The organism is Pseudomonas sp. A39 (assembly GCF_058145955.1).
The window spans coordinates 1-56,589 of sequence record NZ_JBYVMD010000016.1 but is presented as its reverse complement, the minus strand read 5'-3'; the positions used below and the strand labels follow the sequence as shown (position 1 = coordinate 56,589).

The following is a 56,589-nucleotide window of genomic DNA, read 5'->3' as shown; positions in this document are numbered from 1 at the left end:
CGAGCATTACACCAAGGTGCATATCCTGCTTTATACCTTCGCCCTGCTGGCGGTGAGCCTGATGCCCTATGTCATTCATATGAGCGGCCTGCTGTACCTCGCGTGTGCGCTGGTATTGGGCGGGCGCTTTCTGCAATGGGCCTGGGTGCTGTACCGTGGCGCTCAGCCGCACGCGGCGATCAACACCTTCAAGTACTCTATCTGGTACTTGCTGCTGCTGTTCATCGCCCTGCTCGTAGACCACTACCTACTGTTGAACCTATGACTCGAACTCAAAAAACTGTCTTTATCCTGGTGGCCATTGTCGCGTTGATCATGGGCCTGACCGTCAACAAAGTGCTGAGTGGCAAAGGCCAGGGCGATCCCACCGCCTTGATCGACGCCGGCATCATCCTGCTGCCGCAAAGTCGCCAGCTGCCGCCGGTAACCATGACCAATCAGGAAGGGCAGCCGGTGGTGGTCAATGAGTTGAAAGGCAAGTGGAGCTTGTTGTTCTTCGGCTACACCTTCTGCCCGGACATCTGTCCGACCACCCTCGCCCAGCTGCGCCAGATCAAGAGCGAACTGCCCAAGGACGTTGTGGATAAGCTGCAGGTGATCCTGGTCAGCGTCGACCCGAACCGCGATACGCCGACCCAGCTCAAGCAGTACCTGGGCTACTTCGACCCGCAGTTCCAGGGCCTGACCGGCGCGAATGTGGAGGATGTGCAGAAGGTCTCGAATGCCGTGAGCATTCCGTTCATACCTGCCGATACCAGCAAGCCGAACTACACCGTCGACCACAGCGGCAACCTGGCGCTGATCGGGCCGGATGGGACGCAGCGCGGGTTTATTCGTGCGCCGTTGAATAACCAGAAGCTGGTGGCGCAGTTGCCGGGGTTGTTGAAGCGCAACTAACAGGCGACACATAACAAATGTGGGAGGGGGCTTGCCCCCGATTGCTGAGTGTCAGTCATTGCTTTGGTGGCTGACCCACTGCTATCGGGGGCAAGCCCCCTCCCACATTTTTTGATCTCCAGTGCTTGGGAGATCGGGTTACATCAGAACGCCGGCTTGATCGCGCCTTTGTACTTCTCTTCGATGAATTGCTTCACTTCAGGGGTGTGCAGGGCTGCTACCAGCTTCTTCACCGCGTCGGAATCCTTGTTGTCTTCGCGGGTCACCAGAATGTTCACGTAAGGCGAGTCGTTGCCTTCGATCACCAGGGCGTCCTTGGACGGATCCAGCTTGGCTTCCAGCGCGTAGTTGGTGTTGATCAGCGCCAGGTCGACCTGGGTCAGCACGCGCGGCAGGGTGGCGGCTTCCAGTTCGCGGAATTTGAGCTTCTTATCGTTGCCAGTGATGTCCTTGATGGCCGACAGGATATTGGTCGGGTCCTTCAGGGTGATCAGGCCGTTCTTGGCCAGCAGCAGCAGCGCGCGGCCGCCGTTGGTGGCGTCGTTCGGGATCACCACGTTGGCACCGTCAGGCAGGTCGGCCAGCTTCTTGTACTTGCTGGAGTAAGCGCCCAGTGGTTCCAGATGCACGGCGCCGACGCTCACCAGGTGAGTGCCCTTGGCTTTGTTGAACTCATCCAGGTACGGCTGGTGCTGGAAGAAGTTGGCGTCCAGGCGTTTTTCCGCGACTTGTACGTTGGGCTGCACGTAGTCGGTGAAGACTTTGACCTGCAGATCTACGCCTTCTTTGGCGAGGGCAGGTTTCACGAACTCCAGGATTTCCGCGTGAGGAACCGGCGAAGCGGCGACCGTGATGGTCTCGGCGTGGGCGGAAAACGCGGCAACGGCGGCGAAAGCAACCAGTAGTTTTTTCATCCAACAAGCTCCTTGTTCGGGCATGGGCCGGCGGGGGCCGGCCATGGCCGTTATTTTCGAGAAAAGTGCACCACCAGCTTGTCGCCGACGGTTTGCAGAATTTGCACCAGGATCAACAGCATCACCACCGTGACCACCATCACATCGGTCTGGAAGCGCTGGTAACCGAAACGGATTGCCAAGTCGCCCAAGCCACCGGCACCGACCACACCGGCCATGGCCGTGTAGGACACCAGTGTAATCGCCGTCACCGTAATCGCTGCGAAAATGCCCGGACGGGCTTCGGGCAGCAAGGCATTGGTGATGATCTGGCGCGTGCTGGCCCCCATGGATTGGGTGGCTTCGATGATGCCGCGGTCCACTTCACGCAAGGCGGTTTCCACCAACCGCGCAAAGAACGGCGTCGCGCCCACGACCAGCGGCGGAATCGCACCCGCCACACCCAGCGAAGTGCCGGTGAGCAGCACGGTGAACGGGATCATCACGATCAACAGAATGATGAACGGCAGCGAGCGCAGAATGTTCACAATCAGCGACAGCAGCGCGTACAGGCCCTTTTGCTCGAACAGTTGGCGCGGGCTGGTCAGGAACAGCAGCACACCCAGCGGCAGGCCGAGCACCACGGTGAAGAACAGCGAGCCGAACAGCATGGTCATGGTGTCGCCCGTGGCCAGCCAGATTTCAGACCAGTCGATATTGGCGAAGAAACTCATCAGGACTTCCATTAGCGCAGGACCTCCATGTGGACGTCGGCGGCGGTGAAGCGTGCAAACGCGGCTTCCATGTCACCACCGGTGACGGCGAGGGTCAGTTGCCCGTAAGGGATGTCTTTGATGCGGTCGATACGACCGGCCAGGATGCTGTAGTCCACCCCCGTTTCCCGGGCGACGGTACCCAGCAATGGTGCGTAGGTCGCTTCGCCCTGGAATGTCAGGCGCACGATGCGGCCCGGCACGTGGGCGAAGTCATCGTGTTGCTCGCCTTCGTCGACCTGCTCGGCTTCTTGCACGAAGCGTTTAGTGGTCGGGTGCTTGGGGTGCAGGAACACATCGGCCACCGAGCCTTGCTCGACGATCACGCCGGCGTCCATCACGGCTACTTGGTCGCAGACGCGGCGGATCACGTCCATTTCATGGGTGATCAGCACGATGGTCAGCTTCAACTCGCGGTTGATCTCGGCCAGCAGTTGAAGCACCGAAGCGGTGGTTTGCGGGTCAAGGGCACTGGTCGCTTCGTCGCACAGCAAAATCTTTGGCTTGGTCGCCAGGGCGCGGGCGATGCCGACGCGTTGCTTCTGGCCACCGGACAACTGCGCCGGGTATTTCTTGGCGTGGTCGGACAGGCCGACGCGGGCGAGCAATTCGGCCACTCGCAGGTCGATGTCCTTGCGCGACAATTCGCCGGCCAGGGTCAGCGGCAGCGCCACGTTGTCGGCGACGGTCTTGGAGGCCAGCAGGTTGAAGTGCTGGAAGATCATCCCGACCTGCTGGCGGAAACGGCGCAGGCCGTTGGCATCCAGGGCGGTAACTTCTTCGCCATCCACCGTGATCTTGCCGCCGCTCGGTTCTTCGAGGCGGTTGATCAGGCGCAGCAGGGTGCTTTTGCCCGCACCAGAGTGGCCGATCAGGCCGAATACCTGGCCGTTTTCGACACTCAAGCTGGTGGAGTGCAGCGCGGGAATATCCTTACCGGCGACGCGGTAGGTTTTATGGACGTTTTGAAACTCGATCACGTAGCGAACCTTGTGGGGCGCATGGAAAAGGGATCAGCGGTTAGCCGGGCGCGCATTTTAGCCTGTCCGTATAGCGTTTCTTAGCATTTATTTCGCATTCAACCTTTGATTTGGCAATAACGCGATCAAAGGTCATAAAAAAGGAACGGCCCAAAACCCCATCAGTCACTACTTAAGCAACTCGATTTCCCAGGTGCCGTGCCTGGGGTTTTGCTCAAACGAGCCGGGGACCGCTCTGGCCACTTTGAATAAGGAGTTTTGTCTGATGAGTACCAAGAAGCCAGCCACCCCGCCGAAGAGTGAACTCGCGGGCACCGATACCCTCGACCGTGGCAACACCAACGCCAAGCTGCAGGCCCTGGAGGAATTCCGTTCCGATGCGACCGGCCAGGCCCTGCGTACCAACCAAGGCGTCAAGATTTCCGACAACCAGAACACGTTGAAAGTCGGCTCCCGTGGCCCATCGCTGCTGGAAGACTTCATCATGCGTGAAAAAATCACGCACTTTGACCATGAGCGCATCCCGGAGCGCATCGTGCATGCCCGTGGTACGGGTGCCCATGGCTATTTCCAGACGTATGAGAACCATTCGGCGCTGACCAAGGCCGGGTTCCTGCGTGACCCTGGGCATAAAACCCCGGTGTTCACGCGCTTTTCCACCGTGCAGGGCCCGCGTGGCTCGGGTGATACGGTGCGCGACGTACGGGGCTTTGCCGTGAAGTTTTTCACCGAAGAAGGCAACTTCGATCTGGTGGGCAACAACATGCCGGTGTTTTTCATTCAGGACGCGATCAAGTTTCCTGACTTCGTGCACGCCGTTAAGCCTGAACCGCACAACGAAATTCCTACCGGCGGATCGGCACACGATACGTTCTGGGACTTCGTTTCGTTGCAGCCCGAATCTGCCCACATGGTGATCTGGGCAATGTCTGACCGCGCCATTCCAAAAAGCCTGCGCAGCATGCAGGGCTTTGGCGTGCACACCTTCCGCCTGGTGAATGCCGAGGGTCAATCCAACTTCGTCAAATTCCACTGGCGCCCTACGGCGGGTACTTGCTCGCTGGTGTGGGACGAGGCGCAGAAGCTGGCCGGTAAAGACACTGACTACCATCGCCGCGATCTGTGGGAAGCCATTGAGATGGGCGACTACCCTGAGTGGGAATTGGGCGTGCAGGTTATTCCTGAGGACAAGGAGCATGCCTTCGACTTCGACATTCTCGACCCGACCAAACTGATTCCCGAAGAGCTGGTGCCCATCACCCCATTGGGCAAGATGGTGCTCAACCGCAACCCGGATAACTTCTTTGCTGAAGTCGAACAGGTGGCATTCTGCCCAGGGCATATCGTGCCGGGTATCGACTTCTCCAATGACCCACTGCTGCAAGGTCGACTGTTTTCCTACACCGATACGCAGATCAGCCGACTGGGTGGCCCGAACTTTCACCAGCTGCCGATCAACCAGCCTGTGACACCGCTGCATAACAACCAGCGCGACGCCATGCACCGCAGCACCATCGACAAAGGGCGTGCGGCTTACGAGCCAAACTCCATCGATGGTGGCTGGCCGAAAGAAACCCCGCCGGCGGCGCAGGATGGCGGTTTTGAGTCTTACCCTGAGCGTATTGATGCGCACAAGATCCGTGAGCGCAGCGAGTCGTTCGGCGATCACTTCTCCCAGGCGCGCCTGTTCTTCCGCAGCATGAGCAAGCACGAGCAAGAGCACATCATCGCGGCTTATAGCTTTGAGTTGGGCAAGGTGGAGCGTGAGTTTATTCGCGCGCGCCAGGTCAACGAGATCCTGGCCAATATCGACCTCGAACTGGCCAAGCGCGTGGCCCAGAACCTGGGGCTGCCAGCACCGACCAAAGGCACTGTACCGGAGCGCAAAACCCAGCCGGAGCGCTCGCCAGCATTGAGCCAGGCGAACCTGCTGCCGGGCGATATCAAGACGCGAAAAGTGGCGATACTGGCGGCCAATGGTGTGGACGGCGTGGCGATTGCCGCGTTGAAGAAGGCGCTGGAAGCGGAAGGTGCTCACGCCAAACTGCTGGGGCCGACCTCGGCACCGGTGAAGACGGCCGATGGCAAGAGCCTGCCGGTGGATGCGTCGATGGAAGGCATGCCGTCCATTGCGTTTGATGCGGTGTTCGTGCCGGGTGGGAAAGAGTCGATCAAGGCGTTGAGCGGTGACGGTGTGGCGCTGCATTTCGTGCTGGAGGCGTACAAGCACCTGAAGGCGATTACCGTCGCCAGTGATGCGAAGCCATTGCTCGATCTGTTGAAGCTTGAGGCGGATGCAGGGCTGATCGTCGGGTCGGATGCCAAGGCGTTCAAGGCGTTTTTTGCCGCGATCGGCCAGCATCGGGTCTGGGATCGGGAGCCTAAGGCCAAGGCGATTCCGGCTTAAGTCTTTGGTTGTTTGTTAGATCGTCATCGGGGGCAAGTCGAATCGTCGCTCCGCCCCCGATGCTCTTACTCCGCTTTGCGCGGAATCAGCACAACCTGCGCCGGAATATTCTTCAGAATCTGCCGGTGAATCTTCAGGTCATACCCCGAATCGATACGCTTCACCCGTTTGGTCAGCAAGGTGGCCAGCCACGGGTAATCCTCTGTGCGCGGTGCCTGGATGCTCACATCGCACTGGTAATTCACCACATCGGTGGCAATTGCATCCAGCTGGTGGCGCAGTTCTTCGATATGGGTGAGGTTCAGCGCCACGGTCGTGCTCGGTGCCGACGGGTCGATGACCTTGGCGGCGGGCTTGGCTTCGGCGGCTTTCAGGGCGGCCTCGGCTTTGTCCAGCTCGGCTTTGCGGGCGTGGGTGATTGCGCTGTTTACGCCGCCGGTGAGTGCGGGTGCCTTGGGCATCAGGGCGCGGGCACGGCTGAGGGCGGTGGCGGCGGCGTTTACGTCACCTTTTTGCAGCACGATCTGACTGCGCTGCAGATAGGCTTCGGCCAATTGACGCTGGTAGGTTTCCAACGCCGGGTCGTTGGGCGACTGGGCCTGTAGCGCGGCTAACTGGTCTTCGGCGGTGGCCAACTCGCTGCTGGCCAGGTTTTGCTCCAGCTGTGCAATGGCCACAGCGCGTGCGTCCGGGGCCTCGGGGGCAGCGGGCGGTGTGCTTTGACAGGCGCCCAGCAGCAGGGAAAATGCGGCAAGGAGCAGATAACGGGAGGTGAACGGCTTCATTCCTGCGACTCTCTATTTGCGCAAAAAGCGAGCAAGTCTACACCCCTCGACGGGGCAGGACAAAACTCAGCAAAAACAGGGCGGCGGCCGTGACCACAATCGATGGCCCGGCGGGCGTATCCTTGAACCAGGACAGCGCCAAGCCCCCGCACACTGCGAGCATCCCCAACAGGCTGGCGCCGATCGCCATTTGCTCCGGCGAACGGGCATGGCGCTGGGCAGCAGCTGCAGGAATGATCAACAGCGACGTGATCAACAATACGCCCACTATCTTCATCGCGACAGCAATCACCACGGCGATCAGCAACATCAGGGCCATGCGCAGGCTCGGCACCGGCAAGCCCTCGACCGTGGCCAGCTCTTCGTGCACGGTAATCGCCAGCAATGGGCGCCACAGGGCGACCAGCAATACCAGGACGGCCGCGCTGCCGCCGAGGATCCACGCAAGGTCGGTGGGGCTGATCGCCAGCAAATCGCCGAACAGGTAGGCCATCAAGTCGATGCGCACTTCGTGCATGAAGCTCAGCACCACCAGGCCCAACGACAGGGTGCTCGGCGCCAGGATGCCGAGCAAGGTGTCGGAAGCCAGCGGCTGGCGCTGCTGCAGCGTCACCAGCAGCACCGCCAGGAGCAGGCAGCCCACGGTCACGGCGATGGTGGGGCTGACATCCAGCAAGAAGCCCATGGCCACACCCAGCAGCGCAGCGTGGGACAACGTGTCGCCGAAGTAAGCCATGCGCCGCCAGACCACGAACGAGCCCAGTGGGCCCGCCACCAGCGCCAAAGCCAAGCCTGCCAGCAGGGCGTAGAGCAGAAAATCAGCCATGCTTGCAGCTATCTCCATGAACGTGGGTGTGAGGGGCAACGGGATCGTCGACCACGGCGCCATGCAGATCGTGGGCGTGGTCGTGATGGTGGTGGTAGATCGCCAGGCTTTGGGCATTCTTGCCGAACAGCTCGACGAAGGCCGGGTCGCCGCTGACCTGTTCCGGGTGACCGGAGCAGCACACGTGGCGGTTGAGGCACACCACTTGGTCGGTGGTGCTCATCACCAAGTGCAGATCGTGGGACACCATCAGCACGCCGCAGCCATGACGGTCGCGCAGCCGGGTGATCAGGCTGTATAGCTCGGCCTGGCCGGCGACGTCGACGCCTTGCACAGGCTCATCCAGCACCAACAGTTCCGGCTCGCGCAACAGGGCGCGGGCCAGTAGCACGCGCTGCATTTCGCCGCCGGAGATGCTTTGCACCGGGCTGTCGATCACCTGTTCAGCGCCGACTTCCTTGAGCGCAGCCTGGGCACGGGCGCGATCCACGCCTGGCACCAGGCGCAGGAAGCGCAACACGGAGAGTGGCAGTGTGGGGTCGACGTGCAGCTTCTGCGGCATATAACCGACGCGCAGCTTGGGTTTGCGCCACACGCTGCCAGTGTCGGGCTTGAGCAGTCCGAGCACGGCGCGTACCAAGGTGGTCTTGCCGGCGCCGTTGGGGCCGATCAGGGTGACGATCTGCCCAGGCTCAACGCTGAGTGCGATGTTATCCAGCACGGTTTGCCCGGCGAACGTGACCCCGACCTGCTCCAGGCGGATTAACGCGTTGCTCATCAAGCCCCCTGGCAGCCCGAGCACAGGCCGACCACTTCGACCGTTTGCCCTTCGACCCGGAAGCCGACATCGGCGGAGCTTTTGATGATGGCGTCGCTGATGCTTTTTTGTTCAAGCTCGATGGCGGCGTGGCACTCGCGGCAGATCAGGAACTGGCCCTGGTGCGCGTGCTCCGGGTGGCTGCAGCCGACGAAGGCGTTGAGCGAGGCGATGCGGTGTACCAGGCCGTTTTCCAGCAGGAAGTCCAGCGCGCGGTACACGGTCGGCGGTGCGGCGCGGCGGCCATCCTGCTCGCTGAGCACGCCGAGAATGTCGTAGGCGCCCAGCGGCTTGTGGCTCTGCCACACCAGTTCCAGCACGCGGCGCCGCAAGGCGGTCAGGCGCAACCCCTTCTGTGTGCACAGGGTGTCGGCCTCCGACAGCGCGGTATGCACGCAGTGAGAGTGGTCGTGGGGACGGCTGGCAAGCGGTGTTTTAGGCATGAGCGGCGACAGATATTTGATAGAGACGTTATTATGTTACCCGTTCCTACGCCATTGAGTGGTCATCGTGTCCCGACTTTTTCCCGTTTTTGTCGTATTTGTCACCAGTTTGTTCATTACTGGCGCCGCTCAGGCCGAGGTCAAGGTGCTGACCAGCATCAAGCCATTGCAGTTGATTGCCGCTGCTGTGCAGGACGGCGTAGCGGTTCCCGAGGTGTTGTTGCCGCCGGGTGCATCGCCTCATAACTACGCGTTGCGACCATCCGACGTACGGCGCGTGCAGTCGGTGGACCTGTTGTACTGGATCGGTCCGGATATGGAGAGTTTCCTACCACGCGTGCTGAAAGGTCGTACGGCCGCAACGGTGGCGGTGCAGGACCTACCGGGCATGAAACTGCGTCGATTCGCCGAAGATAGCCACTCCCACGCCGACGATGCCGACGAGCACGACCACGATCACCGTCCAGGCAGCCTGGATGCGCACTTGTGGCTATCGACCGTAAACGCTCGGGTGATTGCCGCGCGTATGGCGACTGACCTGGCGACAGCCGACCCGGCCAATGCCACGCGTTACCAGAGCAACGTGAAGGCCTTCGATGAACGCCTGGATGCCCTGGACGCGCGCTTGAAAGCCCGCCTGGCGCCGATTGATGGCAAACCTTACTTCGTGTTCCACGAAGCCTTCGATTACTTCGAAGACGCTTATGGGCTCAAGCATGCCGGTGTGTTCAGCGTTGCCGCAGAGGTACAGCCTGGTGCCCAGCACGTGGCGGCGATGCGTACGCGTTTGCAGGAAGTGGGCAAGACGTGCGTGTTCAGCGAGCCGCCGTTGCGCCCGCGTTTGGCTGAAACGCTGGTGGCCGGGTTGCCGGTGAAGCTGGCGGAGTTGGACGCGCTCGGCGGGTATACCCCGGCGACGGCTCAAGGTTATGAGCAGGTGTTGGAGAAGTTGGGGAATGACTTGGCCGGGTGCCTGGAGTCGTTGTAACAGACGGCGCAGGTCTAATGTGGGAGCTGGCTTGCCTGCGATTGCGGTGGGCCTGCGACGAAATTGCTGGCTGACCTGACGCTATCGCAGGCAAGCCAGCTCCCACATTGACCGAGTTGGGGCTTTAGAGGGCGAACGGTAGTTGGATCGTGACCTGCTGGCGTTGTGCCAAGCGGTGCTCGAACTCTGCCGGGTCATGGATCAACACATCCTGCCCTGCAAACGACTCGGCGGCGATCAGGCGTGACAGCCAGAACCGCACACACGCCACCCGCAACATCGTCGGCCACAGTTCGGCTTCCTTGGCAGTGAACGGTCGCAGGCCGGCATAGGCGCCGAGCAGCGCACGGGCGCGTTGCCCGTCAATCACGCCATCCGCGTCCGAGCACCAGTCATTCAGGGCGATTGCCACGTCGTAGAGCATCGGGCCAGAGCAGGCGTTGTAGAAGTCGATCAGGCCGGTGAGGTGCGTGCCTTCGAACATCGCGTTATCGCGGAACAGGTCGGCGTGCACATTGGCGCGCGGCAGAGCGAGGATCTGGGCCTTGTGCGCTTTGATCTCATTCAGCGCGTCTTGCAGCAGGCGCTGCTGTGCGTCGTTCAAGTGCGAAATCAACTGCGCGCCTTCGTTGAGCATCCAGTCCAGGCCGCGATCGGTCTTACGTTCCAGTACCTTCTCGCCTTGTGTCGCCAAGTGCAGGTGGCCAAGCAGGTCGCCGACCTGGGCGCAGTGCTGGGCGTTGGCGTCCTTGATGTGCTTGCCGGCCAGGCGCGGTTGCAGCAGGGCCGGTTTGCCTTTCAGCTCGCGCAGGGCCACACCGTCGGTGGTGCGCAGGGCGTAGGGCACGGGCAGGTCGGCGTCGTGGAGCACGTCGAGCAGTTCGATGAAGAACGGCATTTCCGCGACCGGGCCGCGTTCAACCAGGGTCAGGACGAATTCACCCTGCTCCAGGCTGATAAAGAAATTGGTGTTTTCGCTACCGGCGGCAATCCCCTGGAAGTCGATCAGGCGGCCGAGCCCGTAAGGGGCGAGAAAGGTTTCCAGCTCGGGCCGAGCCAGGGGGGTGAACACAGACATGGTTAAAACTGCCAGTACGGGCGCCGCGGTGTGCGGCGCCAATTGAAGTTAAGAAATCATTTCCATTCGAAGATCTTCCATGACGGGATCAGCATATCCGGCTGGTCAGAGCGTATGAAGTTCGCGTCGGTTCCGTCCGCGCGTACCAGGAAATACGGAGGTGCACCCTTCGGGGTGACCTTGATTGCGTACAGGAAACCGTTCTGACGGTATTCCTGGATGGTCTTGTCGCCTTCCGTGCGGATCGTAACTTCCGGATCACCCCCAGGGGCATCGTCTGCCGCCATGGCAGCCATCGGAGCGAGTGCAATCAAGCCGGTCAACAGCAGGCGATTGAATGTACGCATGATAACCTTGTCCCTTTGTCGTCATTGGTCCGGCTATTCTAGCGCCTGACCCGCCGAAAAGGTTGATTCTGCTCATGAGCCAAGCACCCCTCGTCCTGGTGGACGGTTCTTCTTATCTGTACCGCGCGTTCCATGCGCTGCCACCGCTGACCACCTCCAAAGGCCTGCCCACCGGCGCGGTCAAGGGGGTGTTGAACATGCTCAAAAGCCTGCGCAAGCAGTACCCGGACAGTCCGTTCGCGGTGGTGTTCGACGCCAAGGGTGGGACCTTTCGCGATGACATGTACGCCGAATACAAGGCCAACCGCCCGAGCATGCCTGATGACATGCGCCTGCAGATCGAGCCGCTGCACCAGAGTGTGATCGCCCTGGGCTTCCCGTTGTTGTGCGTCGAAGGCGTTGAGGCCGATGACGTGATCGGCACCCTGGCCCGCAGCAGTGCGGCCGCTGACCGTCCGGTGGTGATCTCCACCGGGGACAAGGACATGGCACAGCTGGTCGACGGGCACATTACCTTGGTCAATACCATGACCGGTAGCGCGATGGACATCGAGGGCGTGAAGGAGAAATTCGGTGTCGCTCCCGAGCAGATCATCGACTATCTGGCCTTGATGGGCGATTCGTCCGACAACATCCCAGGCGTCCCGGGCATTGGTCCGAAGACGGCTTCCGGCTTGCTGGTCGGTGTGAACGGTGGCCTTAAAGAGCTGTATGAACAGCTGGATATCGTGCCGACCCTGCCTATTCGGGGCGCGAAGACGCTGCCGGCCAAGCTGGAAGAGCATAAGGAGATGGCGTTCCTTTCCTACCAGTTGGCGACGATCAAGATTGATGTGCCGCTGGATGTGGGCCTGGATGACCTGCACCTGATTGAGCCGGACCGTGAAAAACTGCTGGAGCTGTACACGCTGCTGGAGTTCAAGAGCTGGTTTGATGAGATCCAGCGCGACGCCAAGCGGGTGGAGCTCAAGGCTGCGCCGGTTGTTGAGGACGTCGCTGAGGTAGCGGCGCCGGCGGAGGCGACCTACACCACGATCCTTGATCAGGCCACCTTCGACATCTGGTTGAAGAAGCTCAACGACGCGAAGCTGTTCGCCTTCGACACCGAAACGACCGGGATCGATGCCCAGCAGGCGCAGTTGGTGGGTGTTTCCTTCGCGGTGCAGCCCCACGAAGCGGCCTATATCCCGCTGACCCACGCCTACATCGGCGCGCCGGAGCAGCTGGATCGCGATACCGTGCTGCTGGCCCTCAAACCGCTGCTGGAAGACCTGACCAAGCTCAAGGTCGGCCAGCACGCCAAGTTCGACATGAACATCCTGGCCAATTGCGCCATCGGCGGCGACCCGGCGCACGGCATTACCGTGCGGGGTATCGCCTTCGACACCATGCTCGAATCCTATGTGTTGAACGCCACCGCAACGCGGCATGACATGGACAGCCTGGCCAAGAAGTACCTGGACTACGACACCGTCGCCTTCCAGGACATTGCCGGCAAGGGTGCCAAGCAGCTGACTTTCGATCAGATCGCGCTGGAGCAGGCTGGCCCTTATGCGGCGGAAGACGCCGATGTGACCTTGCGTCTGCACCAGGCGCTGTTTGCGCAACTTTCAGCCATTCCGAGCCTGGCGAGTGTGCTCACGGATATCGAGATTCCGTTGGTGCCGGTGTTGGCGCGTATTGAGCGCCAGGGTGCGCTGGTCGACAAGGACCTGCTGGGTATCCAGAGCATCGAACTGGGCAACAAGATGGTCGAGCTGGAGCGCCAGGCGTTCGAGATCGCCGGTGAAGAATTCAACCTGGGTTCGCCCAAGCAACTCGGGGCGATTCTTTACGAAAAACTCGGCCTGCCGGTACTGAAGAAAACCGGCAAAGGCCAGGCTTCAACCGCCGAAGAAGTGCTGGCAAAGCTGGCCGAAGATGACTACCCGCTGCCCAAGGTGCTGATGCAGTACCGCAGCATGAGCAAGCTGAAAAGCACCTACACCGACCGTCTGCCGGAACAGATCAACCCGCGCACCGGGCGTATCCACACGTCTTATCACCAGGCGGTGGCGGCGACCGGGCGTTTATCGTCCAGCGATCCGAACCTGCAGAACATCCCGGTGCGTACCGCTGAAGGGCGGCGGATTCGCCAGGCCTTCATCGCGCCCAAAGGCTACAAAATGCTGGCGGCGGACTATTCGCAAATTGAGCTGCGGATCATGGCTCACCTGTCGAAGGACGAAGGTTTGATGAACGCCTTCCGTCACAACCTCGACGTGCACACGGCCACGGCGGCCGAGGTGTTCAAGGTTGAGCTGGGTGACGTCACGTCTGATCAGCGCCGCAGCGCCAAGGCGATCAACTTTGGTTTGATCTATGGCATGGGCGCACAGAAGCTGGGCAAGGATATTGGCGTCGATACCAAGACGGCCAAGGCGTACATCGATGTGTATTTCGCCCGTTATCCCGGGGTTCGTGAGTACATGGAACGCACCCGCGCCCAGGCGTCCGATCAGGGCTACGTAGAGACCTTCTTCGGTCGCCGCCTCTACTTGCCGGATATCCATTCCAACAAGCCCCAGGAGCGCGCGGCGGCTGAACGCACTGCCATCAACGCGCCCATGCAGGGCACAGCGGCAGACATCATCAAGAAAGCCATGGTGCTGGTGGATAACTGGCTGACGGATTCAGGCCTGGATGCCAAGGTGATCCTGCAGGTGCACGATGAATTGGTGCTGGAAGTGCGTGAGGATCTGGTCGCGGAAGTCAGCGAGAAGATTCGCGAGCACATGAGTGCCGCTGCTCAGCTGGATGTGCCGCTGCTGGTGGAAGTGGGCGTCGGCGATAACTGGGACCAGGCGCACTGATCTCGGGGCTTTGCTGCCACTGTGGGGTGGTGGCAGAGTGCTTTAGTCCGGAAATCGCTGTCAGTTATTTCAAATAGTTTTTCGAACCTGCCGGAACTTAACCCGTGAATTGCCACTCAGAGTTACTGAATGGGTGGTGAAGCCCTTCAATGCTCCTATGTTGTGTTAAGTGTTGGCAGATATCTGGACCCCGCCCTAGCGGTCCGGAACTTGAACCCCGAACTTCCCCTCCCCATACGAAGTCCGGGGTTTTTTTTGCCTGCGCAAAAGTTACTCCGCGATCTCCGCGCCCTTGTCCGCCAATTCCATCCAGCCGGCCAGTACGGTGTAGGCGTCTTCCAGGCCCATGCGCTTGGGCGCCGAGAACAGTTGGATGGTGATCGCATCACCCCAGCCTTTACGGATTTCAGACTGCACTTTAAGCAACGTGTTTTTGGCGGCGCCGTAGGTCAGCTTGTCGGCTTTGGTCAGCAGGATATGCATCGGCATGCCGCTGGCAACTGCCCAGTCGAGCATCAGCAGGTCGAAATCGGTCATCGGATGGCGGATGTCCATCATCAGAATCAAACCCTTCAAACTCTCCCGGCCACCCAGGTAGGCCTCCAGGTGACGCTGCCAGTGCAGCTTCAGCGGGATAGGTACTTTTGCATAACCGTAGCCCGGCAGGTCGACCAGACGCCGATCATCGTCTAGCTTGAAGAAATTGAGAAGTTGCGTACGGCCTGGGGTTTTCGAGGTGCGTGCCAGGCTGGCGTGAGTCAGGGTGTTCAGCGCGCTGGACTTACCGGCGTTGGAGCGCCCGGCAAAGGCGACTTCAAAGCCCTCGTCATCGGGGCATTGGTCAACTTTGGCGGCGCTGAGCATAAACGTGGACTGTTGGCACAGGCCAAGGATGGGATTCTTGAGTTGCATGAGATTTCCGATGTGGGCGATGCCGAGAAAGGGTGCGGCAAGCGGTGTCGTTTCCGTTTCAGTAGCGCCAGTATATAATGCCGCAGATTTTGTGTGTGCTTTGTCCCAGCGAAGGATGAAGTTCACGGGAGCGAAAGACCTTTATTGCGCATTAGAACGCAAAACGCTCTCAAACCCTGAAATGGTCGACGTATGACCAAGTGGTTGCTCGCTATCGGTGTCCTGCTTCCGCTTTATGGCGCTCAGGCTACACAGGATCCGGAAGCGGTGTACAACCGAGTTTGCGTGGCTTGCCATGCCGGCCAGTTGCCGAATGCTCCGAAGCGGGGTGATCAGGCAGCCTGGGCGCCAAGACTGGCGCAGGGCATGGACACGTTGGTGCAACACGTGACCCAGGGTTTCAAGGCAATGCCGCCGCGTGGTTTGTGCATGGACTGCAGTACTGAGGATTACCAGGCCGTCATTGAGTTGATGGTGAGTAAACCCGGTAGATAACTCTTAAACCCCTTAGCCGTAGTTGGATTAGCTGATGAACAAACTGATCGTGAGTCTGCTGTTGACCTTGGGCATCACAGGCGCTGCCGTCGCTGCAGAGGGCCCCCTTAAAGGTGATGCCACTGCCGGTCAAGCGAAGGCCGCTGTATGTGGTGCTTGCCATGGACCGGATGGTAACAGCCCGGCGCCGAACTTCCCCAAACTGGCCGGCCAGGGTGAACGTTACCTGACCAAGCAACTGCACGACATCAAGGACGGCAAGCGAACGGTGTTGGAAATGACCGGCTTGCTGACCAACCTCAGCGATCAGGACCTCGCGGACCTCGCAGCGTATTTTGCCAGCCAGAAAGGCAGTGTGGGAGCTGCTGATCCGAAACTGGTGGCCCGTGGTGAGAAATTGTTCCGCGGCGGCGACCTGGAAAAAGGCCTGCCAGCCTGCACCGGCTGCCATTCGCCCAATGGCGCGGGCATAGCTGCCGCCGGCTTCCCGCACCTGAGTGGCCAGCACGCGACCTACATCGCCAAACAGTTGACCGATTTCCGTAAGGAAGAGGCAGGGCGAGCTAACGACGGCGACGCAGCGATCATGCGTACCATTGCGCGCAAGCTGAGCGATGAAGACATTGCAGCGGTCTCCAGCTATATCCAGGGCCTGCACTAACATGCCTGCAACGTTAACACTCGATTAATCCAGCGATGCAAGCATAAAAAGGGTGGCTTAGGCCGCCCTTTTTTGTGGCCGGTGCCGTTACACTAACGAACTCATGCCCGCGCAGACCTGTCACAACAAAGGTCGCGTGAGGCGACTTTATTTGTCCAGGAGTAAAGCATGCGTAATCTGATCCTCAGCGCCGCTCTCGTCACTGCCAGCCTCTTCGGCATGACCGCACAAGCTGCCGACGTGCCGCTTGAAGCCGGTAAAACCTACGTTGAATTGGCTAACCCGGTTCCGGTCTCGGAGCCAGGCAAGATCGAAGTGGTGGAGCTGTTCTGGTATGGCTGCCCGCATTGCTACGCCTTTGAGCCGACCATCAACCCATGGGTCGAGAAGCTGCCTAAAGACGTGAACTTCAGACGTATCCCTGCCATGTTCGGTGGCCCATGGGATGCCCACGGCCAGCTGTTCCTGACCCTGGAAGCCATGGGCGTGGAGCATAAGGTCCACAACGCGGTATTCGACGCGATCCAGAAACAAGGCAAACGCCTGACCAAACCAGACGAAATGGCTGACTTCGTGGCCACCCAAGGTGTCGACAAGGACAAGTTCCTGGCCACCTTCAACTCCTTCGCGATCCAGGGCCAGATCAAACAGGCCAAGGAGCTGGCGCAGAAGTACGGCGTGCAGGGCGTTCCAACCATGATCGTCAACGGCAAATACCGTTTCGACCTGGGCACCTCCGGTGGTCCTGAGCAAACCCTCAATGTTGCCGACCAGCTGATCGCCAAAGAGCGCGCAGCCAAGTAAGGGGCTCATCATGCGCCGCTGGGGTACCGAACGCGTGGTTGGCCTGCATGATCCGCAGGTCAACGAACATCACCTGGAGTCCACGGGGTTGCCGCCGGACAGCCGCTTGCGGCTGCTCAGCTTCAATATCCAAGTGGGGATCAGTACCGAGAAATACCGTCACTACCTCACCCGTGGCTGGCAGCACCTGCTGCCCCACAACGGGCGGGCCGGCAACCTGCAAAAGATTGGCAACCTATTGAATGACTTCGATCTGGTTGCGCTGCAGGAAGCCGACGGCGGCAGCATGCGTTCCGGTTACATCAATCAGGTGGAGCACCTGGCCCAGCTCGGCGCGTTCCCCTATTGGTACCAGCAACTCAATCGCAACCTCGGGCGCCTGGCGCAGCACAGCAATGGTGTGCTCAGTCGCCTGAAGCCCTCCGCCATTGAAGACCACCCGCTGCCAGGCCCCAAGGGCCGGGGGGCGATCCTTGTGCGTTTTGGCGAAGGCCCAGAGGCGCTGGTGGTGGTGATGATGCACCTGGCGTTGGGTGCGCGCACCCGCACGATGCAACTGGCCTACATCCGCGAGCTGATTGGCGGTTACAAACACCAGGTACTGATGGGTGACATGAACACCCATGCCAATGACCTGTTGTTGAATTCTCCGTTGCGCGACCTCGGGCTACTGGCTCCGCAAGCCGAAGCCACATTCCCCAGCTGGCGCCCGCAACGCTGTCTTGACCATATTCTGCTCAGCCCTACCCTCACACTCGAGAGTGTGCAGGTGCTGGCGCAGCCCATCTCCGATCACCTGCCGGTCGCGGTAGAGATTCGTCTGCCGGGTTCGCTCACGGCTGATGCATTACCCGCGTTGAGCCCCGGCCCTCGCGGACCCCTTGCATGAGCGACGACGCCCAGCGCTGGAAAGAGAAATACCTCAAAAGCATCGAGCAACAAGAAAAGCTCGAACGCCGTTGGGCAGCCCGCCTCGACCTGCTACGCCGTGGGCTGGTGCGCAGCACGCTGGCCGCTGAAGGCACTGACCGCGCCGTCGACCAGTGCATGAAGGAAATGCGTGACGTTGTCCGTACAGATGATATGGACGCCGCCCTCGCCGCCTTGCTGCCGCGCCTGGAAAAAGCCGTGCTGGATTCGGAGCAGCGCCGTGAAACCCGGGTCGACCAGATCAGCACCGCGCTGACGTCCCTGGTTACCCAGCTGCAAAAGTTGCCATTACCGCGTGAGGTTGCCCGGCCGCTTAAGACGTTCGCCAAGCAGTTGGACGGCCGAGTCAGCCAGGCACGTGAGATCCCCTTGCTGCTCAGCGAGTTGAGTGGCCTGCAGGGCCAGGCGCTGAACAACCTGGAGCCGGACGGCGAAACCACACGCCCGGGGCCGGGGCTTTTGCAGCGCCTGTTTGGTTCCAAAGACGTCGCGACCGAGCCGGAGGCCAGCGAATCAACAGCTGGCCCGGCACCGCAACCCGTGGTGGCCAAGCCTGTCGCCGAGCCCCAACCGCCCGAACAGTCCGAGGAACTGACGCAAGCCTTGCGCGCCTTTGCGCCGCCGCCTCAGGAAAAGGCTGCCCCCGCAGTTGAGTCGGCCGCGCCGGCCAAGGTGGCGGACGCTGTCAGTGAAACGTTTGTATACGAGGCACCGCCTCAAGCTGAGCCCGTTGAAGCGTCCGTAGCACCCGTAGCGCATGTCGAGCGGGAGCTTCCGACAGAAGAGCCGGCACCGGAAAGCGCCCTTGCCGCCTTTATCGAAACGCCTGACGTTCAGGTCGAAACGCCGGGTGAGACCACCATCGGCAGCCTGTCGCTCCCTCCTGTGCTGGAGGTCGAGGAGTCCGACCCCGACGAGCTGCAAGCGGACGGCACGTATGCCTTACCTGATTCGCCGGAGCCGTCCTACAGCTCGGTAGCCAAGCATATTGAAGACACTCTGCTCGGGCTGCTGGAGGAGTTGTCGCTACCCGAGCGTCACCGGCCCCAGGCCGAGGCCATGCGTGAGCGTCTGGCGCACGGCCTGAACTGGTACGAACTGCTACCGATCCTCGACGACCTGGCCGTCTTGATGCTGGCAATCACCGACAGCGGCCAGCACGAATTCGAGGCTTACCTCAAGCAGCTCAACGAGCGTCTCGAAGCGTTCCAGGGGCATTTGCAGGTCGCCAGCGACGGCCATGCCGATAGCCGTTCGGCCGCCCGTGAGCTGGACACGCAGATCCGCGAACAGGTCGATGGCCTGCAAAGCAGCGTGCAGGAGGCCGCCGATCTGGAAAGCCTCAAGCACGTATTGGAAAGCCACCTCGAAGGTCTTCTCGGCACCATGGACGAGCACCAGCAGCAGCGTGACCAGCGAGAGCAGGAAACGGCAGCGCGACTGAAAGGCTTGGCCGAGCGGGTTGCCAATATGGAGCAGGAAGCCCAGGGCTATCGCGAGCATTTGGAGGTGCAGCGCCAGAAGGCCTTGATCGATCCGCTCACTGGCCTGCCCAACCGCGCCGCCTGGAGTGAGCGGCTCGATCACGAGGTCAACGCCTGGCATCAACGGGGTAACAGCCTGTCGCTGGCGATGCTGGACTTGGATCACTTCAAGCGCATCAACGACGGCTACGGCCACCTGGCTGGCGACAAGGTGCTGAAGATCATCGCCAACGTATTGCGCAAGCGCCTGCGGCCGACCGACTTTATCGCGCGTTTCGGCGGTGAAGAGTTCGTGTTGCTGATGCCCGACTCATCCCTCGCGGATGCCCTGGCGGCAGTTGAAGTGTTACGCGGCGCGATTGAAGCCTGCCCGTTTCACTTCAAGGGCGAGCCAGTGACAATCACTGTGTCCATGGGGGTGGCGCAGTTCCAGCCGGGAGAGCGCAGTGAACTGGCGCTCAAACGCGCGGATGCGGCCTTGTACCGGGCCAAGGCCGCAGGCCGAAACCAAGTGCAGGCCGCCTAAAAAATGTTCCATTTTGTAATTTGACGGTTAGGTCACAAGCGGTACGTTACACTGTTGCATTATCGTCTTCAGCGTAACGTCTTCCGTCATGAAATTTTTGTACATTGCCTTTGTGTTTCTTTTCCTTGCGGGCTGCGCCAGCGGCCCTCGCCTGGACACCAACCACCCCTCGGTGAACCACGACAACCGCGTGCAGTTCGTGGTGGTGCATTACACCTCCACCAACCTTGAGCGCTCCCTGGCATTGCTCACCCACGGTCAGGTGAGCAGCCATTATCTGATCGGCGACGATGCCTCAGGCACTATCTACAAGCTGGTGGATGAGAGCCAGCGCGCCTGGCATGCCGGGGAAAGCGAATGGATGGGCCGCACCTGGCTCAACTCCAGCTCCATTGGTATTGAGATCGTGAACCCTGGCTACAAGGACACGCCGACAGGCCGCTTGTGGTATCCGTACTCCGAAGCCCAAGTGAAATCGCTGGTGGTGCTGCTCAAGGACATCAGCAAGCGCAATGGCATCGACCCCAAGAACATCATCGGCCACAGCGATATCGCACCGCTGCGCAAGCTGGACCCGGGTCCCTTGTTCCCCTGGAAGCGCCTGGCCGCTGAGGGGCTGGGTGTTTGGCCGGATGCACAGGCCGTCGCGCGGTTCCAGGTGCAGTACGCCACAGAACTGCCGAGCATTACCTGGTTCCAGGAACAATTGGCCCACTTGGGTTACCAGACGCCACAGACTGGAGAGCTGGATGTGGCTACACGTCATGTGATCGCGGCGTTCCAGATGCATTTCCGGCCATCGCTGTTCGACGGCACGCCTGACGCGCAAAGCGCTGCGATCCTGCGAGCGTTGAACTGTGGCGAGCAACCGTGCTTGCGCTCGGGTGCGGAGCGCCCTTAAGAGGCGGGTGGAGCGGTGCGACGCTTCAACAAGCGTCCTTGCTACAACAAGCGGGGTTCCTACAAAGGCAACGCCATATAGAACTGAGTGCCCTGCCCCGGCCGCGAGTACACACCCATGCGGCCGCCGTGCAATTGCACGATCTCTTTGCACAGCGCCAGCCCCAGGCCGGCGCCGCCTTTCTTGCGACCCACCTGCACAAAGGGCTCGAAGATCCGCCCCTGCTGCCCATAGGCGATGCCTTCGCCGTTATCTTCGACGCTGATAATCACGCGCTCGCCGTGGCGGCGTGCCTGCAGACGAATCTGCCCCCCATTAGGCGTGTGGCGTAGGGCATTGCCCAGCAGGTTGTCGAGCACCCGTTCCAACTGTGCTTGGTCCGCATATAACCGGGGCAGGTCGGATTGGGCTTCTACCATCAGCTCGACGTTTTGCACGTTGGCCGGCTCGACGAAGCGTGCTCGTGCGTGTTCAAGCAGATCGGTCACGTCGCACGGGCCTAAGGTGAGCTTCTGCAGGCCGTTCTGGTAGCGCGAGAAGTTGAGCAGGTCGTTGATCAATTGCATCAGCCGCTGCATCTCTTCATTGACTGTATCCAGCAGGTCCGCTTCACGGGAGTCCGGTGGAAATTTCGCCCGCTCGCGGAACAGCCCGAACGCCATGTGCATGCCGGTTACCGGTGTTCGCAGCTCATGGGAGGCGCGCAGTACGAACTCGCTGCGTACCCGCTCGAAGGCGCGTTGTTCGGTGACGTCATGCAGCACCATCACCGCCCCGAGGATATGCCCCTGGGTATGGCTGACGGGGGTCAAGCTGTAGGTCAACAGGCGCAATTCGCCTTCGACTTCCACTTCCAGATCTTCCGGCGCCCGCTCCAGGCTGCCGCCACGCAGTACCAATTGCAGCTGTTCATCCAGTTCCGGTCGCACCAGGGCCTCGCCCAGGCCCTGGCCAAGGCGCTCCTCGTCCCAGCCCAGTTGGCGTTGGGCCACCGGGTTGAGGTGTTCCAGGCGGCCTTGCCGGTCAATCATCAGCAGACCATCGTCTATGCTGTCGAGCACCGCTTGCAGGCGCTGCTGACCAGCCAGGAGTTCATCGACATTGGTCGCCTGATGCTGGCGCAACGCCTCGGCCATGATGCCGAAGCGGCGGGTGAGTTGGTTCATCTCTGCTGCCGACGAGATCGGCAGTGTCACTTCGAAATCGCCCTGCCCTATCTTGTCCGCCGCCTTGGCCAGCGCTTCGATCGGTCCGCCAAAACGCCGGGCGATGCCATGCGCCGTCACAAACCCGATGATCAGCACTGCGAGCCCGACCAGCCCCAGTAGCCCGGCGATCAGCAGGGCACGTTCGCGGGATTTGTGTTCGCTGTTGCTGATGTTCTCCAAGGCCTGCTTGTGCTCGTTGATCAAGCCATTGCGCAGCGCATTGAAGGTGTCGGTGAGTTTTTCCTTGGCCCCAGGTGGAGGGGTCGGTTGCTGGGACTCGTCAAAAGCGTTCAGCAGTTCCTGATACTGGCCCTTGGCCTGGCTGAACCCCGTCCCGCGACCGTCGCGTTGTTCATGGGCGATACCTTGGTCCAGCAGGTCGACGTAGCGCTGCTTGGAGGTTTGCAAGGCCTCGGGGTCGGGGCGCTCCTCCAGCATCATGATCAACTGATCACCCAGGCTCTGACGCAGCTTGAGGCCCAGGTCCAGGGTGATGAAGTTGCTGCGAATCAGGGATTCCTGAGTCTTGGCCATTTGCATGACGCTGACCAGGCCCAGGATCAAACCCAGCAGGGCAACGGTGATCAGCGCTGAGATGCTCAGGAATAGCCGAGTGCGCAGCTTCATCGCTAACTTCATAGGGTACAGCTCACAGGTTGTACTGTTTGCGTTTGCGGTACAGGGTCGACGCGTCGATACCCAGGGTGCGAGCCGCCTGGTCCAGGGTGTCGCTGGTGGCGAGCACGGCGCCGATGTGAGCTTTCTCCAGCTCGTCCAGGCTCAGTGCCGCGCCGATCCTCGGAGCGTTGTTGGTCGGCTGCTCGGCCATCCCCAGGTGGCTGATTTCTACCTTCTCTTGCGGGCAAATGATGCTGGCGCGCTCTACTACGTTGCGCAGCTCGCGGATATTTCCCGGCCAGCGGTAGTTGAGGAGGGCCTCGCGCGCTTCGTCGCTGAAACCGCGCGCCGGTCGGGCGTACTCCTTGACGAAACGTGCCAGGAAGCGGTCGGCCAGGGTCAGGATGTCCTCGCTACGTTCGCGCAGCGGCGGCAAGTGCAGGGTGATCACGTTGAGGCGGTAGAGCAGATCCTCGCGGAAGCGGCCATCACGCACCATGTCTTCCAGGTTCAGGTTGGTGGCGGCGAGGATGCGCACATCCGCACGTCGGGTAACGGGGTCACCGACCCGCTCGTATTCTTTGTCTTGGATAAAGCGCAGTAACTTGGGTTGCAACGTGAGCGGAAAATCGCCGATTTCGTCGAGAAACAGCGTGCCGCCGTCCGCCTGGTTGACACGGCCCAAGGTGCTTTCACTGGCGCCGGTAAAGGCACCACGACTATGGCCGAACAGCTCGCTCTCCATCAGTTCCGCCGTCAGCGACGGGCAGTTGATGGTCACACAGGATTTCTTCGAGCGCTTGCTCCAGCCGTGAATGGCTCGGGCCAGTTCACCTTTACCCGTGCCGGATTCACCCAGGATCAGAATGTTGGCGTCTGTGCCAGCCACCTGGCGTGCGGTTTCCAGTACTACCATCATCGACGGGCTGTGGGAATCAAGGCCGTCTTTCGGTTGGCGCACTGCGCCTTCCAAGGCTTCGAGGCGCGCAGAGAGTTGACGCACTTCCAGCTGCTTGGCAGTGGCAAGGCGCAGTTGGTCTGGGCTGCAAGGCTTTACCAAGTAGTCAGCGGCACCGGCCTGGATCGCATCAACGGCAGTGTCGACCGCCGAATGGGCGGTGACAATGACCACACGCATCCATGGCGCCTGGATGCGCATCTGGGCCAGTACGTCCAAGCCGTTGTCTTCACCCAGGCGCAAGTCCAGGAAGCACAGGTCGAACACTTGGCGCTGCATCAAGGTATCCGCTTGGGCAGCGCTGTTCGCCGTGGCGACGGTGTAGCCCTCATCTTCCAGGCAATAACGGAAGGTGCGGAGGATCGCGGATTCGTCATCCACTAAAAGAATGCGGCCTTGAAGTTCCTTGGCTGATTCCATCTGTCCCGCGCTCCTTAACTCTATGAATGATGGTGTTTAGTCCCGGAATAATCGGGCAAGTTGCATGGTTTATTCTGATCGATAAAAGACAACGTTGTGCAGGTATCTGCATCACTTCCTACAAGGCGCCGATTGCTGGCGTTTTCATGCCGTCTTGCCACTTCGGCAACACACCCTCCGTGTTCTATCCCTTGATCCGACCGCTGGCTATCGTGCATTTCGCACGGCCCTCAAGGGGGCATCGTGCAGGATGCTGGAAGCTTGTTGGTTTATAAATATTTAACTCATTGATTTTATTGGTATTTATTTTGTAAAAAAGCTGGCATGCGCTCTGCAATACCTCTCCTAACGAATAATCAGAATGCGGGAGAACATCAGCATGACTCGCCAAAGCTTCAGCCCACTGCGTGTATCGCCACTGCGCTTGCAGCAAGGTCTGTTTGCCAGCCTGGCCTTGATGGTCACGTTGATTGGCGGCCAGCAGTTGCAGCATTGGCAGCAGAGTCAGCAGCAGATCCCGCAATTTGAACGTCCGAGCATGACCCAGACCCATTTCCGTTCCGTTGGCAGTGTTGCTGCCGATGCAACAGCCCCGCAATTGCAGATGGTTGATCAGGAATCTTCCCTGAGTGAACTGCCGTCGCAAGAGCGTTGGGTGTTCTAGGCACCAAAAGCCGCTCGTGTTGAGTGGCAGTACGGCACTACCGCTGTTACCTCTAAAAGAAGCATAAGGAGAATCACCATGTTGAGTTGGGCAATCACATTTCTGATCATCGCCATTGTGGCTGCAGTCCTGGGCTTCGGTGGTATCGCGGGCACCGCCACGGGTATCGCAAAAATTCTGTTTGTGGTCTTCCTGGTGATGTTCATCGCTTCCTTCTTCTTTGGTCGTCGCGGCCGAGGCTGAAAATGACCACTTTGTCCTTCAAAGCCATTACTGCCGCCCTATTGTTGGGCGGCAGCGGTTTGGTGATGGCCGCCAATGACGGTCAATCCCGGGCCAACGAATTGCTCAGCGCGGACCCGCAATACCGTGAGACCTGGCAAAGCGTGGTGAAGAAAGAAGAGCGCCTCCCGGAATGGGTGATGAACCTGTCGGGCACCGCCGAGCAAATGAATGCCGTGGAAGAAGATGGCGACAAGTACTTGGTCGGGCCGCTCTGCGAAACCGCAGACACCTGCCGGAACAAGCGTCTGATCGTTGCCTTCAGCCTCGACAAGGAAGATGCCTACGCCATGTTGGTGGAAGTCCCGGCCGGCCTGCCGGCGGACAAGTCCCCAACGCGCCACGCCGATTACCGTTTTATCGGTAAACCGGATGAAGGCATGCAGAAGTTGCTGATGGAACAGCTGAAGAAAGATCCGAATTGGTACTAGGTTCCGTCCGGCGCGTCTGTCGTCAGCGGGACCAGCGTCCATAGAAAGAAGCCCCCTCGCTTCTTTCTGTTTGCACTGCTCGCCAAGGGTGGTGCATGACCAGGGGGCCGGGTTGCTCTGATCAAATGGGATCGGCGTGACCTACGGGTACAGGGAGTGCCTGCGCAAGGGCCGGGTCAGGAGAAAAGCTGCGACGCAGGTTCACAAGCCCATCGCTTGCTGAACTTGCGGCGGGCTTGTGACTTTCATTCATTCCCCCGCCTCTCATATCGCTCTGTCATACCTCTCGCTCTGTTATACCTCCCATAGCCGCAAATTTTGTTATCGCTCGCCTTTAACCATTTCTTGGTGTGTCGAGACGACCATCTATCGATAAAATTTTCGTCGCGCTATAGGACATATCTGACGTCAGGTCGCGGATTCCCCAGGCATTTCTGCCAGCACCGCAAAGACGTGCTGCATCTCTAGGCGAGCCGGGTTTGGCAGGTTAACGGCATATTTGCCGGACAATCTGTCGCATTTGAACTGACCGTTCGGACAGTTATTATGAAAAAAGGCCATGCCGATTCGGCATAGGGTAGGCGTTTACGGCATTAGACGTCGCTCCCTTGCATGGGAATAGTTGCGCCTTTTTTCGCCTGCCAGTAAGCCATTTCGGCCACGCTGCGGTGACCTTCCATGGAGGCAGATGCACACACTTTTTCGCTCTCGAGCGTTCCAGCTGGCGCATTTGCCTTAAGTTCACTTGAAGTAAGGGTAATGACATGAAGAAGGCAAAGCTAAGCCTCGCCTGGCAGATCCTCATCGGTTTGGTGCTGGGGATCGCAATCGGTGCAGTGCTCAACCATTTCAGTGCTGAAAAGGCCTGGTGGATCAGCAATGTGTTGCAGCCAGCGGGCGATATCTTTATCCGCCTGATCAAGATGATCGTGATCCCGATCGTGATCTCCTCGCTGATCGTCGGCATTGCCGGTGTCGGTGACGCGAAGAAGCTCGGGCGTATCGGTGTCAAAACCATCCTTTACTTCGAAATCGTCACCACCATTGCCATTGTGGTCGGCCTGCTGCTGGCCAACGTGTTCCACCCAGGCGCTGGCATCGACATGAGTACCCTGGGTACCGTCGACATCTCCAAGTACACCGCCACCGCTGCTGAAGTGCAGCATGAGCATGCGTTTATCCAGACCATCCTCAACCTGATCCCATCGAACATCTTTGCCGCTGTTGCCCGTGGCGAGATGCTGCCGATCATCTTCTTCTCGGTACTGTTCGGCCTCGGCCTGTCGAGCCTCAAGCCTGAGCTGCGCGAGCCGCTGGTGACCATGTTCCAAGGCGTGTCCGAGAGCATGTTCAAAGTCACCCACATGATCATGAAGTACGCCCCGATCGGCGTATTCGCATTGATCGCCGTGACCGTCGCCAACTTCGGCTTCGCCTCGCTGTTGCCGTTGGCCAAGCTGGTGATCCTGGTTTACGTCGCCATCCTGTTCTTCGCTTTCGTGATCCTCGGCCTGATCGCCCGCCTGTTCGGCTTCTCGGTGATCAAGCTGATGCGCATCTTCAAGGATGAGCTGGTACTGGCCTATTCCACCGCAAGCTCCGAAACCGTGCTGCCACGCGTGATCGAGAAGATGGAAGCCTACGGCGCGCCGAAGGCGATCTGCAGCTTCGTGGTGCCGACCGGCTACTCGTTCAACCTCGACGGTTCGACCCTCTACCAGAGCATTGCGGCGATCTTCATCGCCCAGCTGTACGGCATCGACCTGTCGATCGGCCAGCAACTGATGCTGGTGCTGACCCTCATGGTCACCTCCAAAGGCATCGCCGGTGTGCCGGGCGTGTCCTTCGTGGTGTTGCTGGCCACGCTGGGCAGTGTGGGCATTCCGCTGGAAGGCCTGGCGTTTATCGCCGGTGTCGACCGCATCATGGACATGGCACGTACCGCCCTGAACGTAATCGGCAATGCCCTTGCAGTGCTGGTGATCTCCCGTTGGGAAGGCATGTACGACGATGCCAAGGGCGAGCGCTATTGGAATTCGCTGCCGCACTGGCGCAGCAAGGAAGCCTCGCCGCTGGGCCAAGCCACCCGCAGCTGATAATACGACTGCTCTGACACAAACCCCGGAAAATTCCGGGGTTTGTCGTTTCTGCCGGCCCCGCTATCATTCGCTCCATTCTTCGGGGGATTTAACTGATGCTCAATGGCCTGTGGCTTGGCTTCTTTGTCGTGGCAATGGTGTCGGCACTGGCGCAATGGCTGGTCGGCGGTAACGCCGGGATTTTCGCGGCGATGGTCGAAAGCATTTTCGCCATGGCCAAACTGTCGGTGGAAGTGATGGTGCTGCTGTTCGGCACCCTGACGTTATGGCTGGGCTTTTTGCGCATCGCCGAAAAAGCCGGGATCGTCGACTGGCTGGCCAAGGCCCTCGGCCCGCTGTTCCGCCGCCTGATGCCGGAAGTGCCCGCCGGCCATCCGGCCATCGGCTTGATCACCCTCAACTTCGCTGCCAACGGCCTGGGCCTGGATAACGCCGCCACGCCTATCGGTTTGAAAGCGATGAAGGCGCTGCAGGAACTCAACCCAATCCCCAACACGGCGAGTAACGCGCAGATCCTGTTCCTGGTGCTCAACGCCTCATCGCTGACGTTGTTGCCGGTCACCATCTTCATGTACCGCGCCCAGCAAGGCGCTGCGGACCCAACACTGGTGTTCCTGCCAATCCTGCTGGCGACCAGCGCGTCCACCTTGGTGGGTCTGCTGTCGGTGGCGGTGATGCAGCGCCTGCGGCTGTGGGATCCGGTGGTGCTGGCCTATCTGATTCCAGGCGCACTGGTGCTGGGCGGCTTCATGGCGCTGCTGGCGACTCTCTCCGCCACCGCTCTGGCCGGGTTGTCGTCGATCCTGGGCAACCTCACGCTGTTTGGCCTGATCATGTTGTTCCTGGTGATCGGTGCGTTGCGCAAGGTCAAGGTGTATGAGGCGTTTGTCGAAGGGGCCAAAGAAGGCTTCGATGTGGCCAAGAACCTGCTGCCCTACCTGGTGGCGATGCTGTGTGCCGTGGGTGTGTTGCGTGCCTCAGGGGCGCTGGATTTTGGCCTTGAAGGCATTCGCCATGTGGTCGCCTGGACGGGCATGGACACGCGCTTTGTGGATGCCTTGCCGACCGCGATGGTCAAGCCGTTCTCCGGCAGCGCTGCGCGAGCGATGCTGATCGAGACCATGCAGACCCAGGGCGTGGACAGCTTCCCGGCGTTGGTGGCGGCGACGATTCAGGGCAGTACCGAGACCACTTTCTATGTGTTGGCGGTGTACTTTGGTTCGGTGGGGATCCAGCGAGCGCGGCATGCAGTCGGGTGTGCGTTGCTGGCGGAGTTGGCCGGTGTGGTGGCGGCGATTGCGGTGTGCTACTGGTTCTTCGGCTAAGGCATAACCCCTGTGGCGAGGGAGCTTGCTCCCGCTGGGCCGCGAGGCGGCCCCACAAGATTTCACAGGTGTATCCGATAAAACTTATTGGCTGGCATTGGGGCTGCTGCGCAGCCCAGCGGGAGCAAGTGATGTATTGCCCTGACTCACCACCCAATCCACCACCTGCTTATTCAACTGATCCCCCGCCTGTCCAAACCCGGCGACCACCGCCGGCACCTTGGTATCGCTCACCGGTTGCCTCACTTCAAACCGCCGACTGGCAACAATCCGCTGATCACTGCCGCGTACCAGGCGCGCGTCCAGGCGAATCACCACCTCCACCGCACTGCCGCGGTATTCACTCTGGAACGCCTGCAATTGCCCGCCCAGTTCATAGTCGGACTGCAGGTTGGTGTCATCGGTACTCAGCAGCGTCACCCGACCATCGCGTTGAAAGCCATCCATGAAGCGGTTGCGCAACAGTACCGGCGACGGATCGCTCCAGCGCGAGTTGGCATAGCTGCTGATCAGGTCGCCATTGGGCACCACGGCAATACGTGGGCTGTCGAGAAATTCGCTGGTCTGCGGCTTATTCACACGCAGCGACCAGCTGACCGGCGCACCCTGGCTGGTGGTCTGGGCCGAGGCCAGGCGATACACATCAGAAGGGTCGGCCTTGGGCAGGATCGAGCACGCGCTCACGAGTGCCAGCGCCACAGGGGCGATCATTTGGTAAACACGCTTCATGGCGTGAACTCCTTGTTCTTGTCGCTGCCCAGCAGGTAACCGCTGGGGTTGGCTTCCAGGCGGCGGGAGATGGCGCGCAGCGAACCGAGCGTTTCGCGCAGTTCGCGCACGGCCGGCGCCAGTTCGTTGAGGCCTTGCATGCCGCTGTTCACCGAGTCCTTGTTGTTGGTCAGCAAGGTGTTGATGGTCGCGGTGCTGTGTTCCAGGGACTTCATGGCCTGCTCGGCGCTGCCAAAGGCCTGCTTGCCTTGCTCGTTAAGCAAGCCGTTGGCGTTGCGCATCAGCACAGTGGTCTGCTCCAGGGCGGCGCTGGCCTGTTTGCTCACTTGCATCAGTTGCTGCATCACCACCTTGATATCGCCGCGCTGGTCGGCGATGACGCCGGTAGTTTTTTGCAGGTTATCGAGGGTGTTGCTCAGGCGCTCGACGTTCTCGCGGGAAAACAGGTCGTTGGCGTTATGCAACAGCAGGTTGATGCTGGTCATCAGGTCGTTGCTGTTGTTCAGCAGGCGCGCGATAGGTGAGGGTGAGGCGATGATTTCCGGCAAGTTACCGTCTTTGCCCTTGAGTTCGGGGCTTTGCGGCGTACCGCCGCTGAGTTGGATAATCGAGGTGCCGGTGATGCCGGTCAGCGCCAGCTTGGCCTGGGTGTCTTCCTTGATCGGCGTCTCACCGGCCAGGCGGATACGTGCCAGTACGCGACGCGGATCTTTGGGGTCCAGGCGCAGGCTGATCACATCGCCCACTTTAATCCCGCTGTACTGCACCGAACTGCCCTGTGACAGGCCGCTGACCGCCTCGTTGAAAATCACTTCGTAATCCTGGAAGGCGCTGTCGACGCTGGACTTGGCCAGCCACAGGCCGAACAACATCGCGCCGACTACCACGATCACGCTGAACAAACCGATCATCACATGATGGGCTCGGGTTTCCATGTCATACCTCGTTGAGCGATTGAGCGGCATCCAATGCCGCGCGGCCTCGGGGGCCGTGGAAATATTCGTGAATCCACGCATCGTCCGTTTCCGAGACGACATCGATGGCGTCGGCCACCAGCACCTTTTTCTGTGCCAGCACTGCCACGCGGTCGGTGATGGTGTACAGCGTGTCCAGGTCGTGGGTGACCAGGAACACGCTCAGGCCCAGCGCATCGCGCAGGGTCAGGATCAGTTGATCGAATTGCGCCGCGCCAATCGGGTCGAGGCCGGCGGTGGGTTCGTCGAGAAACAGGATGTCGGGGTCCAGGGCCAGCGCGCGGGCCAGCGCGGCGCGCTTGATCATGCCACCCGACAGTGACGCCGGGTATTTGTCGGCTGCCGACAGTGGCAACCCGGCCAGGGCCAGTTTGACCGCGGCCAGGTGCTCGGCGTCGCGGCGGCTGAGGCCGGCGTGTTCGATCAATGGCAGCGCAACGTTTTCGGTCACGGTCAGCGAGGAAAACAGCGCGCCCTTCTGGAACAGCACGCCAAAGCGTCGCTCCACCAGGGATCGCTCATGCTCCGCCAGGCTCGGCAGGTTCTTGCCGAACACCCGGACTTCGCCTGCGCTGGGCCGACGCAGGCCGACGATGCTGCGCAACAACACCGACTTACCGCTGCCGGAGCCGCCGACCACGGCAAGGATCTCGCCTTTGTACAAGTCCAGGTCGAGGTTCTCGTGCACGCGTTGAGTGCCAAAGCGATTGCACAGGCCGCGCACTTCAATCACCGCCTCGGCGGCCGCACGGTGTAAGCGACTCACCAGCCCATCTCCATAAAAAACAGCGCGGCGACCGCGTCCAGCACGATCACCACAAAAATCGATTGCACCACGCTGGAGGTGGTGTGGGCACCGACGGACTCGGCGCTGCCGCTCACCTTGAAGCCTTCCAGGCAGCCGATGGCGGCGATCAGGAAGGCGAAGATCGGCGCTTTCACCAGGCCCACCAGGAAATGCTGCACGCCAATGTCCGATTGCAGCAGTGAGAGGAACATCGCCGGCGAAATATCCAGGGCCACGGCGCACACCACGCCACCGCCGACAATGCCCGAGAGCATTGCCAGGAAGGTCAGCATCGGCAGCGCTACCAGTAGCGCCAGTACGCGCGGCAATACCAGCAGTTCCATCGGGTCCAGGCCCAGGGTGCGGATCGCGTCGATCTCTTCGTTGGCCTTCATCGAGCCGATTTGTGCGGTAAAGGCACTGGCGGTGCGACCGGCGATCAAGATCGCGGTCAACAACACACCGAATTCGCGCAGGAAGGAGAACGCCACCAGGTCGACGGTGAAAATCGTCGCGCCAAAACTCTTGAGTACGGTGGCGCCGAGGAACGCCACCACGGCACCGACCAGAAAGGTCAGCAGGGCCACGATGGGCGCGGCGTCGAGGCCGACCTGTTCCAGGTGCGCGACCATCGGCGTGAGGCGCCAACGCCTGGGTCGGAAAATTCCGCGGGCGAAGGTTTCGAGGATTAGGCCGATAAAGCCCAGCAGTTGCTTGCTGTCTTGCCAGACGGTGTCTACCGCCCGGCCGATGCGAGCCAGCACTTGAATACCGGCGGCTTCTTCCGGGGCTTTCTCCGGTACGCAAAAATCATTCAGGGAGCGGTAGACGGTCTTGAGCAGTGCACGGTCAGCGGCAGACAAGCTGCAATCGGTCTGCTCGGCGGATTGCTCGATGCGGGTCGGTCCCAGCAACTCCACCAGCAGCGAGGCGCCGGCGGTATCGAGGGCGCCCAGGCCATTGAGGTCGATACGCGCGCCCGCATCGTATTGGCCGTCGAGCTTGTCCGACAGCTTCTTCAGGCTGGCATAGTGGGCAAGCGTCCAGTCTCCCGTAATCCTCAGCTGTGGCGGGGTGGTGGACGTATCGAGGTGGGCTGCACCGGCTGAGGTACTGGTGGTCATAAGCTCCGAGCTTGTTGGCTATCCACAATTCCTACGTAATAGCACGATCCTGCCTACTTTGGGTTGTCCGTTTGTGCTGAGTCCGTCACTTTGAAACGCAGCACGCCGATCACCTGCCCGTCTTCGGTCAGCACCTGTACCTGCCAGCGACCCACGGCATCGGCGGGGAAGTTCTGCTTGTGGGTCCAGGCGCGATAGCCCTCTTTGCGCCCGCCGTGGATATCCAGGGCGATGCGGTCAACCTCTTTGCCATTGAATTTCCACACGTGGTAGATCCGCTCATCCAGCCCACGCGGGGCGTTGATCGCGGTGTAGGCGTAGAGCCCGCCGCTGCGCAGTTGAGCGGCGGTGACTTCCTTGAGGTCGTCGCCCGGCGTGCGGTCTTGCAGTTGGGTGCTGATGGCCACTTCGGTCATCCACAGCGTGGCTGGCGGCACCCAGCTGCGCAGGAACCAACCGGCGCAGCCAATCGCAGCGGTGACCCCCAGTAGCATCGCCCAGCCTTTGAGGCTGCGCAGCGGCAGGCTTACCGCCAGGCTCGGGATCGACAGTGCCATGGCGACGCCGAGGGCCAGCTTGTAACTCTCAGCCGTGGTCAGGTGCAGGATGATCGGCAGTGCGGTGAGCAGCGCCGCGAACAGCGTGAAGGTGTGCAGTGCGAGGAACAGCGAGCGTTTGGGCGCCAGCCATTTGTAGTACAGCGGGTCGATTATCGATACCAGCGCTGCGGCGCCGAGCAGGCCAGTGAACACCGACTGGCCACTGTTCCAGGCGGTGGTGATGAAAAAGAACGGCAGCACAAAGAACAGGCTTTCCTGGTGAATCATTTGGGTCGCATAGCGCAGCAGCGGCTCGGGGATTTCGCGCTTGAAGACTTTGGTGAACAGCTGGGTAAAGCTGTTTTCCAGCATCAGCCACAGCCAGCTCACCAGCATGATCACGGCGATCCAACTGGCCATGCCCTGCTGGCGATCCACCAGAATGAAGCTGCCCACACCCGAGACAAAACCGCCCAGTGCTATCACCCCGGGGTAGCGCTTCATCAGTTCGAGGATGCGGGTGATCAAGCGGGTCAGGTTTTGCATTCGGCGGTTCGCAGTCTTTGTAGGAGAAAATCCCAGACAGAATAACGTCTTAGCCCGTTGTCCGGTGCCTCATTACGCAAACCGTTTGCGATAAACCCGCACGCCGATCAACACAAAGGTGATCAAACCGAGCACGCCGGCACCGATCCAACTCAGGCCGTCATAGCTGAGCAGCGGTTTCTCGATACGCCAGTAGCCGGGCTGCTGGAACACTTGGCGCATGGCCTGGTTGGTCTGCTCCAGGCTTACCGCCTTGATGCGCTTGACCGGGTCGCTGAAATGGCCGTTGTTGTAGTCACCGGAAGCGCTCCAGTAGTAGTCAGCCAGCGCGCTGTTGCCCTGCACTGCCCAGGCCTGGCGCGCGATGGCGGCTTGTTGCAAGCGAGCGAATACCGCCGGATCGAGGCCATCCTTGAGCAGTTGGGCCTTGAGGTCCTGGAGAACCTGCTCTGCTTCGGGGAGGTTTTCGCGCTCAAGGTCGGCATTCAAGCTGAGGAAACCGACGCCGCCGAGGACTTCACGTTCGCTCCAGGGGCCGTAGGACAAACCGTGCTTGAGGCGCAGTTGGCGGTACAGCGCCCAATCGAGGTAATCCTTGAGCAGGTCGTAGGTCTCATCATGCTGGTCGTCCAGCACCGGCTCGGGGAACAGCCAGTGCAGCTTGGCGCTGTCGCCGACCCAGCCGTGGATCAGTTCGCGATGGCTGGCGGCGGCGTGCTGGATCTCCGGCAGCGCTGGGTGTTCAGTGGGGTCAACCGGGTCGAGTTGCCCGAAGGTGCGCTCCAGATAGGCCGGCAGCAGCTTGTCGAGGTCGCCGACGATGATCAAGGTCATGTTGTTGGGCGCGTACCAGTGTTTGCGCAGGTGCTCCAACTGGTCGCGGGTCAGGTGGTCGACCTCGGCGCGCTCGGCGCATTTGAGTCCCAGTTCGACCGCCAATTGGTTGCTGGCGGTGTGACCCAGGTCCTGGCGGTCCAACAGGCGTTGCAGGTGTGAGTAGTGGCCGCCGTCTTCACGTTCGACGACCTGCTTGGCGGCGTTGATATTGGCGTCGGTCAGTTCGGTGCGGGTGATGATCGCCAGCAGCAGGTCCAGCACTTTGCGCTGGTTTTGTGCGGGCGCCTCGATCACAAAGGTGGTGTCGGCGTTGCTGGTGTAGGCATTCCACTCGCCGCCCAGCGCTTGCATGCGGTCTTCCAGCTCACCTTCGCCGCCGCCGTCGATGCCGCTGAACAGCAAGTGTTCCAGCAGGTGCGGCAATTCCTTGTCTTCGCAGCTGAAGTCATCCAGGCCCACGCCCACCACCAGGCGGATCGCCACATGCCCGCGCTCGGTGCCCGGTTTGAGCAACAGTTGCAGGCCGTTGGGCAAGGTGTAGCCCTCGACTTGCAGGCGGTCAAAGGCGAAGACGTGGGCAGAACCCATGAGCAGACAAGCGAACAGCAGGCGACGCATAACAAGCTTCCTGGCGAGTGAGGTCAGTGTTAACTGACTTCACGGGCCATCGTACGTTCAGGGCGAATGTGTGATGTCGGCAATATCTTCGGCAGAGAGCGCGCCGGTGTCGGACGTTTCCAAGACTACATAGGCACTGCTGCAAAACAACGAGTTCAGTCGTTTCATGTCGGCAATCAGTTCCAGGTGCAGGGAGCTGGTCTCCAGGCTTTGCACGATTTTGCGCTGTAGCCGGCTGACGTGGGAATGTGCCAGGCGGCGTTCCTGGGCGCGGAAACGGCGTTTTTCGCGCAGCAATTGGCGGGCGCTTTCCGGGTCGGCGCTGAGGAACACCGACAGGCCCAGGCGCAGATTGGCGATCAGTTGGCTGTGCAGGCCAGTGAGTTCTTCCAGGCCGACTTCGGAGAACTGGCGACGCTGTGAGGTTTTTTGCTGCTGGACTTTGCGCAGCATGCGTTCGATCAGGTCGCCGGCCAGTTTCAGGTTGATGGAAAGCTCGATGATTTCCGCCCAGCGGCGGCTGTCGTGCTCGCTGAGGTCTTCGCGGGGCATCTGCGCCAGGTAGAGTTTGATCGCGCTGTAGAGCGACTCGACGTCATCGCTGAGGCTGCGCATTTCCTGGGTGATGGCGGTCTGTTTGCCACGCAGGACTTCCTGCATGGCGGTGAGCATATTGTCGATCAGGTCGCCCAGGCGCAGGGTTTCACGGGCGGCGTTGGCCAGCGCCAGGCTCGGTGTGGCCAGGGCGGCCAGGTCCAGGTGGCGTGGTTTGGCCTTGCCATTGGTTTCTTCGCGCTCGGGCAGCAACCAGGCACATAGCCGGGCCATCGGGCCGATGGTCGGCAACAGGATCAGGCAGCGGCTGACGTTATAGAGCAGGTGGAAGGTGATGACCATGCCTTGGGCGCTGTAGTCCAAGCCGTCCATCCACAGCACCAGCGGGTCGAGTACCGGGATGATCAGCAGCAAGCCGATCAACTTGTACAGCAAGCTGCCCAGCGCCACTTGGCGTCCGGCGGCGTTTTGCATGCTCGTGCTGAGGAAAGCCAGGACGCCGCTGCCGATGTTGGCGCCGATCACCAGGCCGATCGCCACGTGCAAGCCGATCACGCCGGCGCCGGCGAGGGTGGCGGTCAGCAGGACGGCGGCCAGGCTGGAGTAGGAAATCATCGCGAACAAAGCGCCGACCAGGGCGTCGAGCAAAATGTCGCCGGTCAACGAAGCGAACAGCACTTTCACACCTTGGGCGTGGGTGATGGGGCCGGCGGCTTCGACGATCAATTGCAGGGCGAGGATGATCAGCCCGAGGCCGATGCCGACCCTGCCCAACTGCCCTGCCCGCGTTTGTTTGCGCGACAGAAAGAAAATCACCCCGAGAAAGATCAGCAGCGGTGACAGCCAGGACAAGTCAAACGTCAGCACCCGCGCCATCAGCGCGGTGCCGACGTCGGCACCGAGCATGGTCGCCAAGGCGGGCATCAGCCCCATCAGGCCCTGGCCGACAAAGGAGGTCACCAGCATTGCCGTGGCGTTGCTGCTCTGCACCATGGCGGTCACCAGGATACCGGCGATAAACGCCAGCCAGCGCTTGGACATGTTCTGCCCGATGACTTGGCGCAAGTTGGAACCGTAGACCCGCAGGATGCCGGTACGGACGATGTGCGTGCCCCAGATAAGCAGGGTCACGGCGGAAAGCAGATTGAGCAGGGTCAGCATGCTCGGCCCCCCGTGTAGGTGCGCTCTAAAATGAGCGAAGGAAAGTTACCGCGTGCCGCTCTACGTCTTTTACTTAAGCTGTAGTTGGCGAATGGGCTCTGCGCCAGCATCGCATAGCTAAAGTGGGGATTGAAACAAAACTGTCATGAAATCAGCTTTTTGCAGATGCGAAAAAGGGGCTCGAAAGCTAATGCCAGTCAGTTAAGGGCAAACACTGTACCTGTGGCGAGGGAGCTTGCTCCCGTTAGACTGCGCAGCAGTCCCATTTTTGGGGCCGCTTCGCGGCCCAACGGGAGCAAGCTCCCTCGCCACAGGTTATTTTGTACCCTTTCTACGTCTTAACTGACTGGCATTAGGCGCGAAAGCCCCTTTCAGCAGCGGGTCAGCTTTATTGACCCGGAATGTCTTTGCGCAGTTTCACCGGATCCTGCTGTTTGCGCTTTTTCGCGATGGCCGTACGCATCTTGATGTTCACCGCTTCCACCGCCAGCGAGAACGCCATGGCGAAGTAAACGTAGCCTTTTGGCACGTGCACATCGAAGGATTCGGCGATCAGTACAGTACCCACCACCAGCAGGAACGACAGGGCCAGCATCTTCAGCGACGGGTGCTTGTCGATGAATTCGCTGATGGTGCCTGCGGCCAGCATCATCACCAGTACCGCAACAACAATCGCCGCGACCATGACCGGCACGTGGGAGACCATGCCGACAGCAGTGATCACCGAGTCCAGGGAGAACACGATGTCGATGATCGCGATCTGGATGATGGTGTAGATGAACTTACCACCCTTGCCGCCTGGCTCGTCGTGGGTTTCGTCTTCACCTTCCAGTGCGTGGTACATCTCCTGGGAGCTTTTCCACAGCAGGAACAGACCACCGAAGAACAGGATCAGGTCGCGGCCGGAAATGCCTTGGCCGAAGACCACGAACAGGTCGGCGGTCAGTTGCATCACCCAGGTGATCGACAGCAGCAACATGATGCGCGTGACCATGGCCAGGGCCAGGCCGAAGATCCGGGTGCGCGCCTGCATATGCTTGGGCATGCGGCTGACCAGGATCGAAATCATGATGATGTTATCGATGCCCAGGACGATCTCGAGGGCCGTCAGGGTGAAGAAGGCAATCCAGATTTCCGGATTGGTCAGCCATTCCATGTGTATTCCTTTGAGCAAGTGTTAAACCGCGCAAGCTGCAGCGCCGCGCGGTTAGTGAGTCGGTACGATTATAGAGTGCTGAACAGCGGAAAAATCCCCATCAGCAATGCGGCGAACATTATGCACAGGCACACCAGTACTGCCCACTTCAGGGTGAAGCGCTGGTGATCGCCAAATTCGATACCGGCCAGGGCTACCAGCAGGTAGGTCGACGGTACCAGCGGGCTGAGCAAGTGCACAGGCTGGCCAACGATGGAGGCGCGGGCCATTTCCACGGCGGTGATGCCGTAGTGGCTGGCGGCTTCGGCGAGCACTGGCAGAACGCCATAGTAGAACGCGTCGTTGGACATGAAGAAGGTAAACGGCATGCTCACCAGTGCGGTGATCACGGCCAGGTAAGGGCCCATGGCCTCCGGGATGACCGCCAGCAGGCTCTTGGACATGGCGTCGACCATGCCGGTACCGGACAGGATGCCGGTGAAGATACCCGCGGCGAAGATCAACCCCACCACCGCCAGTACGCTGCCGGCGTGGGCGGCGACGCGGTCTTTCTGCTGTTGCAGGCAGGGGTAGTTGACGATCATCGCGATACTGAATGCCACCATGAACAGCACCGGCAACGGCAACAGACCGGCGATCAGGGTGCACATCAGGGCCAGGGTCAGCGCGCCGTTGAACCAGATCAGCTTGGGACGACGAGCGTCGGGGTATTGCGACACGCTGATTTCACTGTGGTCGATCTCATCGCCTTGCAGGTGCAGTTCACCCAGGCGCGCACGTTCGCGTTTGCCATACATGTAGGCAATCACCAGGATCGCCACCACGCCGGCGGCCATCGCCGGGATCATCGGTACGAAAATATCCGATGGGTCCACATGCAGCGCACTGGCGGCACGGGCGGTCGGGCCGCCCCAAGGGGTCATGTTCATCACGCCACCGGCGAGGATGATCAAGCCTGCCATGATCCGCGGGCTCATGCCGATGCGCTGGTACAGCGGCAGCATCGCGGCCACGCAGATCATGTAAGTGGTAGCGCCATCACCGTCGAGGGACACGACCAGGGCCAGCACGGCGGTACCGACGGAGACCTTCAGCGGGTCGCCCTTGACCATCTTGAGGATCTTGCGCACGGCCGGGTCGAACAGGCCGGAGTCGATCATCAGGGCAAAGTAGAGAATGGCGAACATCAGCATCACGCCGGTCGGCGCGAGCTTGGTGATGCCTTCGAGCATCATCGGGCCGATCTTCGGGGCGAAACCGCCGAACAGCGCAAACAGGATCGGCACGATGATCAGGGCGATCAGCGCGGACAGGCGCTTGGTCATGATCAGGAACATGAACGTGATGACCATGGCAAAGCCAAGGAAAGTCAGCATAGGAATACTCCAGGCGTAGCGCGGCTAGGGAATGGCGAACCGGGTGGGGTCAGCGCAGAACGAAAGGCACGAGGCGTACGGGTGGAGTTGGGGCGAACAGGCGGGTACGGACGGACATCGGGAATCACCATTGTTGTTGTTAACAGCCGGTCTGTTGCCGGCAGTGGAGGCGATCCTAGACGGGTAAGCTTTCAGCCAGCTTTCGCCGGAAAAACAGGTGACGAAGGGAATGCACGCAGTCTCTGGCTTTATGTAGATCAAAATGTGGGAGGGGGCTTGCCCCGATAGCGGTGTGTCAGCCTGTGCATGCAGTGACTGGCACGCTGCAATCGGGGGCAAGCCCCCTCCCACATTTGTCTGTGTTTGGCTTGAGGTTTTTAGGGCAGTTCCAGACCGCCCGCTGCTTTGTGCAACGTCCGCAAATGCTCGCCCACCAGTTTGAGGTTGGCTTCGCAGGCGGCAATTTCAGCGGAACGGGAAGGATCCAGCAGCGCCCTCACCTCTTTATCCAATTCGCCGGTCAGGGATTGCAGCTGCTTCTGGCGCTCGGCGCTTTCCGATTCAAGACGCTTTGCTTCCGAAGGTTGCGGCAGGCCATAACCACCGCTGCCCAGCAGCTCCGCCGGGCGACTGAGGAAGCCGCTGTTGGCGAGGATCTGCTGCAGCGTGGCGTTGGCTTTCTCCATGCCACCGTTTTTCAGCTCGCGGGCACCGAGGTAGCGTTGTTTGACTTCGTCCTGGGCCAGCATCAACTGCTTGCGAAAGCTTGCCTGCTCAAGCAGTAGCAGCGCGGCGCTGGTGCGCAGATCGGCCTGGCCGAACCACTGGCGGCGCTCCTCTGCACTGAGGGACAGCCAGTCTTCAACCTGGGTCTGTTTGATCGGCAGGCGTTTGCGCAGCACATCGAACATGGCCTGGTAGCGTTCGCGGAAGGAATCGAAGTGATAACCCAGGCGCAGTGCCCGGCGTTTGTCATCCAGCACGCTGGTGTCGGCCAGGCCGCGGGCGTTCAGGACTTCGAGCAGACCGTTGGGAGTGATGTTGTCCAGGCCGGTCAGTTGCGGGTTGGCGCTGCCGCTGCGTAGCAGTTTCAGGCTCTCCACCGCGCAGTTGTTGGAGATGAAGAAGTAGTTGCCGTCGTAGCTCCAATGCATCTCGGCGGCGTGCTCGACGGTGTCGTTGATTTCCTGGCGGGTCAACTTCAACGGTACGGAAGCCAGGCCGCGCAATTCGGTCTTGGTGTATTCGTCGATCACTTGCGCCAGCGGCAGTACAAACAACCGCGATGGGTACTTGCCGACCAGGCCATCCCAGCTCGATAGCTGTACGTCACCGACGAACGCGCGGTAGGACAACACCAGATGCTGGTCCAGGTCCAGGCGACAATCCGGCCCGCGTGGACGCCCCGGCGCACAGATCACCAGGCGTAGCATGCTGTGGCCCCAGCGGCTGACCAGGTTCTGGTTGGCTTCGGCCAGGAGGTAGTCGATTTCGTAGACGCGCTCCGGGTCCACATGACCCAGCGGCGTCTTGGCGAAATCGTTACCGGCGTTCAGGAAGGCGTAGGTGCTGGCGCAGGTGTCTTGTTCCGGCGGGGCCCAGCCGAAGTGTTCCTGGTAATAGCGGAACAATGCCGGGCGCCGGCAGGCGTAGCTGGGGTCGAGGAGGAAGTACTCCATGTTGACCGCGACGAATTCCAGCGGGCTGGTGGTTTCGTAGATGTCCGGGCTGCGGGCGACCTGATGGTTGTGCTGCTCACGCTCGCCGCGACGGCCGACGTATTGCGGCCAGCCGGCAAGGTCCAGCAGGCGCGGGTCGTCACTGAGGGTAAAGCGACGGCCATTCTGGCCACGGCATTGATCAGGCAGGCCGATCAGGCCGGTGAGGTTGTTTTGGCGGCTGCAACGATTGATCAGCGCGCGGTCCTCTTTGGACCACAGGCGCGCACGGTCATAGATGTGGGTCAGTTCGTGCAGCACCGTGGCGAGCATTTCGCGACGCACGGTGCCGTGGGGGCGATTGGTTTTCTGCGTGGCGGCGCTGCCGTCGGTCAGGCTGGCGAGCAGGTTACGGTTGAGGTCCAGTTCGGACACGAGGGAGGCTTGCCCGTAGGCATTCTCGGGCATTTTGTCGGTCCAGCCGACATCGATGCGCCGGTCCAACTGCTCGATAAAGCGCGGCGGTAAAGAGCGCATGGCTTCGTCGAGCAACGCCTGGCTGGCCTGCTGTTCAGCCGGACTCAGACCCTCGGTCTTGAGCCGCAGTTGCAGGCTGGCCTGGGCTGCGCTGGCACACAGCAGCACAGTCCCGGCCAGGAGCCAGGCGGCAATTCGCCTCACAGTGCGAGGATAGCTTCTGCGAGGGTCTGGTCACTGGCGTCGCGGGCTTCCGGCAGGCGTGTGCGCAGGGTGTCGAAGGCCGCTTCCAAGTGCGCGCCACGGATCTCGCCGTTGGTAGCGACGAAACTGGCGGCGTCATCGTGGGCTTCGCGCACCACTTTGGAGTCGCGGATGGAGGTGGTGGTGTCCGAAGTGAAATCAATGGTGCGGCCTGAGGCGCGAACAATGATGTTACTGGTGGCCACCAGGGTATGCGCTTGGGCAACGTCGGCCAACAACAGCAGGCCAAGGGTGGCGGCGATCAGCGGGCTACGCATGGAATTACTCCGAATACAAAGATGGAATGCAAAGATGATTATTGGACGAGAATTGCTTGCGCCAGTTCAAGGTCGCTGGCGTTAAGTTTTGGTTGGCTGCGGCGCAGATAATCCAGCGCTGACTCCAGCCGTGCGCCCCGCCATTCGCCGTCAGTGGCGATAAACGCGGCAGCGTCATCCTGAGCGGCCATTATCACTTTTTTGTCGAAGGGTGCGGAGGTCACCTTGCTGGTGGCATACGCGCTCACGACCGTGCTCTGGGTGGTGAGGTCAAAGGCCGAAGCCAATGGCGACCAGCCGCAGAAAAACACCACAGGGACTATTAAAAGGCGGTATGAAAAAGCCATGGGACTCGACAACTGAAAGCGAGCGCCAAGGCTAGCGCAATGCCCAGGCGAGAGCCAGTGCATCGGTATCAGGGAGCGGCAGACGCTCCCTTTGTGCTCCGAATCAGATAGCCAGGATCGCTTGGGCCAGTTGCGCGTCAGTCGCGGTATTCAATTGCGGCGCTTGTTGGCGGATCTGTGCCAGGGCGCTCTCCAGTTTCACACCACGAATGGCACCTTCGCTGGCGACAAAGCTGGCGGCGTCGTCACGAGCGGCGCGCACGACCTTGTTGTCGCGCAGTGAAGAAGTGGCATCGGAGCTGGCGTCGGAGGTGGCCTTGAGCGCGCCGACGATGGAGTCGGTGGTCACGATGAAGCTGCTCGCGCTGGCGTTGGCAGTCAGGGCCAATAGGGCAGCAGCACTCAACAAGCGAAGACGGGACATGGGAAGACTCCTGTAGATGAACGGATAAGGTGGCGCAGGGCAGCCATTGGGGATCAGACGCCTGTACGACGCGGTTCGCCACGTGGTGGCTGGATATTAAGCTGCCGCTTATCCGTTCGGGAAGCTTCTTGACTGCCTAGTCACGCCAGAACGGCTTGGACAGCTCGGCCATTCGGTCGCCATGGCTGATGCCCAGGTCTGACAGTTCCCGAGCATCAAGCTGTGACAGTTGACGCCGTTCATAAGCCAGGCGTGCCCATCTAACGAAGGCCAAGGCCACCTGGCGTGGCAGCCGCTTATAAAGAGGGGAAGTCTTATCCATGGCGAGTACCTTTCATGAGGTCTTGGATCACCATGTTGGATGGGGCGGGGTCACCGATACAGATACACCAGAGTTAAATTGTACTGCTTAACTGTTTTGCTTTATTAACTGTACCTGTCATTGAGAAAGGCTTCTGTTTTTACGCTCAAAACCCCAAACCCGGAAACAACAAAGCCCGCCTCCGGTTTCCCGGGGCGGGCTCTGTTTTGACAAATCAGGTTGCTGGCAGTGGACCCGTCAGGTCAGGGCCAGCGAGCGCTAAATCAGCGCCAGAACGGCTTGCTCAGCTCTTCGTAGCGTTGAGCTTCGCTGATGCCTGCGTCAGCCAGCAGACGCGAATCCAGACGAGCCAGTTGGTGGCGGCTGGAGATGCGGCGCTGCCACAACATCAGGTTGGCGATAACGCGCAGAGGCAGGGAAGCCTGGGTGTTTACAGCTTTTTCTTCAAAGAACAGTTCGGAACTGAGTGTACGTTCCATGATGACATCCTTCCGCTTGTGGCGGGATTAGGTAGTGGTTTAACTGATGCCAATGATCCTCTCCCGGCGCAAGACTCTCTAGATACAGTTCACCTGTATTGTGAGGGGCCAGTTAACTGTTTATAGGCGCTGTACTGTACGAAAATAGGGCAACTGTACCTGTCTGCACTTAAGTAGTGCGAAATAGCCATTTTCGATGAGGGGTGTGGGATATTTCGGTAGGAAATGACCGGTACAGCAGTACAGTTTTTTCAATAAGTGGCAGCGACAAGGCCGAGCTGATGAAACTGTATTTGCATCAGCTCGGATCTGTATCAATCAGGCCTTGAGCATGTGCCCGGTTTCTTCCAGGTTAATGTGCCAGCTCAGTGCTTCGCGCAGGATGTGCGGGGTATGCCCGCCGATGGCACAGGCAGCATCGAAGTAACTGTTCAGTGCATCGCGGTACGCCGGGTGTACACAGTTGTCGATGATCACCCGCGCTCGTTCCCGTGGCGCCAGGCCACGCAGGTCAGCCAGCCCGACTTCGGTCACCAGGATGTCTACGTCATGCTCGGTGTGGTCCACATGACTGACCATCGGCACTACGCTGGAAATTGCCCCGCCCTTGGCAATCGACTTGGTCACGAAGATCGCCAAGTGCGCGTTGCGCGCGAAATCCCCGGAGCCGCCAATGCCGTTCATCATGCGCGTGCCGCAGATGTGGGTGGAGTTGACGTTGCCGTAGATGTCGAACTCCAGTGCGGTGTTGATACCGATGATGCCCAACCGACGCACCACCTCAGGGTGATTGGAGATTTCCTGCGGGCGCAGTACCAGCTTGTCTTTGTAGTGTTCCAGGTTGCCGAACACATCGGCATTGCGCCGCTCTGACAGCGTGATCGAGCTGCCCGACGCGAAGCTCAATTTGCCTGCATCGATCAGGTCGAAGGTCGAGTCCTGCAACACTTCCGAATACATGGTGAGGTCTTCGAACGGCGAGTCGATCAATCCGCACATCACTGCGTTGGCGATGTTACCTATCCCTGCCTGCAGCGGGCCGAGCTTGTTGGTCATGCGTCCCGCATCGACTTCCTGCTTGAGGAAGTTGATCAGGTGATTGGCGATGCCTTGTGTGTCGCTGTCGGGCGGCGTCACGGTAGAGGCCGAGTCAGCCTGGTTGGTGATCACGATGGCGACGATTTTTTCCGGTGGGATCGGGATGGCGGTGCTGCCAATGCGATCATCGACTTTCACCAATGGGATCGGCGTGCGCGTCGGCCGGTAGGTCGGGATATAGATGTCGTGCAGCCCTTCCAGGTTCGGGTTGTGCGCCATGTTGATCTCGACAATCACCTGCTTGGCGAAAATCGCGAAGCTGGCCGAGTTACCCACAGACGTGGTGGGCACAATATGCCCCTGTTCCGTGATTGCGACCGCTTCAATCACTGCAATGTCCGGCAGCTTGAGTTGGTTGTTACGCAATTGCTCGACGGTTTCCGACAAGTGCTGGTCGATAAACATCACTTCGCCGGCGTTGATCGCTTTGCGCAAGGTACTGTCGACCTGAAACGGCATGCGTCGGGACAGCACGCCGGCTTCGGTCAATTGCTTATCCAGGTCATTGCCCAGGCTGGCGCCGGTCATCAGGGTGATTTTCAGCGGAGAAGTCTTGGCGCGCTCGGCCAAGGCGTGGGGGACGGCCTTGGCTTCACCGGCACGGGTGAAGCCGCTCATGCCGACGGTCATGCCGTCTTCGATCAGTGCGGCGGCGTCTGCCGCGCTCATGACCTTGTTCAACAACGAAGGCAAGCGGATGCGATCACGGTACATGGATTCTTATCTCGGGCTACGGAAGCAAGGTGCGCAGTTTAGTGATTTCAAAAAAAATCGGCCCGCTACCATGGTCGAATGCCAGGTAGCGATTTAGAGCCTTTGGTCGGGTTTCATGGAGTAATAAAAAACCCCAGCCTACAAGAGGCCGGGGTTTCGAGTATTGCGCTGAAGCAGTGTTACTCGACGGCTTTGACCATGTCTTCAATGACCTTCTTGGCATCTCCGAAGACCATCATGGTCTTGTCCAGATAGAACAGCTCGTTATCCAAACCGGCATAACCGCTGGCCATCGAGCGCTTATTGACGATGATGGTTTTGGCCTTGAACGCCTCGAGGATCGGCATGCCGGCAATCGGCGAGTTCGGGTCGTTTTTGGCGGCCGGGTTGACCACGTCGTTCGCGCCAAGCACCAGCACCACATCGGCCTGGCCGAACTCGGAGTTGATGTCTTCCATCTCGAACACTTGGTCGTAAGGCACCTCCGCCTCGGCGAGCAGTACGTTCATGTGCCCAGGCATACGGCCCGCCACTGGGTGAATCGCGTATTTCACGGTGACGCCGCGATGGGTCAGCTTCTCGGTCAGTTCCTTGAGTGCGTGTTGCGCTCGCGCCACTGCCAGGCCGTAGCCCGGCACAATGATCACGGTGTCGGCGTTGGTCAGCAGGAAGGTCGCGTCGTCGGCCGAACCGGATTTCACCGGGCGCGCTTCTTTCGAGCCCGCCGCCGCGCCGGCATCCGGCGCATTGCCGAAACCGCCGAGCAGTACGTTAAAGAAGGAGCGGTTCATCGCCTTGCACATAATGTACGAGAGGATTGCGCCGCTGGAGCCCACCAGGGAGCCGGCGATGATCAGCATCGAGTTGTTCAGCGAGAAGCCGATGCCCGCCGCTGCCCAGCCGGAGTAGCTGTTGAGCATCGACACCACCACCGGCATGTCCGCGCCGCCGATCGGGATGATGATCAGCACGCCAAGCACGAAGGCCAGGGCCAGCATCAGGGCAAAGGCGGTGAGGTTGCCGGTGAACATGAACGCCAGGCCGAGGCCAAGTGTTGCGAGGCCGAGCACCAGGTTCAGCTTGTGCTGGCCGCCGAACTGTACCGGTGCGCCTTGGAACAGACGGAACTTGTACTTGCCCGACAGCTTGCCGAACGCGATTACCGAGCCGGAGAACGTAATTGCGCCGATGGCCGCGCCGAGAAACAGCTCCAGGCGGTTACCGGCTGGAATCGAGTCGCCCAGGTGTTTGACGATGCCCAGGGATTGCGGCTCGACCACCGCGGCAATCGCAATAAACACGGCGGCCAGACCGATCATGCTGTGCATGAACGCCACCAGCTCCGGCATCTTGGTCATTTCTACGCGCTTGGCCATGATCGAACCGGCGGTGCCGCCGATCAGCAGGCCGACGATCACATAGCCGATGCCGGCGGTGGCGAGCTCAGCGCCCAGCTTATAGATGAGGCCCACCGTGGTAAGTACCGCAAGCGCCATGCCGAGCATCCCGAACAGGTTGCCGCGCCGCGACGTGGTCGGATGTGACAGGCCTTTGAGGGCCTGGATGAAACAGATCGACGCGATCAGGTAGAGCGTCGTTACCAGATTCATGCTCATTACTTCGGCGCCTCTTCTTTTGCTTTCGGGGCTTTCTTCTTGAACATCTCAAGCATGCGGCGGGTGACCAGGAAGCCACCAAATACGTTCACTGCTGCCAGTGCCACGGCCAGCGTGCCCATGGTCTTGCCCAGTGGTGTGACGGTGAGGGCTGCGGCGAGCATGGCGCCGACGATCACGATCGCGGAAATGGCGTTGGTCACCGCCATCAATGGCGTGTGCAGTGCGGGCGTTACGTTCCAGACCACGTGGTAACCGACATAAATCGCCAGCACAAAGATGATCAGGTTGTAGATACCGGGGGAGATAAGCTCTTCCATCGTCTGAATCCCTGCTTAGGCGTTTTTGCGGATGACTTGGCCGTCGCGGCACATCAGGCACGCAGCGACGATGTCGTCTTCGAGGTTGATTTCAAACTGCCCTTCCTTGGTGAAGACCAGCTTCAGGAAGTCCAGCAGGTTGCGCGCATACAAAGCTGACGCGTCGGCAGCGACGGCACCGGCCAAGTTAGTCGGGCCGCAGATGATCACGCCATTTTCCACCACCACCTGGTCGGCGACGGTCAGCGGGCAGTTGCCACCTTGGGCGGCGGCGAGGTCGATGACCACTGAGCCGGGCTTCATCTGTGCGACGGTTTCGGCGCTGAGCAGGGTCGGCGCTTTTCGGCCGGGGATCAGGGCGGTGGTAATGACGATGTCGGCCTGCTTGGCGCGCTCGTGCACGGCCAGGGCCTGGCGCTGCATCCAGCTGGTCGGCATTGGACGTGCATAGCCACCGACCCCGACGGCGCATTCGCGTTCTTCATCGGTTTCGTAAGGCACGTCAACGAATTTGGCACCCAAGGATTCGATCTGCTCTTTAACGGCCGGGCGCACGTCAGACGCTTCGATCACTGCACCCAGGCGCTTCGCTGTGGCAATCGCTTGCAGGCCTGCGACACCGGCGCCCAGGATCAGTACGCGCGCGGCTTTCACGGTGCCTGCGGCCGTCATCAGCATCGGCATGAAGCGCGGGTAATGATGCGCAGCCAGCAACACGGCTTTATAGCCGGCGATGTTGGCCTGGGATGACAGCACGTCGAGGCTCTGGGCCCGTGAGGTGCGTGGCGCTGCTTCAAGGGCAAAGGCCGTGATGCCGCGTTCGGCGAGCTTGGCAATGGTTTCATTGCTGAACGGATTGAGCATGCCCACCAACACGGTGCCGCTTTTGATCAGCGCCAGCTCGCTGTCGCTGGGGGCCACCACCTTGAGAATCAGCTCGGCGCCAAACACATCGTTGGCACTGCCAATGGTTGCGCCTGCCGCTTCATAGGCAGTGTCCACGACGCTGGCCTTTAGGCCTGCCCCGCTTTGTACAGTGACCTTATGGCCCTGGCCGATCAGCTTCTTGATGGTTTCCGGGGTGGCAGCCACCCGCGTTTCACCGGTCTGGGTTTCGAGAGGAACACCAATGTGCACGTCAAATCTCCTGCATGATCTTTTTGCTTTTGATCTTTTTGTAAAAAGGCCAGTGCACCGCGAGTGGCGCAACTGGGGCGGCCGATCAGCACGATCCCGCTGAAATGACAGCGGGGCGCGGCATTTTGCAGGCGAACTTTACGGCCTTCAAGGGATTATGACGGGTGACGAAAAATTAACTACAAGTCACCCTGTGACTGATTGTCGCAACACCCTGAAATAACCTCTTCAAATACATGGGCTTAAAGGGCTGCAGGCAGTTTTGCACTCTTTTGCCATCGCCGATGTGAATAGTCGGCTATTGGCTTGTGACAGTCGCTATAAGCCAAGTAGATCATGGCTTTGAGCCTTTTTTGGACTGACAGATACAGTCTGTTGAAATGCGACATATACGTATATCTGTAGGATTGAAAATTTACTGACTACAAAGTCAGTAAAGCGGTTGTGGCCTTTAAATGCTGGGGCTGTACCGCTGGGACTGGTCGATAAGCCAATCCCTGAAGGCGTGCAATGAGGCAGATTCGACCTTTTTGTCCGGAATCATCAAGTAATAAGCCTTTGAGCTGCTCAGCGCCTCTGGGCTGGCGATCAGCAATTGTCCCTCCTCAAGCTCGCGCTGGATGAGGAACGGTGGAATCAGCGCGATCCCCATATCGTGCATGGCGGCCTGGGACAACATCGAGAATAGCTCGTATCGGGGGCCTGTCATGTCGCGGGGTATGTTCAGTTGTTGGGCGTTGAACCATTGGCGCCACGCGTAGGGGCGTGTGGTCTGCTGCAGAAGCGGCAGTTCTGCGATCTCCTGGGGACTGAACCGCGTGCGGCTACCCAATAGCCGAGGGCTGCACACTGGGACAGGGTTTTCCCCCATCAGTCGGTGGGATTCTGTGCCGGACCAGTCGGCATCGCCGAAGTAGATCGCGGCGTCGAATTCAGTGTCGGCAAACAGGAAGGGTCGTGTTCGGTTCGTGAGGTTAACGGTGACTTCGGGGTGCTGGCGTTGGAAGTCCTTGAGGCGAGGAATCAGCCATTGAGTACCGAATGTCGGGACAACGGCCAGTTCGATGGTGTTAGCGCCCTGCTGACCCATGACGGAAAGCGTATCGCGTTCCACCGCATCCAATTGCGTGGCCACGCGACGACTGTAGGACAGCCCCGCTTCTGTAAGCTTTACCCCACGCCGTGAGCGGCGAAACAGCTCGACACTTAAAAACTCTTCGAGGCTGGCGATCTGTCGACAGATGGCACCTTGCGTGATCGAAAGCTCCTGCGCCGCCTTGGTAAAGCTCTCGTGGCGGGCTGCCGCTTCAAAACTGACAAGAGCGGTGGTGCTGGGGATTTTTCTGCGCATATACCGTGTCCTCACTTACTAAAGCGCATATGCGCCTTTCTCGGCTACTTCGAAGTGAGAAATTAGCACAACCCTATGCGGAAACCTCGTTTGCCCTCTGCGCGTGTCGGGCCTAGGCTGCTTCCACGACTTCCGATTCTTTCCGCGAGGACTTATTCATGGCTGGCAAGGCAAGCTTCAACTGGATCGATCCACTGCTGCTCGATCAACAGCTCACCGAAGAAGAGCGCATGGTGCGCGACAGTGCTGAGCAGTTCGCCCAGGACAAGTTGGCCCCGCGTGTGCTCGAAGCCTTTCGCCATGAAAAGACCGACCCTGCTATTTTTCGCGAGATGGGCGAGACCGGTTTGCTCGGTGCGATGATCCCTGAGCAGTACGGTGGCAGCGGCTTGAATTACGTCAGCTATGGGTTGATCGCGCGCGAAGTGGAGCGTGTCGACTCCGGCTATCGCTCGATGATGAGTGTGCAGTCGTCACTGGTCATGGTGCCGATCAACGAGTTCGGCACTGAGGCACAGAAACAGAAGTACCTGCCGAAGCTGGCTTCTGGCGAATGGATCGGTTGTTTCGGCTTGACTGAGCCCAATCATGGCTCCGATCCGGGTGCGATGATCACGCGTGCTCGCAAGGTCGAGGGGGGTTATAGCCTGACGGGCGCGAAGATGTGGATCACCAATAGCCCGATCGCGGATGTGTTTGTGGTCTGGGGTAAGGACGATGCTGGCGATATTCGTGGGTTTGTCCTGGAGAAAGGCTGGAAGGGCCTGAGCGCTCCGGCGATTCATGGCAAGGTCGGGCTGCGCGCCTCCATCACCGGTGAAATCGTCATGGATAACGTGTTTGTTCCGGAAGAGAACATCTTTCCGGATGTGCGCGGTTTGAAGGGGCCCTTCACCTGCCTTAACTCGGCACGCTATGGCATCTCCTGGGGGGCGTTGGGGGCCGCCGAGTTTTGCTGGCATACCGCCCGCCAATACACGCTTGATCGCCATCAATTCGGCCGCCCATTGGCGGCGACCCAGTTGATCCAGAAGAAGCTGGCCGATATGCAGACTGAGATCACCCTGGCCCTGCAAGGTTGCCTGCGTTTGGGGCGGATGAAGGACGAAGGTACGGCGGCGGTTGAAATCACGTCGATCATGAAGCGCAACTCGTGTGGCAAGTCCCTGGATATCGCACGCATGGCGCGTGACATGCTGGGTGGCAACGGTATTTCCGACGAGTTCGGGGTGGCACGTCATCTGGTCAACCTGGAGGTGGTGAATACCTATGAAGGTACTCATGACGTGCATGCGTTGATTCTGGGGCGCGCGCAAACCGGTCTTCAGGCGTTCTATTAATAGGAGCACGGCATGGGCGCGCTTTCGCATCTGCGGGTACTGGATTTATCGCGAGTACTGGCGGGCCCCTGGTCCGGGCAGATCCTCGCGGACCTTGGGGCTGAGGTGATCAAGGTTGAGCGGCCGGGCAGTGGTGATGACACACGCGCCTGGGGGCCGCCATTCCTTAAGGATGCTTATGGTGAGAACACCAGTGAGGCGGCTTATTACCTGTCGGCCAATCGCAATAAGCAGTCTGTGACGATCGATTTCACGCGGCCGGAGGGGCAGGCGCTGGTCCGTGAGCTGGCGGCCAAGTCAGACATCCTGATCGAGAACTTCAAGGTGGGTGGTCTTGCTGCGTATGGGCTGGACTATGAGTCGCTCAAGGAGATCAACCCGGAGTTGATCTACTGCTCGATCACTGGCTTCGGTCAGACGGGGCCATATGCTACGCGTGCGGGTTATGACTTCATGATCCAGGGGCTCGGCGGGCTTATGAGCCTGACTGGCCGCCCCGAGGGTGATGAGGGGGCTGGGCCGGTGAAAGTGGGCGTCGCGCTGACTGACATCCTGACGGGGCTCTACTCGACCGTGGCCATCTTGGCGGCACTGGCTCATCGGGATCATGACGGTGGTGGGCAGCACATCGATATGGCGCTACTGGATGTGCAGGTGGCATGCCTGGCGAACCAAGCGATGAATTATCTGACGACAGGTGCCTCGCCCAAGCGCCTGGGGAATGCTCACCCGAACATCGTGCCTTATCAGGACTTTCCCACGGCCGACGGTGATTTCATCCTGACGGTGGGTAATGACGGGCAGTTTCGTAAGTTTGCTGAAGTGGCCGGGCGGCCACAGTGGGCGGATGATCCGCGCTTCTCTACTAATAAGGTGCGGGTGGCCAATCGGGCGGAGCTGATTCCGTTGATTCGCCAGGCTACGGTGTTCAAGACGACGGCTGAGTGGGTATCGCAGTTGGAGCGGGTGGGTGTGCCTTGTGGGCCGATCAATGACCTGGCCCAGGTGTTTGATGATCCGCAGGTCAAGGCGCGCGGCTTGGCGATGGCGTTGCCTCATGCGTTGGCAGGGATGGTGCCACAGGTTGCCAGCCCAATACGGTTGTCGAAGACGCCTGTGGAGTACCGGAGCGCGCCTCCTCTGCTGGGTGAGCATACGGCCGAGGTGCTTCAGGAAGTACTGGGGTTGGGCATGGCGAATGTAGTCGCTTTAAAGGCGGCGGGGGTTATTTGACTGCTTCCTTCTATATAGAGGGTATTGGCGGCTTTTTGTTGGTGGTTTTTTAATCAATGCTAACTAATTGATAGAAAAGCAGAATTAAGGGTTGACGGCAGATTCTGGAAGTCTATAATTCGCCCCACTTCCGGCGCAGTCGAAACGGAAAACTCCTTGGTAAACAAAGAGTTACGCAGGATTCGACAGCGAGTTGCTTCAGTTTATCGAAGCCCAGAAGGAGTTGGTAGAGCAGTGTTGTTTGGCTCTATTAACGTTTCGATCCTCTCGGTCGAAAGCGGAGAAAAAGAGGTGTTGACAGCAGCGTGTAACGCTGTAGAATTCGCCTCCCGCTAACGAGAGATCGGAAGCGCAAGTGGTTGAAGTTGTTGAAGAAATCTTCGAAAACTTCTGAAAATAATCACTTGACAGCAAATGAGGCTGCTGTAGAATGCGCGCCTCGGTTGAGACGAAAGATCTTAACCAACCGCTCTTTAACAACTGAATCAAGCAATTCGTGTGGGTGCTTGTGGAGTCAGACTGATAGTCAACAAGATTATCAGCATCACAAGTTACTCCGCGAGAAATCAAAGATGTAACCAACGATTGCTGAGCCAAGTTTAGGGTTTCTTAAAAACCCAAAGATGTTTGAACTGAAGAGTTTGATCATGGCTCAGATTGAACGCTGGCGGCAGGCCTAACACATGCAAGTCGAGCGGTAGAGAGAAGCTTGCTTCTCTTGAGAGCGGCGGACGGGTGAGTAATGCCTAGGAATCTGCCTGGTAGTGGGGGATAACGTTCGGAAACGGACGCTAATACCGCATACGTCCTACGGGAGAAAGCAGGGGACCTTCGGGCCTTGCGCTATCAGATGAGCCTAGGTCGGATTAGCTAGTTGGTGAGGTAATGGCTCACCAAGGCGACGATCCGTAACTGGTCTGAGAGGATGATCAGTCACACTGGAACTGAGACACGGTCCAGACTCCTACGGGAGGCAGCAGTGGGGAATATTGGACAATGGGCGAAAGCCTGATCCAGCCATGCCGCGTGTGTGAAGAAGGTCTTCGGATTGTAAAGCACTTTAAGTTGGGAGGAAGGGCAGTTACCTAATACGTGATTGTTTTGACGTTACCGACAGAATAAGCACCGGCTAACTCTGTGCCAGCAGCCGCGGTAATACAGAGGGTGCAAGCGTTAATCGGAATTACTGGGCGTAAAGCGCGCGTAGGTGGTTTGTTAAGTTGGATGTGAAATCCCCGGGCTCAACCTGGGAACTGCATTCAAAACTGACTGACTAGAGTATGGTAGAGGGTGGTGGAATTTCCTGTGTAGCGGTGAAATGCGTAGATATAGGAAGGAACACCAGTGGCGAAGGCGACCACCTGGACTGATACTGACACTGAGGTGCGAAAGCGTGGGGAGCAAACAGGATTAGATACCCTGGTAGTCCACGCCGTAAACGATGTCAACTAGCCGTTGGGAGCCTTGAGCTCTTAGTGGCGCAGCTAACGCATTAAGTTGACCGCCTGGGGAGTACGGCCGCAAGGTTAAAACTCAAATGAATTGACGGGGGCCCGCACAAGCGGTGGAGCATGTGGTTTAATTCGAAGCAACGCGAAGAACCTTACCAGGCCTTGACATCCAATGAACTTTCTAGAGATAGATTGGTGCCTTCGGGAACATTGAGACAGGTGCTGCATGGCTGTCGTCAGCTCGTGTCGTGAGATGTTGGGTTAAGTCCCGTAACGAGCGCAACCCTTGTCCTTAGTTACCAGCACGTAATGGTGGGCACTCTAAGGAGACTGCCGGTGACAAACCGGAGGAAGGTGGGGATGACGTCAAGTCATCATGGCCCTTACGGCCTGGGCTACACACGTGCTACAATGGTCGGTACAGAGGGTTGCCAAGCCGCGAGGTGGAGCTAATCCCATAAAACCGATCGTAGTCCGGATCGCAGTCTGCAACTCGACTGCGTGAAGTCGGAATCGCTAGTAATCGCGAATCAGAATGTCGCGGTGAATACGTTCCCGGGCCTTGTACACACCGCCCGTCACACCATGGGAGTGGGTTGCACCAGAAGTAGCTAGTCTAACCTTCGGGAGGACGGTTACCACGGTGTGATTCATGACTGGGGTGAAGTCGTAACAAGGTAGCCGTAGGGGAACCTGCGGCTGGATCACCTCCTTAATCGACGACATCAGCTGCTCCATAAGTTCCCACACGAATTGCTTGATTCATTGAAGAAGACGATAAGAAGCAGCCCGAAATTGGGTCTGTAGCTCAGTTGGTTAGAGCGCACCCCTGATAAGGGTGAGGTCGGCAGTTCGAATCTGCCCAGACCCACCAATTTTGTGTGGGAAACGCCTGTAGAAATACGGGGCCATAGCTCAGCTGGGAGAGCGCCTGCCTTGCACGCAGGAGGTCAACGGTTCGATCCCGTTTGGCTCCACCACTACTGCTTCTGAAGTTTTGAAAGCTTAGAAATGAGCATTCCACCAAGACGGTGATGAATGTTGATTTCTAGTCTTTGATTAGATCGTTCTTTAAAAATTTGGGTATGTGATAGAAAGATAGACTGAACGTTACTTTCACTGGTAACGGATCAGGCTAAGGTAAAATTTGTGAGTTCTCTTAATTGAGAAATTCGAATTTTCGGCGAATGTTGTCTTCACAGTATAACCAGATTGCTTGGGGTTATATGGTCAAGTGAAGAAGCGCATACGGTGGATGCCTTGGCAGTCAGAGGCGATGAAAGACGTGGTAGCCTGCGAAAAGCTTCGGGGAGTCGGCAAACAGACTTTGATCCGGAGATGTCTGAATGGGGGAACCCAGCCATCATAAGATGGTTATCTTAAGCTGAATACATAGGCTTAAGAGGCGAACCAGGGGAACTGAAACATCTAAGTACCCTGAGGAAAAGAAATCAACCGAGATTCCCTTAGTAGTGGCGAGCGAACGGGGACTAGCCCTTAAGTGGCTTTGAGATTAGCGGAACGCTCTGGAAAGTGCGGCCATAGTGGGTGATAGCCCTGTACGCGAAAATCTCTTAGTCATGAAATCGAGTAGGACGGAGCACGAGAAACTTTGTCTGAATATGGGGGGACCATCCTCCAAGGCTAAATACTACTGACTGACCGATAGTGAACTAGTACCGTGAGGGAAAGGCGAAAAGAACCCCGGAGAGGGGAGTGAAATAGATCCTGAAACCGTATGCGTACAAGCAGTGGGAGCCCACTTTGTTGGGTGACTGCGTACCTTTTGTATAATGGGTCAGCGACTTATTTTCAGTGGCGAGCTTAACCGAATAGGGGAGGCGTAGCGAAAGCGAGTCTTAATAGGGCGTCTAGTCGCTGGGAATAGACCCGAAACCGGGCGATCTATCCATGGGCAGGTTGAAGGTTGGGTAACACTAACTGGAGGACCGAACCGACTACCGTTGAAAAGTTAGCGGATGACCTGTGGATCGGAGTGAAAGGCTAATCAAGCTCGGAGATAGCTGGTTCTCCTCGAAAGCTATTTAGGTAGCGCCTCATGTATCACTGTAGGGGGTAGAGCACTGTTTCGGCTAGGGGGTCATCCCGACTTACCAAACCGATGCAAACTCCGAATACCTACAAGTGCCGAGCATGGGAGACACACGGCGGGTGCTAACGTCCGTCGTGAAAAGGGAAACAACCCAGACCGTCAGCTAAGGTCCCAAAGTTATGGTTAAGTGGGAAACGATGTGGGAAGGCTTAGACAGCTAGGAGGTTGGCTTAGAAGCAGCCACCCTTTAAAGAAAGCGTAATAGCTCACTAGTCGAGTCGGCCTGCGCGGAAGATGTAACGGGGCTCAAACCATACACCGAAGCTACGGGTATCACGTAAGTGATGCGGTAGAGGAGCGTTCTGTAAGCCTGTGAAGGTGAGTTGAGAAGCTTGCTGGAGGTATCAGAAGTGCGAATGCTGACATGAGTAACGACAATGGGTGTGAAAAACACCCACGCCGAAAGACCAAGGTTTCCTGCGCAACGTTAATCGACGCAGGGTTAGTCGGTCCCTAAGGCGAGGCTGAAAAGCGTAGTCGATGGAAAACAGGTTAATATTCCTGTACTTCTGGTTATTGCGATGGAGGGACGGAGAAGGCTAGGCCAGCTTGGCGTTGGTTGTCCAAGTTTAAGGTGGTAGGCTGAGATCTTAGGTAAATCCGGGATCTTAAGGCCGAGAGCTGATGACGAGTTAACTTTTAGTTAACGAAGTGGTTGATGCCATGCTTCCAAGAAAAGCTTCTAAGCTTCAGGTAACCAGGAACCGTACCCCAAACCGACACAGGTGGTTGGGTAGAGAATACCAAGGCGCTTGAGAGAACTCGGGTGAAGGAACTAGGCA

General features: G+C 59.3%; 50 protein-coding genes, 2 tRNA genes and 2 rRNA genes (1 of these 54 only partly in view). 22 read left to right on the top strand and 32 right to left on the bottom strand.

What is annotated here, in order from left to right; all coding sequences use genetic code 11:
- A protein-coding gene (gene cyoE / locus AC3ZU9_RS14730; protein ID WP_012721511.1) for a heme o synthase crosses the window boundary here: on the top strand, positions 1-265 show its 3' end. Its footprint begins 635 nt before the window's first position; only the last 265 of its 900 coding nucleotides appear in the window; its start codon lies beyond the left edge, outside the window; the stop codon is at positions 263-265.
- Positions 262-897 carry an SCO family protein gene (locus AC3ZU9_RS14725; RefSeq protein WP_012721512.1) on the top strand — a complete coding sequence of 212 codons (636 nt, stop codon included), beginning with the start codon at positions 262-264 and terminating at the stop codon, positions 895-897. Before cyoE ends, AC3ZU9_RS14725 begins: the two co-directional genes overlap by 4 nt.
- Positions 898-1,040: 143 nt before the next feature.
- Here the strand turns inward: AC3ZU9_RS14725 and AC3ZU9_RS14720 are convergent, their stop codons facing one another.
- Genes AC3ZU9_RS14720 through AC3ZU9_RS14710 form a run of 3 tightly spaced genes read right to left on the bottom strand, consistent with a single transcriptional unit; the run spans position 1,041 to position 3,543 of the window.
- On the bottom strand, positions 1,041-1,811 hold the full coding sequence (locus AC3ZU9_RS14720) for a MetQ/NlpA family ABC transporter substrate-binding protein (protein WP_490090891.1): 771 nt from the start codon (positions 1,809-1,811) through the stop codon (positions 1,041-1,043).
- A gap of 50 nt (positions 1,812-1,861) precedes the next feature.
- Positions 1,862-2,536 carry a methionine ABC transporter permease gene (locus AC3ZU9_RS14715; RefSeq protein ID WP_012721514.1) on the bottom strand — a complete coding sequence of 225 codons (675 nt, stop codon included), beginning with the start codon at positions 2,534-2,536 and terminating at the stop codon, positions 1,862-1,864.
- Positions 2,536-3,543 carry a methionine ABC transporter ATP-binding protein gene (locus AC3ZU9_RS14710; protein ID WP_012721515.1) on the bottom strand — a complete coding sequence of 336 codons (1,008 nt, stop codon included), beginning with the start codon at positions 3,541-3,543 and terminating at the stop codon, positions 2,536-2,538. The genes AC3ZU9_RS14715 and AC3ZU9_RS14710 overlap by 1 nt, the downstream gene beginning before the upstream one ends.
- A 244-nt stretch (positions 3,544-3,787) precedes the next feature.
- Between AC3ZU9_RS14710 and katE the strand changes: the two genes are divergently transcribed.
- Complete coding sequence (katE, locus tag AC3ZU9_RS14705) at positions 3,788-5,950, top strand: catalase HPII (RefSeq protein WP_255611140.1); 2,163 nt, start codon at positions 3,788-3,790, stop codon at positions 5,948-5,950.
- Positions 5,951-6,015: 65 nt separating this feature from the next.
- Here katE and AC3ZU9_RS14700 read toward each other — a convergent pair whose 3' ends face one another.
- Genes AC3ZU9_RS14700 through AC3ZU9_RS14685 form a run of 4 tightly spaced genes read right to left on the bottom strand, consistent with a single transcriptional unit; the run spans position 6,016 to position 8,821 of the window.
- Complete coding sequence (locus AC3ZU9_RS14700; RefSeq protein ID WP_102061258.1) at positions 6,016-6,735, bottom strand: PA5502 family lipoprotein; 720 nt, start codon at positions 6,733-6,735, stop codon at positions 6,016-6,018.
- Between the two features lie 37 nt (positions 6,736-6,772).
- Positions 6,773-7,561: a zinc ABC transporter permease subunit ZnuB gene (gene znuB / locus AC3ZU9_RS14695; protein WP_012721518.1), complete on the bottom strand. Its 789-nt coding sequence runs from the start codon at positions 7,559-7,561 to the stop codon at positions 6,773-6,775.
- Positions 7,554-8,339 (bottom strand): zinc ABC transporter ATP-binding protein ZnuC, encoded by a 786-nt coding sequence (znuC, locus tag AC3ZU9_RS14690; RefSeq protein ID WP_012721519.1) that lies wholly within the window; start codon positions 8,337-8,339, stop codon positions 7,554-7,556. The genes znuB and znuC overlap by 8 nt, the downstream gene beginning before the upstream one ends.
- Positions 8,339-8,821: a Fur family transcriptional regulator gene (locus tag AC3ZU9_RS14685; RefSeq protein ID WP_012721520.1), complete on the bottom strand. Its 483-nt coding sequence runs from the start codon at positions 8,819-8,821 to the stop codon at positions 8,339-8,341. Before AC3ZU9_RS14685 ends, znuC begins: the two co-directional genes overlap by 1 nt.
- 58 nt (positions 8,822-8,879) lie before the next feature.
- Between AC3ZU9_RS14685 and AC3ZU9_RS14680 the strand changes: the two genes are divergently transcribed.
- Positions 8,880-9,809, top strand: a complete 930-nt coding sequence (locus AC3ZU9_RS14680) for a zinc ABC transporter substrate-binding protein ZnuA (RefSeq protein ID WP_012721521.1) — start codon at positions 8,880-8,882, stop codon at positions 9,807-9,809.
- Between the two features lie 124 nt (positions 9,810-9,933).
- On the opposite strand, the gene AC3ZU9_RS14675 is transcribed toward AC3ZU9_RS14680, so the two are convergent.
- A complete protein-coding gene (locus tag AC3ZU9_RS14675) occupies positions 9,934-10,887 on the bottom strand; it encodes a homoserine kinase (protein WP_012721522.1) in 954 nt (317 codons plus the stop codon).
- A gap of 56 nt (positions 10,888-10,943) precedes the next feature.
- Complete coding sequence (locus tag AC3ZU9_RS14670; RefSeq protein ID WP_012721523.1) at positions 10,944-11,234, bottom strand: DUF2782 domain-containing protein; 291 nt, start codon at positions 11,232-11,234, stop codon at positions 10,944-10,946.
- A 74-nt stretch (positions 11,235-11,308) separates the two neighbouring features.
- On the opposite strand from AC3ZU9_RS14670, the gene polA reads away from it, so the two are divergent.
- On the top strand, positions 11,309-14,086 hold the full coding sequence (gene polA, locus AC3ZU9_RS14665; protein WP_490090890.1) for a DNA polymerase I: 2,778 nt from the start codon (positions 11,309-11,311) through the stop codon (positions 14,084-14,086).
- Between the two features lie 270 nt (positions 14,087-14,356).
- Here the strand turns inward: polA and yihA are convergent, their stop codons facing one another.
- A complete protein-coding gene (gene yihA, locus AC3ZU9_RS14660; RefSeq protein WP_042943980.1) occupies positions 14,357-14,998 on the bottom strand; it encodes a ribosome biogenesis GTP-binding protein YihA/YsxC in 642 nt (213 codons plus the stop codon).
- Positions 14,999-15,190: 192 nt separating this feature from the next.
- Here yihA and AC3ZU9_RS14655 point away from each other — a divergent pair, with 192 nt between their 5' ends.
- The 6 genes from AC3ZU9_RS14655 (at position 15,191) to AC3ZU9_RS14630 (ending at position 20,799) form a co-directional block, all read left to right on the top strand.
- The gene (locus AC3ZU9_RS14655; protein ID WP_012721526.1) at positions 15,191-15,493 is read left to right on the top strand and encodes a c-type cytochrome; all 303 of its coding nucleotides are present in this window, start codon (positions 15,191-15,193) and stop codon (positions 15,491-15,493) included.
- A 34-nt stretch (positions 15,494-15,527) separates the two neighbouring features.
- Complete coding sequence (locus AC3ZU9_RS14650) at positions 15,528-16,154, top strand: c-type cytochrome (protein ID WP_046035882.1); 627 nt, start codon at positions 15,528-15,530, stop codon at positions 16,152-16,154.
- Between the two features lie 168 nt (positions 16,155-16,322).
- Positions 16,323-16,958 carry a thiol:disulfide interchange protein DsbA gene (gene dsbA / locus AC3ZU9_RS14645; RefSeq protein ID WP_010207835.1) on the top strand — a complete coding sequence of 212 codons (636 nt, stop codon included), beginning with the start codon at positions 16,323-16,325 and terminating at the stop codon, positions 16,956-16,958.
- Positions 16,959-16,965: 7 nt separating this feature from the next.
- Entirely contained in the window at positions 16,966-17,847 is an 882-nt protein-coding gene (locus AC3ZU9_RS14640; protein WP_163825872.1) for an endonuclease/exonuclease/phosphatase family protein, read from the top strand.
- Positions 17,844-19,898, top strand: coding sequence for a GGDEF domain-containing protein (locus tag AC3ZU9_RS14635; RefSeq protein ID WP_046035884.1), 2,055 nt, complete (start codon positions 17,844-17,846; stop codon positions 19,896-19,898). The genes AC3ZU9_RS14640 and AC3ZU9_RS14635 overlap by 4 nt, the downstream gene beginning before the upstream one ends.
- A gap of 88 nt (positions 19,899-19,986) precedes the next feature.
- Positions 19,987-20,799, top strand: a complete 813-nt coding sequence (locus AC3ZU9_RS14630; protein WP_490090889.1) for an N-acetylmuramoyl-L-alanine amidase — start codon at positions 19,987-19,989, stop codon at positions 20,797-20,799.
- Positions 20,800-20,858: 59 nt separating this feature from the next.
- On the opposite strand, the gene AC3ZU9_RS14625 is transcribed toward AC3ZU9_RS14630, so the two are convergent.
- Positions 20,859-22,646, bottom strand: coding sequence for an ATP-binding protein (locus tag AC3ZU9_RS14625; RefSeq protein WP_012721531.1), 1,788 nt, complete (start codon positions 22,644-22,646; stop codon positions 20,859-20,861).
- Between the two features lie 10 nt (positions 22,647-22,656).
- Positions 22,657-24,003, bottom strand: coding sequence for a sigma-54-dependent response regulator transcription factor AlgB (algB, locus tag AC3ZU9_RS14620; RefSeq protein ID WP_064053131.1), 1,347 nt, complete (start codon positions 24,001-24,003; stop codon positions 22,657-22,659).
- Positions 24,004-24,382: 379 nt separating this feature from the next.
- On the opposite strand from algB, the gene AC3ZU9_RS14615 reads away from it, so the two are divergent.
- The 5 genes from AC3ZU9_RS14615 to AC3ZU9_RS14595 all read left to right on the top strand — a co-directional run bounded on the left by AC3ZU9_RS14615 (position 24,383) and on the right by AC3ZU9_RS14595 (position 28,804).
- Positions 24,383-24,667, top strand: a complete 285-nt coding sequence (locus AC3ZU9_RS14615; RefSeq protein WP_046035913.1) for a hypothetical protein — start codon at positions 24,383-24,385, stop codon at positions 24,665-24,667.
- A 78-nt stretch (positions 24,668-24,745) separates the two neighbouring features.
- Positions 24,746-24,910, top strand: coding sequence for a DUF1328 domain-containing protein (locus AC3ZU9_RS14610; RefSeq protein WP_003170804.1), 165 nt, complete (start codon positions 24,746-24,748; stop codon positions 24,908-24,910).
- Positions 24,911-24,912: 2 nt separating this feature from the next.
- Positions 24,913-25,380, top strand: a complete 468-nt coding sequence (locus AC3ZU9_RS14605; protein WP_012721534.1) for an inhibitor of vertebrate lysozyme family protein — start codon at positions 24,913-24,915, stop codon at positions 25,378-25,380.
- A gap of 764 nt (positions 25,381-26,144) precedes the next feature.
- Positions 26,145-27,476, top strand: a complete 1,332-nt coding sequence (gene gltP / locus AC3ZU9_RS14600) for a glutamate/aspartate:proton symporter GltP (RefSeq protein WP_012721535.1) — start codon at positions 26,145-26,147, stop codon at positions 27,474-27,476.
- A 98-nt stretch (positions 27,477-27,574) separates the two neighbouring features.
- The gene (locus tag AC3ZU9_RS14595; protein WP_102061260.1) at positions 27,575-28,804 is read left to right on the top strand and encodes a nucleoside recognition domain-containing protein; all 1,230 of its coding nucleotides are present in this window, start codon (positions 27,575-27,577) and stop codon (positions 28,802-28,804) included.
- Between the two features lie 84 nt (positions 28,805-28,888).
- On the opposite strand, the gene AC3ZU9_RS14590 is transcribed toward AC3ZU9_RS14595, so the two are convergent.
- From AC3ZU9_RS14590 to AC3ZU9_RS14495, 20 genes are all read right to left on the bottom strand, one after another.
- The gene (locus AC3ZU9_RS14590; protein WP_490090888.1) at positions 28,889-29,533 is read right to left on the bottom strand and encodes an ABC-type transport auxiliary lipoprotein family protein; all 645 of its coding nucleotides are present in this window, start codon (positions 29,531-29,533) and stop codon (positions 28,889-28,891) included.
- Entirely contained in the window at positions 29,530-30,468 is a 939-nt protein-coding gene (locus AC3ZU9_RS14585; protein WP_012721538.1) for an MlaD family protein, read from the bottom strand. Before AC3ZU9_RS14585 ends, AC3ZU9_RS14590 begins: the two co-directional genes overlap by 4 nt.
- Position 30,469: 1 nt before the next feature.
- Positions 30,470-31,273, bottom strand: a complete 804-nt coding sequence (locus AC3ZU9_RS14580; RefSeq protein ID WP_046035889.1) for an ABC transporter ATP-binding protein — start codon at positions 31,271-31,273, stop codon at positions 30,470-30,472.
- Positions 31,270-32,418, bottom strand: a complete 1,149-nt coding sequence (locus tag AC3ZU9_RS14575) for an ABC transporter permease (protein ID WP_012721540.1) — start codon at positions 32,416-32,418, stop codon at positions 31,270-31,272. Before AC3ZU9_RS14575 ends, AC3ZU9_RS14580 begins: the two co-directional genes overlap by 4 nt.
- Positions 32,419-32,471: 53 nt before the next feature.
- Entirely contained in the window at positions 32,472-33,503 is a 1,032-nt protein-coding gene (locus AC3ZU9_RS14570; protein WP_012721541.1) for a DUF5924 family protein, read from the bottom strand.
- A 72-nt stretch (positions 33,504-33,575) separates the two neighbouring features.
- Positions 33,576-34,958, bottom strand: a complete 1,383-nt coding sequence (locus tag AC3ZU9_RS14565) for a M16 family metallopeptidase (RefSeq protein ID WP_490090887.1) — start codon at positions 34,956-34,958, stop codon at positions 33,576-33,578.
- 57 nt (positions 34,959-35,015) lie between these two features.
- Complete coding sequence (locus AC3ZU9_RS14560) at positions 35,016-36,674, bottom strand: Na/Pi cotransporter family protein (protein ID WP_490090886.1); 1,659 nt, start codon at positions 36,672-36,674, stop codon at positions 35,016-35,018.
- 388 nt (positions 36,675-37,062) lie between these two features.
- A complete protein-coding gene (locus AC3ZU9_RS14555) occupies positions 37,063-37,830 on the bottom strand; it encodes a TerC family protein (RefSeq protein ID WP_012721544.1) in 768 nt (255 codons plus the stop codon).
- Between the two features lie 68 nt (positions 37,831-37,898).
- Entirely contained in the window at positions 37,899-39,206 is a 1,308-nt protein-coding gene (locus AC3ZU9_RS14550) for a CitMHS family transporter (RefSeq protein WP_003170826.1), read from the bottom strand.
- 377 nt (positions 39,207-39,583) lie between these two features.
- Positions 39,584-41,545, bottom strand: coding sequence for a DUF7844 domain-containing protein (locus tag AC3ZU9_RS14545; protein WP_012721545.1), 1,962 nt, complete (start codon positions 41,543-41,545; stop codon positions 39,584-39,586).
- Entirely contained in the window at positions 41,542-41,862 is a 321-nt protein-coding gene (locus AC3ZU9_RS14540) for a DUF2388 domain-containing protein (protein ID WP_012721546.1), read from the bottom strand. Before AC3ZU9_RS14540 ends, AC3ZU9_RS14545 begins: the two co-directional genes overlap by 4 nt.
- 38 nt (positions 41,863-41,900) lie before the next feature.
- Positions 41,901-42,209 (bottom strand): DUF2388 domain-containing protein, encoded by a 309-nt coding sequence (locus AC3ZU9_RS14535; protein WP_012721547.1) that lies wholly within the window; start codon positions 42,207-42,209, stop codon positions 41,901-41,903.
- A 103-nt stretch (positions 42,210-42,312) separates the two neighbouring features.
- Complete coding sequence (locus AC3ZU9_RS14530) at positions 42,313-42,633, bottom strand: DUF2388 domain-containing protein (protein ID WP_046035892.1); 321 nt, start codon at positions 42,631-42,633, stop codon at positions 42,313-42,315.
- A gap of 136 nt (positions 42,634-42,769) precedes the next feature.
- Positions 42,770-42,955, bottom strand: coding sequence for a DUF1127 domain-containing protein (locus AC3ZU9_RS14525; protein WP_102061264.1), 186 nt, complete (start codon positions 42,953-42,955; stop codon positions 42,770-42,772).
- 263 nt (positions 42,956-43,218) lie between these two features.
- On the bottom strand, positions 43,219-43,434 hold the full coding sequence (locus tag AC3ZU9_RS14520; RefSeq protein ID WP_012721550.1) for a DUF1127 domain-containing protein: 216 nt from the start codon (positions 43,432-43,434) through the stop codon (positions 43,219-43,221).
- A gap of 318 nt (positions 43,435-43,752) precedes the next feature.
- Positions 43,753-45,246 carry a succinyl-CoA:acetate CoA-transferase ScpC gene (gene scpC / locus AC3ZU9_RS14515; RefSeq protein ID WP_012721551.1) on the bottom strand — a complete coding sequence of 498 codons (1,494 nt, stop codon included), beginning with the start codon at positions 45,244-45,246 and terminating at the stop codon, positions 43,753-43,755.
- A gap of 179 nt (positions 45,247-45,425) precedes the next feature.
- Positions 45,426-46,862, bottom strand: a complete 1,437-nt coding sequence (locus AC3ZU9_RS14510; RefSeq protein ID WP_012721552.1) for an NAD(P)(+) transhydrogenase (Re/Si-specific) subunit beta — start codon at positions 46,860-46,862, stop codon at positions 45,426-45,428.
- Complete coding sequence (locus tag AC3ZU9_RS14505) at positions 46,862-47,182, bottom strand: NAD(P) transhydrogenase subunit alpha part 2 (RefSeq protein WP_003220416.1); 321 nt, start codon at positions 47,180-47,182, stop codon at positions 46,862-46,864. The genes AC3ZU9_RS14510 and AC3ZU9_RS14505 overlap by 1 nt, the downstream gene beginning before the upstream one ends.
- A gap of 15 nt (positions 47,183-47,197) precedes the next feature.
- Entirely contained in the window at positions 47,198-48,319 is a 1,122-nt protein-coding gene (locus tag AC3ZU9_RS14500) for a Re/Si-specific NAD(P)(+) transhydrogenase subunit alpha (protein ID WP_490090885.1), read from the bottom strand.
- 451 nt (positions 48,320-48,770) lie between these two features.
- The gene (locus AC3ZU9_RS14495) at positions 48,771-49,670 is read right to left on the bottom strand and encodes a LysR family transcriptional regulator (RefSeq protein WP_046035894.1); all 900 of its coding nucleotides are present in this window, start codon (positions 49,668-49,670) and stop codon (positions 48,771-48,773) included.
- 158 nt (positions 49,671-49,828) lie between these two features.
- Between AC3ZU9_RS14495 and AC3ZU9_RS14490 the strand changes: the two genes are divergently transcribed.
- From AC3ZU9_RS14490 to AC3ZU9_RS14465, 6 genes are all read left to right on the top strand, one after another.
- Positions 49,829-51,010: an acyl-CoA dehydrogenase gene (locus tag AC3ZU9_RS14490; RefSeq protein ID WP_003170842.1), complete on the top strand. Its 1,182-nt coding sequence runs from the start codon at positions 49,829-49,831 to the stop codon at positions 51,008-51,010.
- A 12-nt stretch (positions 51,011-51,022) separates the two neighbouring features.
- Entirely contained in the window at positions 51,023-52,243 is a 1,221-nt protein-coding gene (locus AC3ZU9_RS14485) for a CaiB/BaiF CoA transferase family protein (protein WP_012721555.1), read from the top strand.
- A gap of 629 nt (positions 52,244-52,872) precedes the next feature.
- Positions 52,873-54,409 (top strand): 16S ribosomal RNA (locus AC3ZU9_RS14480).
- A gap of 82 nt (positions 54,410-54,491) precedes the next feature.
- A tRNA-Ile gene (locus tag AC3ZU9_RS14475) sits at positions 54,492-54,568 on the top strand.
- Between the two features lie 30 nt (positions 54,569-54,598).
- A tRNA-Ala gene (locus AC3ZU9_RS14470) sits at positions 54,599-54,674 on the top strand.
- A 248-nt stretch (positions 54,675-54,922) separates the two neighbouring features.
- Positions 54,923-56,589, top strand: a 23S ribosomal RNA gene (locus AC3ZU9_RS14465); the annotation flags it as partial.

What these genes read in the sequence shown, in the direction of transcription:
- AC3ZU9_RS14725 (WP_012721512.1), top strand. Translation starts at nt 262, where the DNA reads ATGACTCGAACTCAAAAAACTGTCTTTATCCTGGTGGCCATTGTCGCG.
- AC3ZU9_RS14720 (WP_490090891.1), bottom strand. Translation starts at nt 1,811, where the DNA reads ATGAAAAAACTACTGGTTGCTTTCGCCGCCGTTGCCGCGTTTTCCGCC.
- AC3ZU9_RS14715 (WP_012721514.1), bottom strand. Translation starts at nt 2,536, where the DNA reads ATGGAAGTCCTGATGAGTTTCTTCGCCAATATCGACTGGTCTGAAATC.
- AC3ZU9_RS14700 (WP_102061258.1), bottom strand. Translation starts at nt 6,735, where the DNA reads ATGAAGCCGTTCACCTCCCGTTATCTGCTCCTTGCCGCATTTTCCCTG.
- znuB (WP_012721518.1), bottom strand. Translation starts at nt 7,561, where the DNA reads ATGGCTGATTTTCTGCTCTACGCCCTGCTGGCAGGCTTGGCTTTGGCG.
- znuC (WP_012721519.1), bottom strand. Translation starts at nt 8,339, where the DNA reads ATGAGCAACGCGTTAATCCGCCTGGAGCAGGTCGGGGTCACGTTCGCC.
- AC3ZU9_RS14685 (WP_012721520.1), bottom strand. Translation starts at nt 8,821, where the DNA reads ATGCCTAAAACACCGCTTGCCAGCCGTCCCCACGACCACTCTCACTGC.
- AC3ZU9_RS14675 (WP_012721522.1), bottom strand. Translation starts at nt 10,887, where the DNA reads ATGTCTGTGTTCACCCCCCTGGCTCGGCCCGAGCTGGAAACCTTTCTC.
- AC3ZU9_RS14670 (WP_012721523.1), bottom strand. Translation starts at nt 11,234, where the DNA reads ATGCGTACATTCAATCGCCTGCTGTTGACCGGCTTGATTGCACTCGCT.
- polA (WP_490090890.1), top strand. Translation starts at nt 11,309, where the DNA reads ATGAGCCAAGCACCCCTCGTCCTGGTGGACGGTTCTTCTTATCTGTAC.
- yihA (WP_042943980.1), bottom strand. Translation starts at nt 14,998, where the DNA reads ATGCAACTCAAGAATCCCATCCTTGGCCTGTGCCAACAGTCCACGTTT.
- AC3ZU9_RS14655 (WP_012721526.1), top strand. Translation starts at nt 15,191, where the DNA reads ATGACCAAGTGGTTGCTCGCTATCGGTGTCCTGCTTCCGCTTTATGGC.
- AC3ZU9_RS14650 (WP_046035882.1), top strand. Translation starts at nt 15,528, where the DNA reads ATGAACAAACTGATCGTGAGTCTGCTGTTGACCTTGGGCATCACAGGC.
- dsbA (WP_010207835.1), top strand. Translation starts at nt 16,323, where the DNA reads ATGCGTAATCTGATCCTCAGCGCCGCTCTCGTCACTGCCAGCCTCTTC.
- AC3ZU9_RS14635 (WP_046035884.1), top strand. Translation starts at nt 17,844, where the DNA reads ATGAGCGACGACGCCCAGCGCTGGAAAGAGAAATACCTCAAAAGCATC.
- AC3ZU9_RS14630 (WP_490090889.1), top strand. Translation starts at nt 19,987, where the DNA reads ATGAAATTTTTGTACATTGCCTTTGTGTTTCTTTTCCTTGCGGGCTGC.
- AC3ZU9_RS14625 (WP_012721531.1), bottom strand. Translation starts at nt 22,646, where the DNA reads ATGAAGTTAGCGATGAAGCTGCGCACTCGGCTATTCCTGAGCATCTCA.
- algB (WP_064053131.1), bottom strand. Translation starts at nt 24,003, where the DNA reads ATGGAATCAGCCAAGGAACTTCAAGGCCGCATTCTTTTAGTGGATGAC.
- AC3ZU9_RS14615 (WP_046035913.1), top strand. Translation starts at nt 24,383, where the DNA reads ATGACTCGCCAAAGCTTCAGCCCACTGCGTGTATCGCCACTGCGCTTG.
- AC3ZU9_RS14610 (WP_003170804.1), top strand. Translation starts at nt 24,746, where the DNA reads ATGTTGAGTTGGGCAATCACATTTCTGATCATCGCCATTGTGGCTGCA.
- AC3ZU9_RS14605 (WP_012721534.1), top strand. Translation starts at nt 24,913, where the DNA reads ATGACCACTTTGTCCTTCAAAGCCATTACTGCCGCCCTATTGTTGGGC.
- gltP (WP_012721535.1), top strand. Translation starts at nt 26,145, where the DNA reads ATGAAGAAGGCAAAGCTAAGCCTCGCCTGGCAGATCCTCATCGGTTTG.
- AC3ZU9_RS14595 (WP_102061260.1), top strand. Translation starts at nt 27,575, where the DNA reads ATGCTCAATGGCCTGTGGCTTGGCTTCTTTGTCGTGGCAATGGTGTCG.
- AC3ZU9_RS14590 (WP_490090888.1), bottom strand. Translation starts at nt 29,533, where the DNA reads ATGAAGCGTGTTTACCAAATGATCGCCCCTGTGGCGCTGGCACTCGTG.
- AC3ZU9_RS14585 (WP_012721538.1), bottom strand. Translation starts at nt 30,468, where the DNA reads ATGGAAACCCGAGCCCATCATGTGATGATCGGTTTGTTCAGCGTGATC.
- AC3ZU9_RS14575 (WP_012721540.1), bottom strand. Translation starts at nt 32,418, where the DNA reads ATGACCACCAGTACCTCAGCCGGTGCAGCCCACCTCGATACGTCCACC.
- AC3ZU9_RS14570 (WP_012721541.1), bottom strand. Translation starts at nt 33,503, where the DNA reads ATGCAAAACCTGACCCGCTTGATCACCCGCATCCTCGAACTGATGAAG.
- AC3ZU9_RS14565 (WP_490090887.1), bottom strand. Translation starts at nt 34,958, where the DNA reads ATGCGTCGCCTGCTGTTCGCTTGTCTGCTCATGGGTTCTGCCCACGTC.
- AC3ZU9_RS14560 (WP_490090886.1), bottom strand. Translation starts at nt 36,674, where the DNA reads ATGCTGACCCTGCTCAATCTGCTTTCCGCCGTGACCCTGCTTATCTGG.
- AC3ZU9_RS14555 (WP_012721544.1), bottom strand. Translation starts at nt 37,830, where the DNA reads ATGGAATGGCTGACCAATCCGGAAATCTGGATTGCCTTCTTCACCCTG.
- AC3ZU9_RS14550 (WP_003170826.1), bottom strand. Translation starts at nt 39,206, where the DNA reads ATGCTGACTTTCCTTGGCTTTGCCATGGTCATCACGTTCATGTTCCTG.
- AC3ZU9_RS14540 (WP_012721546.1), bottom strand. Translation starts at nt 41,862, where the DNA reads ATGCGTAGCCCGCTGATCGCCGCCACCCTTGGCCTGCTGTTGTTGGCC.
- AC3ZU9_RS14535 (WP_012721547.1), bottom strand. Translation starts at nt 42,209, where the DNA reads ATGGCTTTTTCATACCGCCTTTTAATAGTCCCTGTGGTGTTTTTCTGC.
- AC3ZU9_RS14530 (WP_046035892.1), bottom strand. Translation starts at nt 42,633, where the DNA reads ATGTCCCGTCTTCGCTTGTTGAGTGCTGCTGCCCTATTGGCCCTGACT.
- AC3ZU9_RS14525 (WP_102061264.1), bottom strand. Translation starts at nt 42,955, where the DNA reads ATGGATAAGACTTCCCCTCTTTATAAGCGGCTGCCACGCCAGGTGGCC.
- AC3ZU9_RS14520 (WP_012721550.1), bottom strand. Translation starts at nt 43,434, where the DNA reads ATGGAACGTACACTCAGTTCCGAACTGTTCTTTGAAGAAAAAGCTGTA.
- scpC (WP_012721551.1), bottom strand. Translation starts at nt 45,246, where the DNA reads ATGTACCGTGATCGCATCCGCTTGCCTTCGTTGTTGAACAAGGTCATG.
- AC3ZU9_RS14510 (WP_012721552.1), bottom strand. Translation starts at nt 46,862, where the DNA reads ATGAGCATGAATCTGGTAACGACGCTCTACCTGATCGCGTCGATCTGT.
- AC3ZU9_RS14505 (WP_003220416.1), bottom strand. Translation starts at nt 47,182, where the DNA reads ATGGAAGAGCTTATCTCCCCCGGTATCTACAACCTGATCATCTTTGTG.
- AC3ZU9_RS14495 (WP_046035894.1), bottom strand. Translation starts at nt 49,670, where the DNA reads ATGCGCAGAAAAATCCCCAGCACCACCGCTCTTGTCAGTTTTGAAGCG.
- AC3ZU9_RS14490 (WP_003170842.1), top strand. Translation starts at nt 49,829, where the DNA reads ATGGCTGGCAAGGCAAGCTTCAACTGGATCGATCCACTGCTGCTCGAT.
- AC3ZU9_RS14485 (WP_012721555.1), top strand. Translation starts at nt 51,023, where the DNA reads ATGGGCGCGCTTTCGCATCTGCGGGTACTGGATTTATCGCGAGTACTG.